General features: G+C 70.6%; 55 protein-coding genes (2 of these 55 only partly in view). 15 read left to right on the plus strand and 40 right to left on the minus strand.

All coding sequences use genetic code 11. The annotated features are described in order from the left end of the window. The 3 genes from OHA88_RS20565 to OHA88_RS20575 form a co-directional block, all read right to left on the minus strand. Nucleotides 1–1,026: the 5' portion of a serine/threonine-protein kinase gene (locus tag OHA88_RS20565; protein WP_328626612.1), read on the minus strand. The gene continues 606 nt to the left of window position 1, outside the view; only the first 1,026 of its 1,632 coding nucleotides appear in the window; it begins with the start codon at nt 1,024–1,026; the stop codon falls past the left edge of the window. Nucleotides 1,027–1,153: 127 nt separating this feature from the next. Continuing rightward, nucleotides 1,154–3,862, minus strand: a complete 2,709-nt coding sequence (locus tag OHA88_RS20570) for a protein kinase (RefSeq protein ID WP_328626613.1) — start codon at nt 3,860–3,862, stop codon at nt 1,154–1,156. Between the two features lie 168 nt (nt 3,863–4,030). Continuing rightward, on the minus strand, nt 4,031–6,028 hold the full coding sequence (locus OHA88_RS20575; RefSeq protein WP_328626614.1) for a serine/threonine-protein kinase: 1,998 nt from the start codon (nt 6,026–6,028) through the stop codon (nt 4,031–4,033). Between the two features lie 119 nt (nt 6,029–6,147). On the opposite strand from OHA88_RS20575, the gene OHA88_RS20580 reads away from it, so the two are divergent. Then, nucleotides 6,148–7,305, plus strand: a complete 1,158-nt coding sequence (locus OHA88_RS20580) for a serine hydrolase domain-containing protein (protein WP_328626615.1) — start codon at nt 6,148–6,150, stop codon at nt 7,303–7,305. On the opposite strand, the gene OHA88_RS20585 is transcribed toward OHA88_RS20580, so the two are convergent. Then, nucleotides 7,254–8,960: a glycerol-3-phosphate dehydrogenase/oxidase gene (locus tag OHA88_RS20585; RefSeq protein ID WP_328626616.1), complete on the minus strand. Its 1,707-nt coding sequence runs from the start codon at nt 8,958–8,960 to the stop codon at nt 7,254–7,256. The two genes, OHA88_RS20580 and OHA88_RS20585, sit on opposite strands and share 52 nt — an antisense overlap. 247 nt (nt 8,961–9,207) lie before the next feature. On the opposite strand from OHA88_RS20585, the gene OHA88_RS20590 reads away from it, so the two are divergent. Together OHA88_RS20590 and OHA88_RS20595 are read left to right on the plus strand one after the other, a co-directional pair. After that, nucleotides 9,208–10,470: a nucleotide sugar dehydrogenase gene (locus OHA88_RS20590; protein WP_267002886.1), complete on the plus strand. Its 1,263-nt coding sequence runs from the start codon at nt 9,208–9,210 to the stop codon at nt 10,468–10,470. Between the two features lie 108 nt (nt 10,471–10,578). Next, nucleotides 10,579–11,166: a hypothetical protein gene (locus OHA88_RS20595; RefSeq protein WP_328626617.1), complete on the plus strand. Its 588-nt coding sequence runs from the start codon at nt 10,579–10,581 to the stop codon at nt 11,164–11,166. Nucleotides 11,167–11,232: 66 nt separating this feature from the next. Here the strand turns inward: OHA88_RS20595 and OHA88_RS20600 are convergent, their stop codons facing one another. The 4 genes from OHA88_RS20600 to OHA88_RS20615 form a co-directional block, all read right to left on the minus strand. After that, complete coding sequence (locus tag OHA88_RS20600; RefSeq protein WP_030979608.1) at nt 11,233–12,357, minus strand: GuaB3 family IMP dehydrogenase-related protein; 1,125 nt, start codon at nt 12,355–12,357, stop codon at nt 11,233–11,235. A gap of 115 nt (nt 12,358–12,472) precedes the next feature. Continuing rightward, a complete protein-coding gene (gene guaB / locus OHA88_RS20605; RefSeq protein WP_267002890.1) occupies nt 12,473–13,978 on the minus strand; it encodes an IMP dehydrogenase in 1,506 nt (501 codons plus the stop codon). Between the two features lie 139 nt (nt 13,979–14,117). Then, a complete protein-coding gene (locus tag OHA88_RS20610; RefSeq protein WP_030084428.1) occupies nt 14,118–14,693 on the minus strand; it encodes a sigma-70 family RNA polymerase sigma factor in 576 nt (191 codons plus the stop codon). Between the two features lie 276 nt (nt 14,694–14,969). Beyond that, on the minus strand, nt 14,970–15,581 hold the full coding sequence (locus OHA88_RS20615) for a response regulator transcription factor (RefSeq protein ID WP_003948568.1): 612 nt from the start codon (nt 15,579–15,581) through the stop codon (nt 14,970–14,972). Nucleotides 15,582–15,994: 413 nt separating this feature from the next. Here OHA88_RS20615 and OHA88_RS20620 point away from each other — a divergent pair, with 413 nt between their 5' ends. Beyond that, nucleotides 15,995–16,333: a WhiB family transcriptional regulator gene (locus tag OHA88_RS20620; RefSeq protein WP_267002893.1), complete on the plus strand. Its 339-nt coding sequence runs from the start codon at nt 15,995–15,997 to the stop codon at nt 16,331–16,333. A gap of 44 nt (nt 16,334–16,377) precedes the next feature. On the opposite strand, the gene OHA88_RS20625 is transcribed toward OHA88_RS20620, so the two are convergent. Further along, complete coding sequence (locus OHA88_RS20625; RefSeq protein WP_326628005.1) at nt 16,378–17,268, minus strand: LysR family transcriptional regulator; 891 nt, start codon at nt 17,266–17,268, stop codon at nt 16,378–16,380. Nucleotides 17,269–17,358: 90 nt separating this feature from the next. Here OHA88_RS20625 and OHA88_RS20630 point away from each other — a divergent pair, with 90 nt between their 5' ends. The 3 genes from OHA88_RS20630 to OHA88_RS20640 all read left to right on the plus strand — a co-directional run bounded on the left by OHA88_RS20630 (nt 17,359) and on the right by OHA88_RS20640 (nt 20,023). Next, nucleotides 17,359–18,033, plus strand: coding sequence for an MOSC domain-containing protein (locus tag OHA88_RS20630; RefSeq protein ID WP_328629745.1), 675 nt, complete (start codon nt 17,359–17,361; stop codon nt 18,031–18,033). A 34-nt stretch (nt 18,034–18,067) separates the two neighbouring features. Continuing rightward, the gene (locus OHA88_RS20635; RefSeq protein WP_267002897.1) at nt 18,068–18,841 is read left to right on the plus strand and encodes an SDR family NAD(P)-dependent oxidoreductase; all 774 of its coding nucleotides are present in this window, start codon (nt 18,068–18,070) and stop codon (nt 18,839–18,841) included. A 486-nt stretch (nt 18,842–19,327) separates the two neighbouring features. Then, nucleotides 19,328–20,023, plus strand: a complete 696-nt coding sequence (locus OHA88_RS20640) for an ester cyclase (protein WP_328626618.1) — start codon at nt 19,328–19,330, stop codon at nt 20,021–20,023. Between the two features lie 112 nt (nt 20,024–20,135). On the opposite strand, the gene groL is transcribed toward OHA88_RS20640, so the two are convergent. The 3 genes from groL to OHA88_RS20655 all read right to left on the minus strand — a co-directional run bounded on the left by groL (nt 20,136) and on the right by OHA88_RS20655 (nt 23,070). After that, nucleotides 20,136–21,761: a chaperonin GroEL gene (groL, locus tag OHA88_RS20645; protein ID WP_326605323.1), complete on the minus strand. Its 1,626-nt coding sequence runs from the start codon at nt 21,759–21,761 to the stop codon at nt 20,136–20,138. A 99-nt stretch (nt 21,762–21,860) separates the two neighbouring features. Further along, on the minus strand, nt 21,861–22,169 hold the full coding sequence (gene groES, locus OHA88_RS20650) for a co-chaperone GroES (RefSeq protein WP_030914297.1): 309 nt from the start codon (nt 22,167–22,169) through the stop codon (nt 21,861–21,863). 667 nt (nt 22,170–22,836) lie between these two features. Beyond that, nucleotides 22,837–23,070 (minus strand): hypothetical protein, encoded by a 234-nt coding sequence (locus OHA88_RS20655; protein ID WP_328626619.1) that lies wholly within the window; start codon nt 23,068–23,070, stop codon nt 22,837–22,839. A gap of 30 nt (nt 23,071–23,100) precedes the next feature. Between OHA88_RS20655 and OHA88_RS20660 the strand changes: the two genes are divergently transcribed. Further along, a complete protein-coding gene (locus OHA88_RS20660) occupies nt 23,101–24,471 on the plus strand; it encodes a class I SAM-dependent methyltransferase (RefSeq protein WP_328626620.1) in 1,371 nt (456 codons plus the stop codon). On the opposite strand, the gene OHA88_RS20665 is transcribed toward OHA88_RS20660, so the two are convergent. The 10 genes from OHA88_RS20665 to tsaB form a co-directional block, all read right to left on the minus strand. Continuing rightward, nucleotides 24,468–24,833: a hypothetical protein gene (locus tag OHA88_RS20665; RefSeq protein ID WP_267002908.1), complete on the minus strand. Its 366-nt coding sequence runs from the start codon at nt 24,831–24,833 to the stop codon at nt 24,468–24,470. The genes OHA88_RS20660 and OHA88_RS20665 overlap by 4 nt on opposite strands. 260 nt (nt 24,834–25,093) lie before the next feature. Next, complete coding sequence (locus OHA88_RS20670; RefSeq protein ID WP_267002910.1) at nt 25,094–25,234, minus strand: hypothetical protein; 141 nt, start codon at nt 25,232–25,234, stop codon at nt 25,094–25,096. Nucleotides 25,235–25,420: 186 nt separating this feature from the next. After that, nucleotides 25,421–25,885: a VOC family protein gene (locus OHA88_RS20675; protein WP_326628013.1), complete on the minus strand. Its 465-nt coding sequence runs from the start codon at nt 25,883–25,885 to the stop codon at nt 25,421–25,423. A gap of 65 nt (nt 25,886–25,950) precedes the next feature. Further along, nucleotides 25,951–27,231: an RNA polymerase sigma factor gene (locus OHA88_RS20680; RefSeq protein ID WP_328626621.1), complete on the minus strand. Its 1,281-nt coding sequence runs from the start codon at nt 27,229–27,231 to the stop codon at nt 25,951–25,953. 66 nt (nt 27,232–27,297) lie between these two features. Further along, entirely contained in the window at nt 27,298–27,654 is a 357-nt protein-coding gene (locus OHA88_RS20685) for a YciI family protein (RefSeq protein ID WP_267002916.1), read from the minus strand. Between the two features lie 104 nt (nt 27,655–27,758). Beyond that, entirely contained in the window at nt 27,759–28,754 is a 996-nt protein-coding gene (locus OHA88_RS20690) for an LCP family protein (RefSeq protein WP_328629746.1), read from the minus strand. Between the two features lie 138 nt (nt 28,755–28,892). Then, nucleotides 28,893–29,180, minus strand: a complete 288-nt coding sequence (locus OHA88_RS20695) for a hypothetical protein (RefSeq protein WP_326605316.1) — start codon at nt 29,178–29,180, stop codon at nt 28,893–28,895. After that, nucleotides 29,177–30,280: a tRNA (adenosine(37)-N6)-threonylcarbamoyltransferase complex transferase subunit TsaD gene (tsaD, locus tag OHA88_RS20700; RefSeq protein ID WP_328626622.1), complete on the minus strand. Its 1,104-nt coding sequence runs from the start codon at nt 30,278–30,280 to the stop codon at nt 29,177–29,179. The genes OHA88_RS20695 and tsaD overlap by 4 nt, the downstream gene beginning before the upstream one ends. Further along, nucleotides 30,280–30,795 (minus strand): ribosomal protein S18-alanine N-acetyltransferase, encoded by a 516-nt coding sequence (gene rimI, locus OHA88_RS20705; RefSeq protein WP_030914270.1) that lies wholly within the window; start codon nt 30,793–30,795, stop codon nt 30,280–30,282. The genes tsaD and rimI overlap by 1 nt, the downstream gene beginning before the upstream one ends. Further along, nucleotides 30,792–31,454: a tRNA (adenosine(37)-N6)-threonylcarbamoyltransferase complex dimerization subunit type 1 TsaB gene (tsaB, locus tag OHA88_RS20710; RefSeq protein ID WP_267002923.1), complete on the minus strand. Its 663-nt coding sequence runs from the start codon at nt 31,452–31,454 to the stop codon at nt 30,792–30,794. Before tsaB ends, rimI begins: the two co-directional genes overlap by 4 nt. 197 nt (nt 31,455–31,651) lie before the next feature. On the opposite strand from tsaB, the gene OHA88_RS20715 reads away from it, so the two are divergent. Further along, the gene (locus OHA88_RS20715; protein WP_389116871.1) at nt 31,652–32,194 is read left to right on the plus strand and encodes a hypothetical protein; all 543 of its coding nucleotides are present in this window, start codon (nt 31,652–31,654) and stop codon (nt 32,192–32,194) included. Nucleotides 32,195–32,239: 45 nt separating this feature from the next. Here the strand turns inward: OHA88_RS20715 and OHA88_RS20720 are convergent, their stop codons facing one another. The 8 genes from OHA88_RS20720 to glmS all read right to left on the minus strand — a co-directional run bounded on the left by OHA88_RS20720 (nt 32,240) and on the right by glmS (nt 39,912). Next, on the minus strand, nt 32,240–32,410 hold the full coding sequence (locus OHA88_RS20720) for a hypothetical protein (protein ID WP_328626623.1): 171 nt from the start codon (nt 32,408–32,410) through the stop codon (nt 32,240–32,242). A gap of 134 nt (nt 32,411–32,544) precedes the next feature. Beyond that, complete coding sequence (gene tsaE, locus OHA88_RS20725; protein ID WP_328626624.1) at nt 32,545–33,138, minus strand: tRNA (adenosine(37)-N6)-threonylcarbamoyltransferase complex ATPase subunit type 1 TsaE; 594 nt, start codon at nt 33,136–33,138, stop codon at nt 32,545–32,547. Further along, nucleotides 33,107–34,372: an alpha/beta fold hydrolase gene (locus tag OHA88_RS20730; RefSeq protein ID WP_326605311.1), complete on the minus strand. Its 1,266-nt coding sequence runs from the start codon at nt 34,370–34,372 to the stop codon at nt 33,107–33,109. The genes tsaE and OHA88_RS20730 overlap by 32 nt, the downstream gene beginning before the upstream one ends. Before the next feature lie 74 nt (nt 34,373–34,446). Further along, on the minus strand, nt 34,447–35,667 hold the full coding sequence (gene alr / locus OHA88_RS20735) for an alanine racemase (protein WP_328626625.1): 1,221 nt from the start codon (nt 35,665–35,667) through the stop codon (nt 34,447–34,449). A 94-nt stretch (nt 35,668–35,761) separates the two neighbouring features. Further along, the gene (locus OHA88_RS20740; protein ID WP_328626626.1) at nt 35,762–36,172 is read right to left on the minus strand and encodes a DUF488 domain-containing protein; all 411 of its coding nucleotides are present in this window, start codon (nt 36,170–36,172) and stop codon (nt 35,762–35,764) included. Nucleotides 36,173–36,206: 34 nt separating this feature from the next. Continuing rightward, entirely contained in the window at nt 36,207–37,667 is a 1,461-nt protein-coding gene (locus tag OHA88_RS20745; RefSeq protein WP_326628031.1) for an NAD(P)H-hydrate dehydratase, read from the minus strand. Nucleotides 37,668–37,671: 4 nt separating this feature from the next. Further along, nucleotides 37,672–38,040, minus strand: a complete 369-nt coding sequence (locus tag OHA88_RS20750; RefSeq protein ID WP_267007997.1) for a holo-ACP synthase — start codon at nt 38,038–38,040, stop codon at nt 37,672–37,674. 24 nt (nt 38,041–38,064) lie between these two features. Beyond that, nucleotides 38,065–39,912: a glutamine--fructose-6-phosphate transaminase (isomerizing) gene (gene glmS / locus OHA88_RS20755; protein WP_326605307.1), complete on the minus strand. Its 1,848-nt coding sequence runs from the start codon at nt 39,910–39,912 to the stop codon at nt 38,065–38,067. A gap of 486 nt (nt 39,913–40,398) precedes the next feature. Between glmS and OHA88_RS20760 the strand changes: the two genes are divergently transcribed. The 4 genes from OHA88_RS20760 (at nt 40,399) to OHA88_RS20775 (ending at nt 45,257) form a co-directional block, all read left to right on the plus strand. Continuing rightward, on the plus strand, nt 40,399–41,346 hold the full coding sequence (locus tag OHA88_RS20760; protein ID WP_328626627.1) for a hypothetical protein: 948 nt from the start codon (nt 40,399–40,401) through the stop codon (nt 41,344–41,346). Nucleotides 41,347–41,350: 4 nt separating this feature from the next. Continuing rightward, nucleotides 41,351–42,904: a M16 family metallopeptidase gene (locus tag OHA88_RS20765; protein ID WP_328626628.1), complete on the plus strand. Its 1,554-nt coding sequence runs from the start codon at nt 41,351–41,353 to the stop codon at nt 42,902–42,904. 371 nt (nt 42,905–43,275) lie between these two features. Next, a complete protein-coding gene (gene coaA / locus OHA88_RS20770) occupies nt 43,276–44,271 on the plus strand; it encodes a type I pantothenate kinase (protein WP_030914205.1) in 996 nt (331 codons plus the stop codon). A 26-nt stretch (nt 44,272–44,297) separates the two neighbouring features. After that, the gene (locus tag OHA88_RS20775) at nt 44,298–45,257 is read left to right on the plus strand and encodes a DUF389 domain-containing protein (protein ID WP_328626629.1); all 960 of its coding nucleotides are present in this window, start codon (nt 44,298–44,300) and stop codon (nt 45,255–45,257) included. Between the two features lie 68 nt (nt 45,258–45,325). Here the strand turns inward: OHA88_RS20775 and glmM are convergent, their stop codons facing one another. The 4 genes from glmM to OHA88_RS20795 all read right to left on the minus strand — a co-directional run bounded on the left by glmM (nt 45,326) and on the right by OHA88_RS20795 (nt 49,799). Continuing rightward, nucleotides 45,326–46,687 carry a phosphoglucosamine mutase gene (gene glmM, locus OHA88_RS20780; RefSeq protein ID WP_267002981.1) on the minus strand — a complete coding sequence of 454 codons (1,362 nt, stop codon included), beginning with the start codon at nt 46,685–46,687 and terminating at the stop codon, nt 45,326–45,328. 239 nt (nt 46,688–46,926) lie between these two features. Next, the gene (gene rpsI / locus OHA88_RS20785; protein WP_030979658.1) at nt 46,927–47,454 is read right to left on the minus strand and encodes a 30S ribosomal protein S9; all 528 of its coding nucleotides are present in this window, start codon (nt 47,452–47,454) and stop codon (nt 46,927–46,929) included. Between the two features lie 45 nt (nt 47,455–47,499). Next, a complete protein-coding gene (gene rplM / locus OHA88_RS20790) occupies nt 47,500–47,943 on the minus strand; it encodes a 50S ribosomal protein L13 (protein ID WP_030979660.1) in 444 nt (147 codons plus the stop codon). A 227-nt stretch (nt 47,944–48,170) separates the two neighbouring features. Beyond that, on the minus strand, nt 48,171–49,799 hold the full coding sequence (locus tag OHA88_RS20795) for an ABC-F family ATP-binding cassette domain-containing protein (protein WP_328629747.1): 1,629 nt from the start codon (nt 49,797–49,799) through the stop codon (nt 48,171–48,173). Between the two features lie 58 nt (nt 49,800–49,857). Here OHA88_RS20795 and OHA88_RS20800 point away from each other — a divergent pair, with 58 nt between their 5' ends. Both OHA88_RS20800 and OHA88_RS20805 read left to right on the plus strand, forming a co-directional pair. Further along, nucleotides 49,858–50,712 carry a hypothetical protein gene (locus OHA88_RS20800; protein ID WP_328626630.1) on the plus strand — a complete coding sequence of 285 codons (855 nt, stop codon included), beginning with the start codon at nt 49,858–49,860 and terminating at the stop codon, nt 50,710–50,712. Nucleotides 50,713–50,730: 18 nt separating this feature from the next. Continuing rightward, on the plus strand, nt 50,731–52,626 hold the full coding sequence (locus OHA88_RS20805) for a hypothetical protein (protein ID WP_328626631.1): 1,896 nt from the start codon (nt 50,731–50,733) through the stop codon (nt 52,624–52,626). A gap of 12 nt (nt 52,627–52,638) precedes the next feature. Here OHA88_RS20805 and truA read toward each other — a convergent pair whose 3' ends face one another. The 6 genes from truA to rpsM form a co-directional block, all read right to left on the minus strand. Next, nucleotides 52,639–53,493 carry a tRNA pseudouridine(38-40) synthase TruA gene (gene truA / locus OHA88_RS20810; RefSeq protein WP_328626632.1) on the minus strand — a complete coding sequence of 285 codons (855 nt, stop codon included), beginning with the start codon at nt 53,491–53,493 and terminating at the stop codon, nt 52,639–52,641. Nucleotides 53,494–53,580: 87 nt separating this feature from the next. Then, nucleotides 53,581–54,084: a 50S ribosomal protein L17 gene (gene rplQ, locus OHA88_RS20815; protein WP_328626633.1), complete on the minus strand. Its 504-nt coding sequence runs from the start codon at nt 54,082–54,084 to the stop codon at nt 53,581–53,583. Nucleotides 54,085–54,264: 180 nt separating this feature from the next. Then, nucleotides 54,265–55,287, minus strand: coding sequence for a DNA-directed RNA polymerase subunit alpha (locus OHA88_RS20820; RefSeq protein WP_030914177.1), 1,023 nt, complete (start codon nt 55,285–55,287; stop codon nt 54,265–54,267). 109 nt (nt 55,288–55,396) lie between these two features. Continuing rightward, a complete protein-coding gene (gene rpsD / locus OHA88_RS20825; protein ID WP_267002997.1) occupies nt 55,397–56,023 on the minus strand; it encodes a 30S ribosomal protein S4 in 627 nt (208 codons plus the stop codon). A gap of 29 nt (nt 56,024–56,052) precedes the next feature. Further along, the gene (rpsK, locus tag OHA88_RS20830; protein WP_003956432.1) at nt 56,053–56,457 is read right to left on the minus strand and encodes a 30S ribosomal protein S11; all 405 of its coding nucleotides are present in this window, start codon (nt 56,455–56,457) and stop codon (nt 56,053–56,055) included. Between the two features lie 105 nt (nt 56,458–56,562). Beyond that, nucleotides 56,563–56,696: the 3' portion of a 30S ribosomal protein S13 gene (rpsM, locus tag OHA88_RS20835; protein ID WP_014047799.1), read on the minus strand. 247 nt of this gene lie beyond the right edge of the window; the window shows 134 of its 381 coding nt (coding positions 248–381); the start codon falls outside the window, past its right edge — the gene reads right to left on this strand; its stop codon occupies nt 56,563–56,565.

The following is a 56,696-nucleotide window of genomic DNA, read 5'->3' on the forward strand; positions in this document are numbered from 1 at the left end:
CAGTGCCGCGAGGGCGACGACCAGGATCGCCGTACGCCAACGGCCGCGGCTGCGGCGGGTCACCGGAGCCGTGGCGGTGAACTGCGGGACGGCGGCACGTGATTCCGCTCCGGTGCCGTCCGTGCCCATCGAGCGCAGGGCTTCCTCGGACACCCGCTGGGTCGGGACGTAGGCCTGCGCCGCCCGGGGTTCGCGCCCCTCCATCGCCTGCAGCAGCATCCGCTCCGTCTCGGCCGCCGACGGCCGGTCCGCCGGGTCCTTGCGGAGCAGTGCGGTGATCACCGGTGCGAGCGCCCCGGCCCGGGCGGGCGGCGGCGGTTCCTCGGTGACGACGGCCTGCATGGTGGAGATCGGGGACGTACGACGGAACGGCGAACACCCCTCGACCGCTGTGTAGAGCGTGGCACCGAGGGACCAGAGGTCGGACGCGGGGCCGGGGTCGCCGCCCCGTACCCGCTCGGGCGCCAGATAGTCGATGGAACCGACCAGTTCACCGGTCCTGGTGATGGTCGAGTCGCCCTCTATCGCGGCGATCCCGAAGTCGGTGAGCAGCACCTGCCCGTCACGGGCGAGGAGTACGTTGCCGGGCTTCACGTCCCGGTGCAGCACACCGGCGCTGTGCGCGGCGCGCAGGGCGCTCAGGACATGGAGGCCGATCCTGGCCGCCTCGCGCGGTGCGATCTCGCCGCTCTCCTTGGCGGCGTCGGCAAGTGACGGCCCGTCGACGTACTGCATGACGATCCAGGGCCGGTTGTCGTACTCGACCACGTCATGGACGGTGACCACGCCGGGGTGGGTGATGCGGGCCGCCGCCCGGGCCTCCTTCTGGGTACGGGCATGCAGCACGACCCGGTCGGCCTCCGCGACGTACAGCCCGGCGGTCAACTCCTTGACGGCTACCGTGCGGTGCAGCACCTCGTCGTGGGCACGCCAAACCTTGCCCATGCCTCCGCGCCCGAGGACTTCACCGAGCCGGTATCTTCCGGCCAGTACCAGCCCCGCGCCCGTTTCCTGTGATCGATCCACTTGTCCCCGCCCCGTTTCCTTCGGCTGCCAGGTTACGGAGGGGAGGTACGGCCACGGAACCTCGCATCGCTCACGAGACCTCACTGTGATGCTTGTCGCCCGGCCGTCCCGTGTTCCTGCCGACGATTCAGGAAGTCACGCGGTAGGAGGCGATGGCCTGTTCGTAGATGGCTGTCACCTTGTCGCGCTCGCTGTCCGGACCGAGCACCTGGAGCACGTGGTAGCGGCCGTCGACGATCATCGCGAGGTTACGGACGTACACCTCGCGCCCGGTGTCGTCCTGCCAGGTGAACTGGCCCTCCGCCATGGCCTGTCGACCGACGTCGATACGGCGCAGCCCCGTCGCCGAGGACCAGCTGGAGTCCCGGAAGGGCTGCAACTCCCGCTCCTTGTCGCGCTGGTAGACCAGCGGATCACCGCCGTGGGCCCGCACGGTGTCGCGCCCCGGCACGACCAGCAGACTGAACCCGTCGCTGCCGTACCGTATCTGCCGGTCCGCGTTGGCGGGGCTGCGCTGCCAGCCCTTCAGCACACCGACCTCGAAGCCCTCCTCGTCCTTGCGCAGGGTGTATCCGGGGGCGAGCGCGACAGCGGAGCGGCTGGTCTGCGGCTTCTGGGTGCCGGGCGACGGCGACGACCGGGGCGGCTGCGACGGCGGCTTCCCGTCGGACGTGCCGGGGGCGCCGGTGTCCGTGGCGGCCGGGGCCGATCCCTTCGAGTCGGATCCGGTGCCGGCCTTGGGCATGAACATCACGGCGTACGCGATGGCCGCGGCCAGGGCCAGCAGAATCAGCACGAGCAGCAGCCGCCCGAGCCGCCGCGGCGCACGGCCGTCACCCTGCTGCGGACGGGGCGGGGTGCGCAACGCCCTGGGCCCCTTGGGCTCACGCGGAGCCCTGGGCGCTCTCTCCACCCGTGACCGCTCATACCGGTCGGGCCTCTCCCTCGTCTGGCGGTGGCGGCCGTGCGCCGAGGCACTGCCCAGCCGGCCGCGGCGCTTACGGACCAGCTCGCCCCGGCGGCGTACGACGGGCAGCCGGGTGTCGTCGACGGACGGCAGGGGCACGACATCGAGACCGGCCTCGGGCTCGGGCGCCGACCGTACGAGAGAGCGCAGCCAGCCGCGCAGCTCCTCGAAGTCCGGCCGCTCGGTGGGGTCCTGGCGCAGCAGCGACTCGACGACGGGGCGCAGCGGACCGCACTCCTCGGCGAAGGCGGGCGGCTCGCCGCAGACCATCTGGACGAGCTCGGCCGCGTTCTCCTCGGGGTACGGGGCATGGCCCTGGACGGCTCGGTAGAGCAGGGCGCCGAGCGCCCAGAGGTCGGTGGCCGGGCCGATGGGCGGCGCCAGCTGCCAGTTCTCGTGGACCGGTCCGGCCTGCTCGGGCGCCCAGCGCTCGGTGACGGCACCGACGACGGCGATCCGGGTCTGCCGGGCGCGCTCGGCGGCCAGGGTGGTGGCGGGGCCGCGGTAGGCGGAACTCCCACGGTCACCGGCGACGATGTCGTCCCAGCGGCCGGAGGCGGCCTTCCGCGGTTGCTGATGCCCGCGTTCCGCTGCGGAGGTGGTGCCGTGGCGTCGGGCGTCGGCGCGCAGAGCGTCTTCGTTGGAGCCCCCGGCCGGAACGGGGCGCCCGAAGTCGGCGCCGTCGCCCCAGGTGCCGGTCAGGTGCATCCGCCGGCCGGGCGGCCCCTTCCCACGGTGACCGCCGTTGCCGTCGTCGCCCCCGTCGCTGCCGTACGGGACGCCGTACTCGTTGTCGTCCTCCTCGTCGCCCTCGTCGTCGTACGGGTCGTCGGCGGTGGGGCCCCAGCCGCCCGTCGGCTGCACCCGGCCGGTGTCGGGCCGTCCGGGGCGCTGGACGGGAAGGATGCCGCTCTCCTCCGCTTCCGCCGGCTCACTCGTCCCGGCCTGTCGCCGGTCCTCGCTGACACGTGCGGCGGCGCGCGTGCCCGCCCGGTAGGCAGCGATGGCTCCGGCCCGTGCGGCCCGCAACTCCGCGGCGCTGCCCGCACCGTGAACGTCGGGGTTCGGCGGCCGTCGTACGGCTTCCAGCTCACCGGCGGGGTGGCGCGAGGCCGGCAGCCCGACCGGATCGGCGGACTCGACCGGATCATCGATGGCCTCGCCCGGCCCGGCGATCCCGACCGGCCCGGCGGGCGGCAGCGACGCGGTGGGCGGAACGTACGGACCGGTCGGGCCCGACTCGACCGCGGGCCGCCCGTACGCGTCCTCGTCGTCGGGCTGCGGCGTCGGCACGTACCCGCACAGTGCCTCCTCCGCCGCCCCGGCCGCCAGACCGGTCAGCACGACGCGTCCGTCGTCGCAGATCAGCACCGTACGGACGGTGATGTTCCGGTGGGTCCAGCCGTGCGCGTGCAGCACCCGCAGGGCCATCAGCACATCGGAGCCGATTTCGGCGGCCCGGTACGGATTCAGCGGCCGCTCGGCGAGCAGCGCGGCCAGCGGGCGGGCCGCGACCAGTTCACTCACGATCCAGAGGGACCCGTCCTCGGCGAACACATCGAAGACCTGGTCGAGCCTCGGATGGTCGGGCACCTGGGCGGCGGCCTGCGCGGCCTCGATCGCGCGCCGGACCGCGGGGTCCGTGGACCGGCGCACCGCCCGCCCGGTGGTCCGCCGGGCCGCCGAGGGCAGCCCGTCGGCGTCGAGCACCTCGGCTTCGACGACCTCCGGCAACGGCAGCTGACGCACCAGGACTTCCTGGCCGCTGGCCGTGTCGAACGCCCGGGTCTCGACCAGTTCGTACTCGTCCGAAGGGGGCAGCGGCAGGCGGTAGCGGTCGGCAAGCACCCGACCCGCATAATCGTCCACGACGCCTCCCCAGAGCGCGCTGTCCCCCGGCCACGAACCCCGTACCAACCCGTCAATTGCGGTCACTTACCGTGCAATTGACCTATGCATTCGGCTGCGTACGGTTCTCAAGCTCTCACAATACGTGGCAAGTGCCGGCCGTGCGGCAGGGTCGCCGCAACCCGACGCTCAGTCCTTGGGCTTGAACGTGGCGAAGGCCGTCTCGCGCAGTGTCCGGCACTCCTTGCTGTTCCACTCGCTCGCCTTGCAGCTGATCATGATCGAGTAGCCGTGCGTGTCGTCGGCCCGGAAACCACGGTTCAGTACCCGGATCCGCTGGCCCTGCTGCGTACGCTCGAACTCCCAGTCGGCTACGGTCGGGTAGCCGTTGAACTCGACCTTCCTTATCCCGAGGTGCCGGTAGCCGTCGCTGCTGGCCGCGACCGCGCTCCTCGCGGCGTTCCAGGCGGCAGCGGCATCCTTCCCGGGAGAGCTGTTGTAGTCGATCTGGACGCGCGGGAATCCACCGCCGACGGCGTAGATCTGGCCCGAGTTACTGCCCGCGATCTTGTAGCGCGTGAAGTTCTTGGGCATCGCCATCGTGAAGTGGAACTGCTTGTTGGTGACCGTTCTGTACCCGTCGGGCAACGCGTCGCCGGCCTTCGAACTCCCGGTCCCGGAGTCGTCCGACCCCTTGCCCGAGTCGTCGTCCTTGTCCTTGCCCTTGCCCTCGCCCTTACCCTCGCCCTGATCGTTGCTCGGTTCCTGGCCCTGGTCCTTGCCGCTTGCGTCGCCCTCGTCCGTGTCGGCGGAGGAGCCGGCCGCCGAGGCGGAGGTGCCGCCCTTGCCGGAACCGCTGCTCCCGCTGCTCTTGTCACCCCCGCCCAGCGTGAGTGCAAGGACCGTGCCGAGCACGGCGAGCGCGACGACGACCGCAATGATCACCAGGGTGCGGCGGGGCACCACGTCCGTGATGGACGCCCGTACCGGCGCGTTCGACGACCCGCCCGGACGCTGCGGGGGTACGCCACCGACGGCGGAGGCCGGCGAAGCCGTGGGCCGGGCCGGAGCCGAAGGAGCGGTCCGCGGCGCAGTCGAAGCGGCAGAAGCGGAAGCAGTGGTCGTCGAGGCGGCAACAGCCACACCCGCACCGGCGCCCGGCGCCGCCTTCGCGTTCCGCACGGAACGCAGCGCGCCGCGCAGGCGGTCACGCGCACCCTCCCCGGCCTCCGCGAGCTTCGAAGCCCCCTTGGTGCGGGGGGCGGCGACGCGGCCGGGCAGCGCCATCACCTGGGTGGAGTCGGCCGGCGGGGGGACCACAGGGGCGGGCTTGTCGGCTGCGTGGATCACATCGTTGAGCAGGGCCCGCGCACCCGCGTCGTCGAGCCGCTGCTCCGGGTCCCTGGCGAGCAGACCGTAGATGACCTCCTCCAGCGGACCCGCGTTCTTCGGCGGGTCGAGCGGCTCGGTCATCACCGCGGTCAGGGTCGCGATGGCCGACCCCTTGTCGTACGGCGGGCAGCCCTCGACGCTCGCGTACAGCAGTCCGCCGAGCGACCACAGGTCGGCGGGTGGTCCGGGCTTGTGCCCGCGGGCGCGTTCCGGCGAGATGTACGAGGGGGCACCGACAAGCATGCCCGTCGAGGTGACGGACGGGTCGCCCTCGACCTGTGCGATGCCGAAGTCGGTCAGGACGACCCGGCCGTCCTCGGAGATCAGCACGTTGGACGGCTTCACATCGCGGTGCAGAATGCCCTCGCGGTGCGCCAGACGCAGCACGTCAAGGATGGCCAGGCCGACCTCGGCCGCGCGCTTCGGCGTCAGCACACCGTCCTCGCGCACCACCTCGGCAAGCGACTTGCCCTCGATGAGTTCCATCACGATCCACGGCCGGTCGTCCTCGTCGACCACGTCGTAGACCGTCACCGCACCGTTGTTGCGGATCCTGGCGATCGCCTTCGCCTCGCGCAGTGTGCGAGTGATCAGCCGGCGCTTCTCGTCGTCATCGATGGCCGACGGGAACCGCAGCTCCTTGACCGCCACCGTGCGGCCCAGCGTCTCGTCGACGGCACGCCAGACCGTGCCCATACCGCCCCGGCCCAGCACCTCCCCGAGCCGGTACCTACCCGCAAGGAGACGTCCATCCGTGTCCCGTTGGGGCTCCCGTGCCTGCTCCGCCTCCGACATGCGTCCCCTCTGCGATCAACCCGCCCTGGCAGAGCGTTCATTGTCCCTCACCCCGGGACCGGTCATGGTGCCGGGTCCGTGGTCCGTCATGATGTGGCCGGAGGAAGGGACTCCCCGCCATGCCGATAATCAGGTCGCTGCTCATCACCCCGTTGGTGATAACGCTGCTCGGCCTCGGAACGGCGAGCCTGCCCAGCGAACCACATCTGACTCCCGCAGCCTCCTACCTTCCCCGGCTCGTCGCCCAGGGCGGTGCTCCGACCGCGGCCCTTCTGGCCCATCGGGCCTCCACCGCCCCGTACGACACCTACCGGTCGACAGGCCCCGGCATCCGGCGGCAGGACCGGTTCCGGGCAGGCAGCATCACCAAGACCTTTGTCGCCACGGTCGTCCTCCAACTCGCCCGGGAGGACAGGCTGCAGCTGTCGGACACCGTGGACCGGCATCTGGCAGGACTGGTCCGCGGACACGGCAACGACGGCCGCCGCATCACCCTGCGCGCCCTGCTCACCCACACCAGCGGCCTGTACAACTACACGGCCGACACGGACGCCCACCCCGTCACCGCCACCGACGCCGTCCGTGTGGCCATCGCTCACCGTCCCACGAGCACCACCGGCGGTTTCGCCTACTCCAACACCAATTACGTCCTGCTCGGCCTCGTCGTTCAGCACGTCACCGGACACAGCTACGCCACCGAGATCCGCCGCCGCATCATCAACCCCCTCCATCTCACCGGCACGTCGCTCCCCGGCGCCCGCACCGGGCTCCCCGCACCACACGGCCGCGGCTACTCCCGTGACCCGGCCGACGGCAGCCTCCGCGATGTCACCGTCCTCGACCCGCGCACCGCGGGCGCCGCGGGCGAGCTCATCTCCACACTCGCCGATCTGAACCGCTTCTACGCTGCCCTGCTGGGCGGGCGCCTGCTCCCGCCCGCCCAGCTCCACACCCTGCTGAACACCGGTACGGCGGACGGGATCTATGGCATGGGCATCTATCCGCAGAGGCTCTCCTGCGGTATCACCGTCTGGGGCCATAACGGCCATATAGCGGGCAGTTATGTCCGCACGGCCGCCACCCGCGACGGCCGGCACACCCTGACGTTCCGCATCAACACGGACAGCCTGTCCGATGCGACGCTCGAACCGGCCCTTCTCGACGCCGAATTCTGCCGACCTCACCAGGGGCTGTCCGGCGCGTCACGGCCGGGCCGCGGACCGGCTCAGATCGGCACGATGTCCGGTGCCCCGAGCCGCGCCGCATCCGCCGTCTGATCGTCCGGCTGGCGCTGCGACTCCCGCTCCGCCTGCACCCGCTTCTCGTAGTGCTCCACCTCCCGCTCGATCTGGCTCTTGTTCCACCCCAGCACCGGCCCCATCAGCTCCGCGCAGAGCCTCGCGCTGCGGATGCCCCGGTCGAAGGTCTCGATGGAGATCCGGGTCCGCCGCGTCAGTACGTCGTCGAGATGGCGGGCCCCCTCGTGCGAGGCGGCGTAGACGATCTCGGCCTTCAGGTAGTCGTCCGCCGCGGGCAGCGGCTCGCCGAGCGAAGGGTCGGCGACGATCAGATCGAGGATCTCCTCGGTCATGGATCCGAACCGGTTCAACAGATGCTCCACTCGGGCGACATGGAGCCCGGTGCGGGCCGCTATCCTCGCCCGCGCGTTCCACAGGGCCCGGTATCCTTCCGCGCCCAGCAGCGGGATGTCCTCCGTGACACAGTCCGCCACCCGCTGGTCGAGGCCGTGGACCGCCTCGTCGACGGCGTCCTTCGCCATCACCCGGTACGTCGTGTATTTGCCGCCCGCGACGACCACGAGTCCGGGCAGCGGATGCGCCACCGTGTGCTCGCGCGAGAGCTTGCTGGTCGCGTCCGACTCACCGGCCAGCAGGGGACGCAGCCCGGCGTAGACACCCTGAACGTCATCCCTGGTCAGAGGGGTGGTCAGGACCGAGTTGACATGCTCGAGCAAGTAGTCGATATCGGCGCTGGAAGCCGCCGGATGAGCCTTGTCCAGGTCCCAGTCGGTGTCCGTCGTCCCGACGATCCAGTGGCGCCCCCACGGGATCACGAACAGCACGGACTTCTCGGTGCGCAGGATCAGACCGGTCGAGGAATGGATGCGGTCCTTCGGGACGACCAGGTGAATGCCCTTGGACGCCCGGACATGGAACTGTCCGCGCTCGCCGATCAGCGCCTGGGTGTCGTCCGTCCACACCCCTGTGGCGTTGACCACCTGCTTGGCCCTGACCTCGTACTCCCCGCCCGCCTCGACGTCCTCCACCCGCGCGCCGACGACCCGCTCGCCCTCCCGCAGGAAGCCGATCACCCGCGCCCGGTTCGCCACGTGCGCGCCGTAGCCGGCGGCCGTGCGCACCAGCGTCGCCACATAGCGGGCGTCGTCCATCTGGGCGTCGTAGTACTGCAACGCTCCGACCAGTGCGTCCTTCTTGAGCGCGGGCGCGACCTGCAGGGCGCGGCGGCGGGAGAGATGCCGGTGCACGGGCAGCCCCCGACCGTGCCCCGACGACACCGACATCGCGTCGTACAGCGCGACACCCGAACCGGCGTAGAGCCGCTCCCAGCCCTTGTGCTGCAGCGGATAGAGGAACGGCACGGGCTTGACCAGGTGCGGGGCCAGCCGCTCCAGCAGCAGCCCACGCTCCTTCAGCGCCTCCCGTACGAGCGCGAAGTCCAGCATCTCCAGATAGCGCAGCCCGCCGTGGATCAGCTTGCTCGACCTGCTCGACGTGCCGGAAGCCCAGTCGCGCGCCTCGACCAGTCCGGTCGAGAGTCCTCTTGTGGCCGCATCCAGCGCCGTCCCGGCGCCGACCACGCCCGCTCCCACGACCAGCACGTCCAGTTCGCGCTCGGCCAGCGCGGCGAGCGCCTCGGCACGCTCCGCGGGTCCCAGTGTCGCTGTCCTCACTGCTGCCTCCCGGTAGATCGGGGTGGTCCGGCACAGGATGCGGTCCGACCGCGGGGTCGGGTGCCCGTGCCCACCACTCGATTCTGTCCGCGGTCCGCGACTTCAGCCACCGCCTGTGGACAACACCCGGTAGACGAGAGCCACACAATGCGACATATAGGTCATATTTACGCCTAGTGTGACATTGCACTGTCCCCAGCGGTTGCGCTTTCTGCCTTCATGGTCTTAGGGAAGGACGGCCACCCACATGCCCGCAGACCTCGCCATCATCGGACTCGGTCACCTCGGCCTGCCCCTCGCCCAAGCCGCCGTCGCCGCCGGTATCCAGACCGTCGGCTACGACACCGATCCCCGCCCGTTCGCCGAGCTCTCCGCCGGCCGCACACCCGTCGAGGGCTCACTCGCCGCTTCGGAGATCCGCCGGATGCTCTCGGGAGGCTTCCGGCCCACCACCGACCCGGCCGAGCTCGGCCGGGTCCGTACCGCCGTGATCTGCGCGCCCACCCCCCTCGGCGCCGACCGCACCCTGGACCTCACCGCCGTCGGCGACGCCGCCCGCGCCCTCGCCGCCCGGCTGCGCCCGCACACCACCGTCCTGCTCGAATCGGCCGTGCCCCCCGGCACCACCGAGAACTTCGTGCGCCCCCTCCTCGAAGAGGGATCGGGGCTGCGCGCCGGCCGCGACTTCCACCTCGCGTGCTCCCCCAGCCGCCTCGACCCCGGCAACCGCACCCACGTCTACAGCAACACCCCCAAGGTCATCGGTGGCCTCACCCCGGCCTGCACCGAATCGGCCGCCACCTTCTACGGCCGGCTCACCGACAAGGTCGTACGGGCCCGCGGGCCGCGCGAGGCCGAGATGACGAAGGTCCTGGAGACCAACTTCCGGCACGTCAACATCGCGCTGGTCAACGAGATGGCGGTGCTCTGCCACGACCTCGGCGTCGACCTCTGGGACGTCATCCGGTGCGCCGAGACCAAGCCGTTCGGCTTCCAGCCGTTCCGTCCGGGCCCCGGCGTCGGCGGCCACTGCCCCCCGGTCGACCCGGGCTTTCTCCCGTACAGCAGCCGCACCCCCGGCCATCCGCTGCGAATGGTCTCGCTCGCCCAGGAGATCAACGACCGGATGCCGAGCTACGTGATCCAGCGCTGCGCCACCCTGCTGAACGAACACGGCAAGTCCGTCCGGGGCGCCCGGGTCCTGCTCCTCGGCGTCACCTACAAGCCGGATCTCGCCGACCAGGAGGCCTCCCCCGCCCGGGAGATCGCCACCCGGCTGATGGACATGGGTGCACAGATCGGCTACCACGACCCGCACGTCCTGGACTGGCGCGTCCGCGAACTGCCGGTGCCGCGCGCGGACTCGCTGTACGAAGCCGCGTCGAGCGCGGACCTGACGGTGCTGCTCCAGCACCACCGTACGTACGACCTCCAGGGCCTTGCCGTGAAGGCCCAACTCCTCCTGGACACCCGGGGCGCCACCCCGGCAGGAGCGGCGCACCGGCTGTGAGGGCGGTCCCCCCAAGGATTTCGGTGGGCGATGTCGGAGACGGCTGCTAGCCTGCGGCGTCACTTCTCGCACAGTCGTGCGCTTCCGTCCCAGGGGGGATCCAGCACCATGAGTCAGCCCGTGCCGCCGCCGAACCAGCCGCAGCAGCCGTACGACGCCCAGCCCGGCGGCGGCAACCCGTTCGCGGGTCAGCAGCCCGGCCAGCCCGGTCAGCCCGGCGTCCCGACCGGCAACCCGTTCGCGGGTCAGCAGCCCGGCCAGTTCGGCGGCGTGCCGTTCGCGCCGGCGGCTCCCGTCCGCAACAACGTGGGCCTCGGCCTGCTCGCCGCGGTCGTCGCCGCCCTCGTCGCCGCCGGCATCTACGGCGGGATCATCGGCGCCACCAAGCACGAGATCGGCTACGCGGCCGTGGGTGTCGGATTCCTCGTCGGCCTCGCCGCGGGCAAGGTCGGCGGCCGCAACCCCGTGCTGCCGGTCCTCAGCGCGGTGCTCGCGCTGGTCTCCGTCTACTTCGGCCAGCTGCTCGGTGTGGCCATGATCAACAAGCCGGACAGTATGCCCCTCTCCGAGATCTTCCTCGATCACTTCAGCGAGCTGAACTCCCTGTGGAAGGCCGACATCGACCCGATCGCCTTCCTCTTCTTCGCTCTCGCCGCGTTCGCCGCGTTCTCCGGCGCCAAGAAGGCCGCAGGCTGATCCGGCTCATACGGGAGGGCCCGGACCGCACAAGCGGTCCGGGCCCTCCCGTATGTCCGAGAAAAATCAGCGGCGGTGCTGCGAGTCCGCCACAGTCACCTCGACGCGCTGGAACTCCTTGAGGTCGCTGTACCCCGTCGTCGCCATCGCCCGGCGCAGCGCACCGAAGATGTTCATCGAGCCGTCAGGGGTGTGCGAGGGGCCGGTGAGGACCTCCTCCGTCGTGCCCACGGAGCCCAGGTCCACCAGCTTGCCGCGCGGCACGTCCTCGTGGACCGCCTCCATGCCCCAGTGCCGGCCGCGGCCGGGCGCGTCCGTCGCACGGGCCAGCGGGGAGCCCATCATCACGGCGTCGGCGCCGCAGGCGATGGCCTTCGGCAGGTCGCCGGACCAGCCGACGCCGCCGTCCGCGATCACGTGCACATACCGGCCACCGGACTCGTCCATGTAGTCGCGACGGGCCCCGGCCACGTCGGCGACCGCGGTCGCCATGGGGACCTGGATACCGAAGACGTTGCGCGTGGTGTGCGCGGCGCCGCCGCCGAAGCCGACGAGGACACCGGCCGCACCGGTACGCATCAGGTGCAGCGCCGCGGTGTACGTGGCGCAGCCGCCGACGATCACCGGGACGTCCAGTTCGTAGATGAACTGCTTGAGGTTGAGCGGCTCGGCCGCGCTCGAGACGTGCTCGGCGGAGACCGTCGTGCCGCGGATGACGAAGATGTCGACGCCCGCGTCGACGACGGCCTTGGAGAACTGGGCGGTGCGCTGCGGCGAGAGCGCGGCGGCGGTGACGACACCGGAGTCGCGCACCTCCTTGATGCGCTGCCCGATCAGCTCCTCCTGGATCGGCGCGGCGTAGATCTCCTGGAGGCGGCGGGTCGCCGACTCCACGGGCATCTCGGCGATCTCGTCGAGGAGCGGCTGCGGGTCGGCGTGCCGGGTCCACAGGCCTTCGAGGTTGAGGACGCCGAGACCACCCAGCTCACCGATCCGGATCGCGGTCTGCGGGGAGACCACGGAGTCCATCGGAGCGGCCAGGAACGGCAGCTCGAACCGGTAGGCGTCGATCTGCCACGCGATCGAGACCTCCTTCGGGTCGCGGGTGCGACGGCTCGGCACGACGGCGATGTCGTCGAAGGCGTACGCCCGGCGGCCGCGCTTGCCGCGCCCGATCTCGATCTCAGTCACGATGGTGTGGCCTTTCAGTTCCCTAGGCGTACTGTCTGCGTTTCCCAGTATCCCCGACACACAGGTGAGGGGCGGTCCCAGTACGCCCGGACCGCCCCTCACCTGTTCTGTTGCGTTACTTCCTGCTGTAGTTCGGCGCTTCGACCGTCATCTGGATGTCGTGCGGGTGGCTCTCCTTGAGCCCCGCCGAGGTGATCCGGACGAACCGGCCGTTGGCCTGGAGCTCCGGGACGGTGCGGCCGCCGACGTAGAACATCGACTGGCGCAGACCGCCGGTGAGCTGGTGGACGACCGCGGAGAGCGGGCCGCGGTAAGGAACCTGGCCCTCGATGCCCTCGGGGACCAGCTTCTCGTCGGAGGCGACGCCCTCCTGGAAGTAGCGGTCCTTGGAGAACGACTTGCGGTCGCCACGCGTCTGCATCGCGGCGAGCGAACCCATGCCGCGGTACGACTTGAACTGCTTGCCGTTGATGAAGAGCAGCTCGCCCGGGGACTCCTCGCAGCCCGCCAGCAGCGAGCCGAGCATCACGGTGTCCGCACCGGCCACCAGGGCCTTGGCGATGTCTCCGGAGTACTGCAGGCCGCCGTCGCCGATGACCGGGACACCGGCCGCCTTGGCGGCGAGCGACGCCTCATAGATCGCGGTGACCTGCGGAACGCCGATGCCGGCGACCACGCGGGTGGTGCAGATGGAGCCGGGGCCGACGCCCACCTTGATGCCGTCGACGCCCGCGTCGATCAGCGCCTGGGCGCCGTCACGGGTGGCGATGTTGCCGCCGATGACGTCGACACCCGACGCGTTCGACTTGATCTTGGCGACCATGTCGGAGACTAGACGGGAGTGGCCGTGCGCGGTGTCGACGACGATGAAGTCGACGCCCGCCTCGACGAGTGCCTGGGCCCGCTCGAAGGCGTCGCCCGCGACACCGACGGCGGCTCCGACCAGCAGCCGGCCTTCCCTGTCCTTCGCGGCGTTCGGGTACTTCTCCGCCTTGACGAAGTCCTTGACGGTGATGAGGCCCTTGAGAACCCCTGCGTCGTCGACCAGCGGAAGCTTCTCGATCTTGTGGCGGCGCAGCAGCTCCATGGCGTCCACGCCGGAGATGCCGACCTTGCCGGTGACGAGCGGCATGGGCGTCATGACCTCGCGCACCTGGCGCGAACGGTCCGGCTCGAAGGCCATGTCACGGTTGGTGACGATGCCGAGGAGCTTGCCCGCCCCGTCGGTCACCGGCACGCCGCTGATGCGGAACTTGGCGCACAGCTCGTCGGCCTCGCGCAGGGTCGCGTCCGGGTGCACCGTGATCGGGTCGGTGACCATGCCGGACTCGGAACGCTTCACCAGGTCGACCTGGTTGGCCTGGTCAGCGATGGAGAGATTGCGGTGCAGCACACCGGCGCCACCCTGGCGGGCCATGGCGATCGCCATGCGGGCCTCGGTGACCTTGTCCATCGCGGCGGACAGCAGCGGGATGTTCACCCGCACGTTCTTCGAGATGTACGAGGAAGTGTCGATCTGATCGGGCGCCATGTCGGACGCGCCGGGCAGCAGCAGCACGTCGTCGTATGTCAGCCCGAGCGACGCGAATTTCTCGGGCACTCCGTCGACGTTTGCAGTCATGACACCTTCCCCAAATGGCCTTGATCGGTGCGGATGTCCATGCTAACGGCCTCCGGGGGTGTCTCATTCCACGAGCAAGATCACCTAGAGGTTCTGTAGCTTCGTACGGAACTCCGTTTCGGGGTGAAGCCGGTGCCGCTCACTGCTCGGCGAGGGCCCGCAACCTGCTCAGCGCACGGTGCTGGGCGACCCGGACGGCACCCGGCGACATGCCCAGCATCTGCCCGGTCTCCTCGGCGGTCAGACCGACGGCGACCCGCAGAACCAGCAGCTCGCGCTGGTTCTCCGGGAGGTTGGCAAGGAGCTTCTTGGCCCAGGCGGCATCGCTGCTGAGCAGCGCACGCTCCTCGGGCCCGAGCGAATCGTCCGGCCGCTCCGGCATCTCGTCGGAGGGCACGGCGGTCGATCCCGGGTGCCGCATGGCGGCGCGCTGGAGATCGGCGACCTTGTGGCCGGCGATGGCGAAGACAAAGGCTTCGAAGGGTCTGCCGGTGTCCTTGTAGCGCGGCAACGCCATCAGCACCGCGACACAGACCTCCTGCGCCAGGTCCTCCACGAAGTGGCGAGCATCACCGGGCAGCCGGTTCAGCCGGGACCTGCAGTAGCGCAGCGCGAGGGGATGGACATGGGCCAGCAGATCATGGGTGGCCTGCGCGTCGCCGTCGACGGCACGGTGCACCAGAGCACCGATCACCGTCGTCTCGTCGTCGCGCATCGGACCATGGTGCCTCGGTGCCGCTTCATCCGTGGCACCGCGTCCGTAGTTGTGCACCGAAGCGTTATGAGCGGGTGCGCCGGAAGTCATGTCCTGCGCCCTCCCCTTCCGCTCGACCGAATCGTTCCCGAGGAACTCCACATCTCAAGGATGCGGCATCGGCCGGGAAGCGTCACATACTGCGGGGCACCGGCTCCCGATCTGCCGCCCGGCGCCCCCGTCGCCCCGCCCGCCGGAGGGCGGACGGGGACACCCCCTACCGGCCATCGCCGGTCATCAGCGCACCAGGCCCCAGCGGAAGCCGAGCGCCACGGCGTGCGCCCGGTCCGAGGCGCCGAGCTTCTTGAAAAGCCGCCGGGCGTGCGTCTTCACCGTGTCCTCGGAGAGGAAGAGCTCGCGCCCGATCTCCGCGTTGGAACGGCCGTGGCTCATCCCTTCGAGCACCTGGATCTCACGTGCGGTGAGCGTCGGCGCCGCACCCATCTCGGCCGACCGCAGCCGACGTGGGGCAAGCCGCCACGTCGGATCGGCCAGTGCCTGGGTGACGGTCGCCCGCAGCTCCGCGCGGGAGGCGTCCTTGTGCAGATATCCGCGGGCACCGGCGGCGACCGCTAGCGCGACACCGTCCAGGTCCTCGGCGACGGTCAGCATGATGATCCGCGCCCCGGGGTCGGCGGAGAGCAGCCGCCGGACCGTCTCCACACCTCCCAGACCGGGCATGCGTACGTCCATCAGAATGAGATCCGAACGGTCGGCACCCCAGCGGCGGAGAACTTCCTCACCGTTGGCCGCCGTCGTCACACGCTCGACGCCGGGCACGGTCGCGACCGCGCGACGGAGCGCCTCTCGGGCAAGCGGGGAGTCGTCGCAGACGAGGACGGATGTCATGACCGTCCTCCGCAGCTGATGCGCGTCACCTTGAGCCTCCAGGCTGAATACAAGTCGTCACCTGTGCGGTTGACACTCTCGGACATCTGCCCGATCGCTTTTTCCGTCAACCGCCTCCGCCCTCTCAACGATGGTCACTCGAAAGAGTTACGGGTCCGACGACCAGGTTCGGCACTCTACGTGAGGAGTCGCACACGGAGGAGAACGGCGCGGATTGTCCAGTCGTCAATCGAAGCTTCACCTGAAGGTATGCCCCATTTAGCGGGTTTTCTTCCCTTTTGCTGGTGTCTGTGGATAGATTCGCAATCAGTCATATTTACATCTACTTACACCGTAGATGTACGGTCATGAGCACGGTCACCGACGAACGACTACCGCGTAGCCGACTCAGCATGGTTTCGAGGGGACAAGCAATGGCAGATTTCTCCCGCCTTCCCGGACCCAACGCCGATCTGTGGGACTGGCAGCTGCTGGCGGCCTGCCGTGGGGTCGACAGCTCACTGTTCTTCCACCCGGAGGGTGAGCGCGGAGCGGCCCGGAGCGCCCGCGAGAACTCGGCGAAAGAGGTATGTATGCGATGCCCGGTACGCGCCGAGTGCGCAGCGCACGCCCTGGCCGTGCGTGAGCCCTACGGAGTGTGGGGCGGACTGACCGAGGACGAGCGCGAAGAGCTCATGGGACGGGCCCGCAACCGACTGATCGCGACAGCAGGGGCTCCATCGGGGTTGTCCGCCCCTTCAGGGCACGGCTGACCCTCGAACCGCGCAGAACAACCGAAGAAACGTTCCTGCACTCCCTAGCGGGCGGCCGCCAGGGAAAGCTGGTCCAGCGTGGCCGCCACGGCCGGGACCTGCGCCAGGTCCGGGAGCGTCAGCGCGACGATCTCACGCTCGACCGCCGGCTCCACCGTCACGGTGCGGGCCCCTTTGGGACGTACCGACTCGATCGCCAGCTCCGGCAGCACGGCCACCCCCAGACCGGCGCCGACCAGGCCGATCACCGCCGGGTAGTCGTCGGTGGCGAAGTCGATCCGGGGGGTGAAACCGGACTCCTCGCAGACCTCCACCAGTTGCCGGCGGCAGCGGGGGCAGCCCGCGATCCAGGACTCGTCGGCCAGTTCACCGATCCCCACCGCATCCGCGTCGGCCAGCCGGTGCCCGTCGGGGACGAGGCCGATCAGCCGGTCGGTGAGCAGCGGACGTACGACCAGGTCGTCCCATTCGGCGCCCGAGGTGCCGTAGCGGAACGCCAGCGCGATGTCGCAGTCCCCCTCCCGGAGCATCTCCACCGAGCGCGGCGGCTCGGCCTCGACCAGGGAGACCCTCGTACCGGGGTGGGCCGCACGCAGGGCGGCGAGGGCGCCGGGAACCAGGGTGGAGCTGCCGCTGGGGAACGAGACGAGCCGGACCCGGCCGGCCCGCAGCCCGGCGATCGCGGCGACCTCCTCCTCGGCGGCGGTCAGCCCGGCGAGGATGCCGGAGGCATGACGCACAAGCGCCTCACCCGCCTGCGTGAGCCGCATCTCGCGACCTGTGCGGATGAGCAGCGGGGTGCCCGCGGAGGACTCCAGGGCCTTCATCTGCTGGCTGACCGCGGGCTGGGTGCAGCCCAGTTCACGCGCGGCGGCGGAGAACGAACCGGTGGCGGCCACGGCGCGCAGGACACGGAGATGACGGGCTTCGATCACCTTTCAACCATAAGGCCCTCTTGGGGCGGGCACCAGTAACCGACCTGTGACTTTGAGACCGGGTGGTTACCGTTGGCCCCTATGAAGCCGATGAAGTTGCTGACTGTGAATGTGGGACGGCCCAAGGCGGTCGACTACACCGACGCTCCCGATGGCGTCACCGGGATCGACAAGCGGCCGGCCGACGGCCCGGTACGGGTCACCGATCCCGGCCCCAGGGGCACCGGTGGCAGCGGGGTGGCCGGGGACGCGGTCTGTGACCGGCGCCATCACGGCGGCACCGACCAGGCCGTGTACGCCTTCGCCCGCGAGGACCTCGACGCCTGGGAGAGCGCGCTCGGCCGCACCCTGGCGAACGGCGCGTTCGGCGAGAACCTGACGATCTCCGGACTGGACGTGAGCGGCGCGAAGATCGGCGAGCGCTGGCGGATCGGCCCCGAGCTGGTGCTGGAGGTGACCTCCGGCCGGATTCCGTGCCGAACGTTCGCCGGTCACCTCGACGAGAGCCGCTGGGTCAAGCGGTTCACGGAGGCAGCCGCTCCGGGCGCCTACCTGCGAGTGGTCGAGCCGGGCGAGATCCGTGCCGGGGACCCGGTCGAGATCGTGCACCGGCCGGACCATGACGTCACCGTGCAGCTGGAGTTCCTGGCCGCGACGACGCGCCGGGAGCTGCTGCCGGAGCTGCTCCCGGCCCGGGACGCACTCCATCCCCGGACGCTGCGCTCCGCCCTGAAGTACGTGGAGTCGAGGACCGCAGGCGAGTGACCCCCGCGGCGGGCGTGGCACTAACGTGCCGCGTATGACGACTGCACTGATTACGGGCGCGACCGCGGGGATCGGGGCCGCCTTCGCACGGCGGCTCGCGGCCGAAGGGCACAACCTGGTGCTGGTGGCGCGCAACACCGAGCGGCTCCGGGAGCAGGCAACCGAACTGCACGACCTGCATGGCATCGAGGCCGAGGTGCTGACCGCCGATCTGTCCGAGGACGACGGGATCGCCTCGGTCGAGGCGCGATTGACGGACCGTCGGCAATCCGTCGATCTACTGATCAACAACGCCGGATTCGGCAACAAGGGCCGCTATCTGGAAGTGTCGATGGCCGATGAGCTGAAGATGCTGAAGGTGCACTGCGAGGCGGTGCTGCGGCTGACCTCGGCGGCCGCGGCCGGAATGAAGGAGCGCGGGCGGGGCGGGGTCGTCAATGTGGCCTCGGTCGCGGCGTTCGTACCGCGCGGGACGTACGGCGCGTCCAAGGCCTGGGTCGTGCAGTTCACCCAGGGCGCGGCGAAGGATCTGGCCGGGTCGGGGGTGCGGCTGATGGCGCTCTGCCCCGGCTTCGTACGGACCGAGTTCCATGAGCGGGCCGGGATGGGGACCGGCAACATCCCGGGCTGGATGTGGCTCGACGCGGACAAGCTGGTGGCGACGGCGCTGGCGGATCTGGCGCGCGGCAAGTCCCTCTCGATCCCGGACGCGCGGTACAAGACGCTGATGGGGCTGGTGAAGGTGGCGCCGCGCGGCCTGCTCGGAGGGGTCACCTCCAAGACCGGCCGCAAGTACGGGCCGCAGTGAGCGGGTTCTTGTCGGATGCCGCGGCCCGCGCGGGCGCGGATGTCAGCGGCGGGCTTCGGCTTGTTGCCGAACCGGTCCTCGCCGCCGTTGTTCTCGATGACGGGGCCGGCGGCGAGGGCGGGCGAGTCCGGGCCGCGCCGGAGGTCGCGGCGCGGCTCCGGGTCCTCAGTGATACGCCGGGGCGCGCAGCACCACGCCGGATGTGACGAATCTTCACCTTCCGTCCGGGATGCCGCCGTTGCACGGCCTGCCGAATGCGCTGTCGTCTCCGCATGTCGCACCGTCGCCCAGTGCCGGGTGGCACCGGACGACGGGCCGGGCGCCGGACGGGATGGCGCGGTTCGCGGCCGGTCCGCCCTTCGCGAAACCGGTGCCCGCCGAGAGGCCTGAATCACTCGGTCCGACCGCTCCACCCGAACCGTCATGAACCCCGTATCTCAATAAAATGGAACCATCCCATCCAGGCTCGTGAGACCGGGAGACACCATGAGATTCGTACAAGTAATCGACTGCAAGACGGAGCGGTTCGATGACATGGACCGCCTCATGGACGAGTGGGTCGAACAGACCAAGGGTTCCCGGACCGCCACTCACAGCCTGATCGGCAAGGACCGCTCCAACGGCGCCCACTACGTGGAGATCGTCGAATTTCCCTCGTACGAGGACGCGGTGGCGAACTCCAAGCTTCCGGAGACCGACCGGATCTTCCAGGAAATCGTGGCGCTCTGCGACGAGACGCCCACCTTCATCGATCTCGACGTGGTCCGCGACGAACAGTTGAACCAGACACTGTCCCGCAGGTTCTTCCACGAGATCGCCGTCGGCGGCAATCTGGACGCCATCGACGAGGTGTTCGCGCCCGACTACGCCGACCACGACATCGCGAAGGAAGAGGAGACCGTGATCGGGTCCGGCAGCCTCCGGGACGATCTCATCGGATGGCGGGCCGCCTTCGACTTCTCCTTCGACCTGGACCGGCAGATCTGCGAGGGCAACGACGTCGTGACGCTGTGGACCTGGACCGGCACCCACAAGGGCGACTTCATGGGCATCCCGCCGACGGGCAGGCAGTGCATCATGACCGGCACCACGATCTTCCGGTTCAAGAACGGCAGGATCCAGGAGGGCTGGTGGCACGAGGACGTCATGGGCCTGATGCGCCAGCTCGGCGCGGTCGACTGAACCCCGCCCGACCGAGCACCGAGGAACGAAGAAGACCGAAGGCCCCCTGTTCCCGCCGCTGAGCGGCGGGAACAAGGGGCCTTCTACGGCTGTGCGCCGGTGCGGCTACGCGTCAGTGCGAGTGACCGTGACCGCCGTGACCGGCGTCGGCCTCTTCCTCGGCCGGCTTCTCGACGACCAGGGTCTCGGTCGTGAGCAGCAGCGACGCGATGGACGCGGCGTTCTCCAGCGCGGAGCGGGTGACCTTGACCGGGTCGATGACGCCGGCCTTCACCAGGTCGCCGTACTCACCGGTCGCGGCGTTGAAGCCCTGGCCCTTGTCGAGGTCGGCGACCTTCGAGGTGATGACGTAACCCTCGAGGCCCGCGTTCTCGGCGATCCAGCGCAGCGGCTCGACGGCGGCGCGGCGCACGACCGCGACACCGGTGGCCTCGTCGCCGGTCTTGCCGAGGTTGCCCTCGAGGACCTTGACGGCGTGGACCAGAGCGGAGCCACCACCGGAGACGATGCCCTCCTCGACCGCGGCGCGGGTCGCGGAGATGGCGTCCTCCAGACGGTGCTTCTTCTCCTTGAGCTCCACCTCGGTGGCGGCACCGACGCGGATCACGCACACGCCGCCGGCCAGCTTCGCAAGGCGCTCCTGGAGCTTCTCGCGGTCCCAGTCGGAGTCCGTGGAGTCGATCTCGGCCTTGATCTGGTTGACCCGGCCCTTGACGTCGCCGGGCTCGCCGCCGCCGTCCACGATGGTCGTGTCGTCCTTGGAGACGGTCACGCGGCGCGCCGTGCCCAGCACGTCCAGACCGGCCTGGTCGAGCTTGAGGCCGACCTCCTCGGCGATGACGGTCGCACCGGTGAGGGTGGCGATGTCGCCGAGCATGGCCTTGCGGCGGTCACCGAAGCCCGGGGCCTTCACCGCGACGGCGTTGAAGGTGCCACGGATCTTGTTGACGACCAGGGTCGACAGGGCCTCGCCCTCGACGTCCTCGGCGATGATCAGCAGCGGCTTGGAGCCACCGGCCTGGATGACCTTCTCCAGCAGCGGGAGCAGCTCCTGGATCGAGCCGATCTTGCCCTGGTGGATCAGGATGTACGGGTCGTCGAGGACGGCCTCCATACGCTCCTGGTCGGTCACCATGTACGGGGACAGGTAACCCTTGTCGAAGGCCATGCCCTCGGTGAACTCGAGGTCCAGACCGAAGGTGTTGGACTCCTCGACGGTGATGACACCGTCCTTGCCGACCTTGTCCATCGCGTCCGCGATGAGCTCGCCGACCTGCGAGTCCTGCGCGGAGAGCGCGGCCACGGCGGCGATGTCGGACTTGTCGTCGATCGGGCGGGCGGTCGCGAGGAGCTCCTCGGACACGGCCTTGACCGCGGCGTCGATGCCCTTCTTCAGGGCGGCCGGGGACGCACCCGCGGCAACGTTGCGCAGGCCCTCGCGGACGAGCGCCTGGGCGAGCACGGTGGCGGTGGTGGTGCCGTCACCCGCTACGTCGTTGGTCTTGGTCGCCACCTCCTTCACCAGCTGGGCACCGAGGTTCTCGTACGGGTCGTCGAGCTCGACCTCGCGCGCGATGGTGACACCGTCGTTGGTGATGGTGGGAGCGCCGAACTTCTTGTCGATGACGACGTTGCGGCCCTTGGGGCCGATCGTCACCTTCACCGTGTCGGCAAGCTTGTTGACGCCACGCTCAAGGGCGCGACGGGCGTCCTCGTCGAACTTCAGAATCTTCGCCATGGGAGCTGAGCTGTCCTCTCAAACGAACTGCGCCCCCGACCGCCGGCTAGGTATTTCGCAGGGGGCCAGGGGCGCAGAACAGAAGCAAACGTGAGTGAATTACTTCTCGACGATCGCGAGCACGTCGCGAGCCGAGAGGACGAGGTACTCCTCGCCGTTGTACTTCACCTCGGTGCCGCCGTACTTGCTGTAGAGCACGATGTCACCGGTGTTGACGTCGAGCGGAAGACGCTCGCCGTTCTCGAAGCGACCCGGGCCCACGGCCAGGACGACGCCCTCCTGGGGCTTCTCCTTGGCGGTGTCCGGGATGACCAGGCCAGAGGCCGTGGTCTGCTCGGCGTCGAGCGGCTGGACCACAATGCGGTCCTCAAGCGGCTTGATGGCAACCTTGGAGCTGGTGGTCGTCACGATCCGGCCTCCCCCTTCGGAGATCTCGGGGTTAACTGCGGGGTTAACTGTCTGGGGTGGCGACCAGGTGGATCCGTCGTCGCGGGTGCCGGACCTGCCAGTCGCGCAGTACTGCTGGCACTCTCCAGTGGGGAGTGCCAGAGCCGAGACTATGACCGCGATTAGCACTCGGTCAAGCGGAGTGCCAATTCGGTGCGGTCGTGGCGTGGCAGCCACGGGCAGGGTCCCCTGGCGCGCAACCCAGGAGCATGCGCCCCGGGCGAGGCTCGCGGGACGAAGTTCACGGGCCCGCGACGTCCACGGGCACACGGCTACCGCCGGTCGCACCCGGCCCCGGGGTCCACGGCGCCGTACGATTCCGGCCGGTCCGGCTGCCGCTGCCTCTGCGGTGGCGACATCCGGGGGGCCGCGGACTCCCGCGGCCGGTCCCGCCGCCCGCAGGCGGTGACGACCCGCGACCCGGGCGCCCCGTGATCACCCCGCACGTCCACCTTCGGCCCCGACTCCGACGTCCGCCCCGCCGCCGGCGCCCGGTGCGGGCCGTGCACCTTCTGCGCAGCCTTCCGGCCCAGTCGTTCGATCGGGTCGACCGACTGCGCACATCCGGCGGTGGCAGTCAGAAGAACGCCTGCCGCCAGTAGTCCGGCGAGCAGCCGGCGCGCCCGGCTCATACGCAGTCCTCCGGCCGTGCCACGGCGTAGCCCTTGTCCGTGTCGGTCTTCATGACCGCCGTGATCGTCTTCATGACCGCGCGGATCATGACGGCCAGACCGCCGCTGCCGTCCAAGTCCGGGGCGCCCCCGGAAGTGCGCGAGGGGCGCGGCCGGAACCGCATATCCCGGCCGCCCCGTCGCAGGTCACCCTGCCTGCGACAGATCGAGCCCGACCTCCGCCCCGTCATGGCAAATTCTTCCTTTTGTCGTAAAACCGCATGAGCTCGGATAGTGGCAGCAGTCGAACGATCACTCGGCCCGACACCGCCGCCGACCCCCGAGCGGTCCCCCGGCTGGCTCACAATGGGCCGGTGAACGCCTTCGCCCCGACCGGCCCGACAGACCCGCGCGACCCGAGCAGCCCGAGCGACCCGTCCGGTGCCACCGACCCGCTCACCGACCCGCTCGCCGCCTTCACGGCACTGCGCGCCCCCGAGGGCGCGGCGCTCCTGACCGAGCTGCGGTCCTACGACCCCGCCCAGGAGCTCGCCACCGCGACCCGGCTGCGCCGCAGCCACCCGGCCGCACTGGTCTCGGCGGCGCTGGGGCAGGCGCGGCTGCGGCAGCGGGCGGTGGCGAAGTTCGGTGCCGAGGACGCGTACCGGATGTTCTTCACGCCGAACGGTGTCGAGCAGGCGACCCGGACCTCGGTAGCCACGTACCGGGCCGGCCGGTTCGCCGCAGCCGGCGTCCGCAGCGTCGCCGATCTCTGCTGCGGGATCGGTGGTGACGCCATCGCGCTCGCCCGCGCGGGCATCTCCGTCCTCGCCGTGGACCGCGACCCGCTGACCGCCGAGGTGGCACGCGCCAACGCCGCCGCGCTCGGGCTGGACGCCCTGATCGAGGTGCGGTGCGCCGATGTCACCGAGATCGACACCGCCGCGTACGACGCCGTGTTCGTCGACCCGGCCCGGCGCGGCGGACGCGGCAGGATCTTCGACCCGGAGGCGTACTCCCCGCCGCTCTCCTGGGCGACCGGTGCCGCGCTGAAGGCCCCCCGCGCCGCGCTGAAGATCGCCCCCGGCATCCCGCACGAGGCGGTCCCCGAGCAGGCTGAGGCCGAGTGGATCTCGGACGGCGGCGATGTGAAGGAGGCGGTGCTCTGGTTCGGCGAGGGGTTCGCGGCCGGCTCGTACCGCGCCACGCTGCTCCCGGCCGGCGCGACCCTGTCGGCTCCCGCCGCGCTGCCCGCCCCGCCCGTCGGCCCGGTCGGCCGCTATCTGTACGAGCCGGACGGTGCCGTCATCCGTGCGCATCTGGTCGCCGACATCGTGGAGCGGTCGGGCGGCCGGCTGATCGACGAGACGATCGCGTACGTCACGAGCGACGAACCGTACGACTCCCCGTACACCTCCGCGTACGAGATCACCGACCGGCTGCCGTTCAACATGAAGAAGCTGAAGGCGCTGCTGCGGGAGCGGAAGGTCGGCGTCCTGACCGTCAAGAAGCGGGGCTCGGCCGTCGAACCGGAGGAGCTGCGCCGCAAGATGAAGCTCCAGGGCCCGAACGCCGCGACCGTGTTCCTGACCCGGGTCGCCGGGGCGCCGACCATGCTGATCGGCCACCCCGTGCGGCCGGAGATGCCTTAGGCCAGGTCGGTCAGGTCTTCTGCGTACACCTGGGAGAGCGGCTGCGGGCCCACGTACTGCTGGCAGTTGCACTGCCCGGCTTCGAAGCGGACCGGCTTCTTGCTCTCGTCCCAGGCCGCCGGCACCTCGACCCGCTCATGGCACTTGCCCCGCTTGTCATGCTTCGCAAGGTGGTGCGTGCAGCCGCAGACCGGCTCCGGCGGCCGGTTCGCCGCCTCGACGGCCAGGCGTTCCTGCTTGCTCGCCTCCAGCAGTTCCAGCTTGCGGGTGTGCCGGTTGCGCAGCGCCGTACGGACGTTGTCGACCGCCCATCCGAAGCCGCCGGTCCAGAAGACGATCAGCACCCACCAGTACCACTCCATGTGACACCCTCCCCCTGCGCGGATCCTGCTACGCGGCCAGGATAGGGGCGGGGGCAGCGGTGAGCGCCGCCGCTGACGGAGAACAGCGGCGCGGACCCGCGCGCCCCGACGAGCACCCGCAGCAGCCGACGGCGGTGCACGAACGCCTTGGTGACGCCGGCCAGGCCGGACAGCCGGCCGATCGTCCGGAGGCCCATGAACGACAGGTGGGACGGGCGGGGTCGGTCGACAGCGGGGAGCCCCGCCCGTCCCGGTCCGGTTCAGTCGTACTGCTCACTGTCCAGGTAGTCGTCGTACGCATCGGGCTCGCCGGCCGAGCCGAGGTACTCGGAGTCGTGGACGGCATCCGCCACGTCGGGATCGTGCTCCGGCTCGCCGCTGTAGTCGTACTGATCGGACATGGCGCCTCCTCTCTCGACGGGCACCCGATGCGCCCGGTCACACAGTCAACGAGGCCGCCGAACCGGCCGGTGCGCCCGCGCGACCGGAGTGACTCCATGCGGATGACGGGCGCCACCTCAGTGGCGTACAGCCCGGTTGACCGTGTGCGGCGGCAGCCCCGCCCGGAGCGGCCGCGGCCCGGACCGTCAGGCGTTGAGCAACGCCTCGATGTCGAGCTTCTTCATGCCGAGCATGGCCTTCATGGCCCGGTCCGCCTTGGCCGGGTCCGGGTCGGAGAGCGCCTCGGACAGCCCGCGCGGGACGATCTGCCAGGACAGCCCGTACTTGTCCTTGAGCCAGCCGCACTGACTCTCCTCGCCGCCGTCGGTGAGCTTGGCCCACAGCTCGTCGACCTCCGCCTGCGACTCGCAGTCGACGGAGAGCGAGATCGCTTCGGTGAAGGGGAACTGCGGGCCGCCGTTGAGTGCGATGTACTCCTGGCCGGCCAGCCGGAATTCGACGGTCATGACCGCGCCCGGCTCGCCCGGCGACGCCTCGGTGTAGTGCGTGACGCCCAGCACCTTCGAGTCCCCTCCGAAGATGGAGACGTAGTGGTTCGCGGCCTCCTCGGCCTGGTTGTCGAACCATAGGAAGGTCTTGATCTTCTGCATGGCCTGCTCCTAGGCGACTCGTACGGGGGTGGCTGTGCAAGGTAGACCTTGCCGCCGCCCGAAACTCATCGCGGCGCGCCGCCTTCCTCCGCCTCCTTCTCCGCCCGCGCCAGCAGCAGCGCCTGCTCGCGTGCGTTGCGGGTCAGTCCCGCCGCCCGCACGAATTCCGCCCGCGCCTCGTCCGCACGCCCCAGCCGTGCCAGCAGATCGCCGCGCACGCTCGGCAGCAGGTGGTACGCCGCCAGCGCCCGGTCGCCGGCCAGGGCATCGACCAGTGCGAGCCCGGCCTCGGGCCCCTCGGCCATCGACACCGCGACCGCGCGGTTCAGTTCCACCACGGGTGACGGGGCCGCCTTGGCCAGCAGGCCGTAGAGCGTGGCGATGACCGCCCAGTCCGTCTCCTCGTACGTCACCGCGTGGGCGTGGCACGCTGCGATGGCGGCCTGCAGGGCGTACGGGCCGGGGGCCCCGCCCAGTGCGTTCGCCCGCTCAAGCGCCGCGTACCCGCGCCGGATCAGCAACCGGTCCCAGCGGGACCGGTTCTGGTCGGCGAGCAGGACGGGCTCGCCGTCCGGGCCGGTCCTGGCCGCGGTGCGGGACGCCTGGAGCTCCAGCAGGGCGACCAGGCCGTGCACTTCGGGTTCCTGCCCCATCAGCCCGGCCAGCACCCGGGCCAGCCGCAGCGCGTCCTCGCAGAGCCCCGGGCGCAGCCAGTCGTCGCCCGCGGTGGCCGCGTACCCCTCGTTGAAGATCAGGTAGATCACTTCGAGCACGGAGTCGAGCCGGGCCGCGCGGTCGGAGCCGTACGGCACTTCGAAGGGGACGCCGGCCCGGCCCAGGGTGCGTTTCGCGCGGACGATGCGCTGGGCGACGGTCGGCTCGGACACCAGGAACGCCCGGGCGATCTCGTCGGTGGTGAGGCCGCCGAGCAGCCGCAGGGTGAGCGCGATCCGGGCCTCGGTCGACAGCACCGGGTGGCACGCGGTGAAGATCAGCCGCAGCAGGTCGTCGTCGATGTCGTCGGCCCCCGCGATGTCGTCCGGCCCGGGCGGCTGCACGTCCTCCAGGGTCCGTCCGACCTCGGCGAGCTTGCGGGCGTACGTCTCCTTGCGGCGGACCAGATCGATCGCGCGGTGCTTGGCGGTGGCCGTCAGCCAGGCGCCCGGCCGGTCCGGGACACCCGACTCCGGCCACTGTTCCAATGCCGCGACCAGGGCGTCCTGCGCGAGTTCCTCGGCGATGCCCACGTCCCGCACGATGCGGGCGACACCGGCGATGATCCGCGCGGACTCGATCCTGAATACGGCCTCGACCGCCGCGGCCGCGCTTGCTTCCGTCACGGCCACCCATCAGAGCAGCCGATCAGAAGCGGAGCAAGCGCGGCCGGGCCGGGGGCGGGAGCGCGTACTGGCTCAGCCCTCGGCGATCTCGCGGACCTCGGCGGTGACCGTCCAGTTGTTCGGGTGGATCTCCAGGAACCGCTTGGTCCACTCCAGCGCCTCGGCCTTGTCCTTGCACTGCATGAGGGCGTAGCCGCCGACGACTTCCTTCGTCTCGGTGAAGGGACCGTCGGTGTAGCTCAGCTTGCCGTCCTCCCAGCTGACCCTCGTCCCCTGGGAGGTGGGGGCGAGCCCCGCGGTGTCCAGCATGACCCCGGCCTTGGTGATCTCCTCGAACAGCGCCCCCATGCGCGCCTCGAACTCGGGGTCCGGGGTCTGGGCGGGCAGGTTCTGCTCATCGATGCGGATCATCGACAGAAAGCGCGGCATGGTGACTCCTCGGTGCGGGAGGGCGGGGGCTTTCCCTGCCTCTCACCCTTGCGTCGAACGGGAGACGCCGCAATCGACACACCTCCGGAAGATTTTTCCGGCCTTTATCGCAGGGACGCCCAGAGCCTGCTCGCGGCGGGCTCCTGCGCCACCACCCGGTTGGGGTCGGACGGGGCGGCGACGACGGGCATGGTGACCGTGGTCAGCCCGGTCGAGGAGAGGGCGCCGAGGCTCTGCGCCAGGCCCCTCAGCTCGCCGAGCGAGTCGAGGCCGGTGTCCGTGGTCAGACTGCCGGTGACCGCGTCCACCATCTTGTACAGGCCGGCCGGGTCGGTCAGCAGATCGGTCTTCCCGGCCTCCTGCAGCAGCGCCTCGACCAGCTGTTGCTGGAGCTTTATCCGGCCCAGGTCGCTGCCGTCGCCGATGCCGTGGCGGGTGCGGGCGAAGGCCAGGGCCTGGGTGCCGTCGAGCCGGTGGGTGCCCGCGCCGAGGTGGAGATGACTGCTGTCGTCGTCGATGTCCTGCGTCGTGGTGACGGTCACCCCGCCCAGCGCGTCGACGAGACCGGCGAAGCCGGCGAAGTCGATCTCGATGTAGTGGTCCATCCGGACACCGGTGAGCTGCTCCACCGTCTTGACCGCGCAGACGGGACCGCCGACCGCGTACGCGCTGTTGAACATCGTCCGGTAGGTCGTCGGAGTGGTGCCGCCCGAAGGGGTCGGACACGAGGGGCGCGTCACCAGGGTGTCGCGCGGAATGCTGACGACGGTGGCCTTCGTACGGTCGGCATCGACATGGACGACCATCGCCGTGTCGGAGCGGGCGCCCGTGCTGTCACCGCCGCCGAGCGCGGAGTTCTCGCTGCCGCTGCGCGAGTCCGACCCGAGAACCAGGATGTTCAGCACACCGGTCGGCAGCGGGGACGCGGAGGCCGAGGGCGACGCCGACGCCGAGGGAGCCGCGGTCGGCACGGTGACGGGCGCCCTGGCGGGGCGGTCGTCACCCAGCGCGCTGTCGATGTCCACACTGCGGATGTTCTGGTTCAGATGCCAGTACGCCCACCCCGCCCCGGCCGCGGCGAGCACCAGGATGCAGCCCATCACTGCCGCGGCCGCCTTGAGCCGACGGGAACGGCGTCTCTTGTCTCCGGTCACGTCGAGGAACGTAAGTCCGAATTATTACGCCGGGAACCCTTGTTCGGTTTTCTTTCGGGAAATCTCAGGATCCGTTGAGTTTTCTCATGTCCCGCCGACATCCCGGCCGGTGTCCGGACCGGCGACCTCGAACCGCCAGCGGTGCACCGCCCGGGTGATCAACTCCGGCTCGGGCTCGGGAAGTTCGGGCAGCACGTCGCCGTACGCCGCCTCCCACCAGGTGATGACCAGCACCCGGTCCTGCGGCGCGCGCAGCAGCTCGTACCGCAGCGGCTCGTACGCCAGCTCGCCCGTGCGCGCCCGCGCCCACTCCAGCAGCTCGGCGCCCCGGCCTGCCACGGCCCGGGCCTCCCACATGAGGGCGACGGTCATGAGTAGAGGTTGTCCTTGCTGACCTCGTGCACATGATCGTGGTCGTGGTGGTACGTGCTGCCCGGCACATGCGTGTCCGTCACCGGCAGCGACGAGTCCGCCGACAGCTCCAGGTCCGACGCCGACCGGTTGCGGGCCACCATCTCGGCGCCCAGCGCCGCGACCATCGCACCGTTGTCCGTGCACAGCCCCGGCCGCGGCACCCGCAGCCGGATGCCGGCCCGCTCGCACCGCTCCTGGGCCAGTGCCCGCAGCCGCGAGTTGGCCGCGACCCCGCCGCCGATCATCAGATGGTCGACACCCTCGTCCTTGCAGGCCCGGACGGCCTTGCGGGTGAGCACATCCACCACGGCCTCCTGGAAGGACGCCGCCACATCCCGAACCGGCACCTCCTCGCCCGCGGCCCGCTTCGCCTCGATCCAGCGGGCGACGGATGTCTTCAGGCCGGAGAAGGAGAAGTCGTACGCGGGGTCGCGCGAGCCGCTCAGTCCGCGCGGGAACGCGATGGCCTTCGGGTCGCCCTCCTTCGCCAGCCGGTCGATGACCGGCCCGCCGGGGAAGCCGAGGTTCAGCACCCGGGCGATCTTGTCGAAGGCCTCGCCCGCCGCGTCGTCGATGGTCGCGCCCATCGGCCGTACGTCGTTGGTGATGTCCGGCGCGAGCAGCAGCGACGAGTGGCCGCCGCTGACCAGCAGCGCCATGGTCGGCTCGGGCAGCGGGCCGTGCTCCAGCTGATCGACGCAGATGTGCGAGGCGAGGTGGTTCACGCCGTACAGCGGCTTGTTCAGCGCGTACGCGTACGCCTTCGCCGCCGAGACGCCGACGAGCAGCGCGCCCGCGAGCCCGGGACCGGCCGTGACGGCGATGCCGTCGAGGTCGCGGGCGCTGATGCCGGCTTCCTTCAGGGCGCGTTCGATGGTGGGGACCATCGACTCCAGGTGGGCGCGGGAGGCGATCTCCGGGACGACGCCGCCGAAGCGGGCATGGGTGTCGACGCTGGACGCGATGGCGTCGGCGAGCAGCGTCGTACCGCGGACGATACCGACGCCGGTCTCGTCGCAGGAGGTCTCGATGCCGAGTACGAGCGGTTCGTCAGCCATCAGTCAGTCTCTGTCTCTTGTACGGGCTCTTGTGCGGGCTCTTGCACCGTCAGGCGCATGACGAGCGCGTCGATGTTGCCCGGCTGGTAGTAGCCGCGGCGGAAGCCGATCGGTTCGAAGCCGAAGCGTTCGTACAGCTTCTGCGCGCGGGTGTTGTCGACCCGGACCTCGAGCAGCACCTCGGCGCACTCGAAGGCCGTGGCGTGCTTCAGCAGGTCGGTGAGGAGTTCCGAGCCGAGGCCGCCGCCCCAGTGGTCACGGGTGACGCCGATCGTCTGGACGTCGGCGAGGTCACCGGCCGCGGCGAGCCCCGCGTACCCGACGATCCGGCCGGTGACCGGGGACTCGGCGACGACATAGCGCCGGGTCGCCTGCGGGCCGCGCGCGTGCGCCAGCTCGGACCAGAACATACCGGCCGACCAGGCGTCCTCCGGGAACAGCTCGTGTTCGAGCTCCAGCACCGGATCGATGTCCCACCAGCGCATTTCGCGCAGTACGGCAGTCGGGGGCGTCACTTCGGGGTGACCACCTTGTAGTTCTTCGGGACCTGGGCGTCGGGCCTGCGCAGATACAGCGGCTGCGGCGGCAGCAGCTGCGCTCCCGCGGCGAGACGCTCGGCGGCCAGGGCTGCGAGCGCACCCGCGGAGACGTGCTCGGGACCGCGGGCGTCCGGGAACGCGTCGGGGTAGAGCGCCGCGCCCGCCCCGACCACCGGAAGACCGGCGAGCTGTTCGGCGATGTCGGCGGGCCGGTCGACGGCGGGTTCACCGATGCGGGTACGGGGGTCCTCGTACCGCGCCCAGTAGACCTCCTTGCGGCGGGCGTCCGTCGCGACGGCGAACGGGCCCTCCAGGCCGCTGCGCCCGGCGGCGTACGCGAGGCCGTCCAGCGTGCACAGCCCGTACACCGGCACGGAGAGCACCGAGCCGAACGTCGCGGCCGTCACCAGCCCGACCCGCAGGCCCGTGTACGGTCCCGGGCCGACGCCCACGACCACCCCGGTCACGGCGTCGAGTCCCGTCCCTGCGTCGCCGAGGACCCGGTCGACAGCGGGCAGCAGCAGCTCCCCGTGCCGTCGGGCGTCGACCTGACTCGACTCGGCGACGACGGCGGTCCCGTCGTGCAGGGCAACGGTGACGGCGGGGGTGGCGGTATCCACAGCGAGCAAGAGCACGCAAACAGCCTACGGCTCCGGCGACGGCACCACGGCTCCCCGTACGGAGTCCCGTTCCCACCGGCCGCTGCTGCTACCGTCACCCGGTGTACGCGGGTACGACGTAAACGCTTGTACGACATGCGACATACGAAGCGCTTGCGTGACAGACGAAAGCGAAAGGGGCGCGCACGGTGGCAAGGGGCAGCTCGGGAATCGTGGCCGGGCTCACTGCGGCGGCACTCGCCGCGGTCGGTTTCCTGGCCTACCAGGCATCGGCGAATGTCCCCGAGACACTCGCCGTCCCCAGCCCGAAGGCGACCAGCACCGCCCCCGCCGCCGGCCACGCCGCCGAGCACAAGGACAAGAAGAACCCGCTCGCGGTCCCCGCCGACTCCGGCGCCGGGGCGCGGGTCGTGTACGCGCTGGACGACCGGCGGGTGTGGCTGGTCGACGCGAAGGGAAAGATGCTCCGGTCCTTCGCGGTCATGCCGAGTTCCGTGAATCCGCGGCCCGGGTCGTACAAGGTGCGTTCGCGCACGGGCGTCATCAAGGGCTCGGACGGCGTGCCGATCGAGCACGTGGTGCTGTTCGCGATGGCCGACGGCGGCGTGCCCGTCGGGTTCAGTGCGGCGCAGGACGGCTCCATGAAGAGCCCCGACCCGAAGCGGAAGACCGGCGGGGTACGGATGAAGCGGGCGGACGGCAACGCGATGTGGGCGTTCGCGACGGTCGGCGCAAAGGTGGTCGTGGTCCCGTAACGCCCGGGCGGAAGCCGGCTGCGCGCCGTCTCGTGCGGAAGCCCGCTACGCGGCGTCGCGCTCCTCGGACGCCTGCGGCTCCCCTGATTCCTGCCGTTCCTCGGACGGCGGGGTGGAGACCGCGTTGGCCGCGGCGCAGGCCGCCAGCAGATCCTTCATCGACACCGCGGACGGCACTGGCGGCTGCGGCTGCGCTTCACGCTCGGGCGTCGGCATGGATGCCTCCTGGGGCTCCGGTGGAAGGCGTGGTTAGGTAGACCTAACCCGCTCTCGGCATCCATGTGACCACGCCCGGCCCGCCCCGCGCAACAATATGCCGACAGCCTGTCGGAAAACTCGTCTGCGCGGGCTCAGTGCGCCGCTTCCAGCGCCGCCCGCAGCCCGGACCAGCGCGCGCCGATCCCGACCAGCGTCACCGAGCGCCGTTCGTCGTCCGTATCACCGACCGCGCGGTGGATCACCACGTGCAGCCGGTCGTCCGACAGCTCCTCGACCTTGCCGTCGCCCCACTCCACGACCACCACCGACTCCGGCAGCGACACGTCGAGGTCCAGGTCCTCCATCTCGTCGAGCCCGCCGCCCAGCCGGTACGCGTCGACATGGACGAGCGCCGGGCCGGTGCCCAGCGACGGGTGGACGCGGGCGATCACAAAGGTGGGAGAGGTCACGGCGCCGCGCACCCCGAGGCCCTCACCGAGGCCCCGGGTCAGCGTCGTCTTCCCGGCGCCGAGCTCACCGCTGAGCATCACGAGGTCGCCGGGGCGCAGCAGGCCGGCGATCCGGCGGCCCAGGGCCTGCATCTGTTCGGGGGAGGTGACGTCGAGGCGGGCGGTGACCGGGGTTTCCCCGGCGGGGGCCGCTCCGGCCTGCGTCTCCCCGGGCGCCGGGTGCGCGACCGGTGCGTTTGCGGCGTCAGCCGCCAGGCTGTTGTGCGGTGCTTCCATGCCCGCCAACGTTAGCCGCTGCCGGTACGGCTCCGATCCGGACCAACAGGTCCGCCATCCGGTCCGTCACCGTCTCCGGGTGCTCCAGCATCACCAGATGCCCGGCGTCCGGCACGATGACCAGCTCCGCGTCCGGCAGCTCGTCGGCGATGGCCTCGCTGTGCGAACTGGGCGTCACCAGGTCCTTGTCGCCCGCCAGGATCAGCACCGGGATGTCGCGGAACGCGGGCAGCGCCGCACTCTTGTCGTGCTCGGTGAAGGCCGGGTAGAACTCCGCGACCACATCGATCGGGGTGGACTCGATCAGCCGCTCGGCGAACCGCTCGACCGCCGGATCCACGTCCCGCGAACCGAACGAGTACCGCTTGATGAGCCCGGCGAAGAGATCGGCGGTCGCCCGCCTGCCCCGCTCCACCAGCTCCGCCTGCGAGCCGAGCGCCTTCAGCACCCCGGGCAGCACCCGTCGCACGGCGTTCACGCCCGCGACCGGCAGCCCGAAGCTGACCTCGCCGAGCTTCCCGCTCGACGTGCCGACGAACGCGACGGCGGCGACCCGGTCCCGGATCAACTGCGGGTACTGATCGGCGAGCGCCATGATCGTCATGCCGCCCATCGAGTGCCCGACCAGCAGCAGCCGGCCCTCGGGGGCGGCCGCGTCGATGACCGCCTTCAGGTCGCGGCCGAGCTGGTCGATGCCGACCGTCACACCCTCGGCCTGGGCCCGGCCGCGCTCGGAGCGGCCGTGGCTGCGCTGGTCCCAGTGCACGGTGCGCACCAGGCCGCGCAGCGCCGCCCGCTGGAAGTGCCAGGAGTCCTGGCTGAGGCAGTAGCCGTGGCTGAAGACGACGGTGACGGGCCCGGGGGCCTTGCGGCCGAAGAGCCGGCGCCGCCGCGGTCCGGTACCGGCGGCCCCGGCGCCCGCCCCCGGTCCGGTGCCCGCGCCCGTACCACCGTCCGGTTCGACCTCGTCGGTCTCGTAGTACAGCTCGGTGCCGTCGTCGGCGGTGGCCCGGCCGGGCATGCCGCGCAGCGAGCCGTACGGCCCCGAGGCGTCCAGCGCCAGCCTGGCCCTCCTGCGCATGCCCCGGCCGACAGTCATCCGCTCGACCGCGACCCCGGCCGCCGCACCGGCCGCGATCACGCCTATGGCGGCTCCGGCAATGCCTGCCCGGCGCCAGCCGACCGCCACAGCGGCCGCCGTCGCCATCGCGTCCCCCGCACTGCTCTCGCTCACCGTGCCGCGCTCCTCGTCGATCGTTGTCCGTCAGGTCTGGTCAGGAGATGCAGGACGTGCCGGATCGGGCTTGATCAGGTCGGATCGGGCGGGGTCTCGTTCTCGGCGGCCCGGATCCCGTCCGGGCCGGCCTGGGCGTCGTTCTCGTCGGCAGGGGTCTCGTTCACATAGACGCGCGGTACCCGGCCGCCGATGCGGGTGACGATCTCGTACGCGATCGTGCCGGCCGCCTCCGCCCAGTCCTCGGCACTCGGCTCACCCCGGTCCCCCGGCCCGAACAGCACCGCGTCGCTGCCCACCTCGACGACGTCCCCACCGAGGTCGACGACGAACTGGTCCATCGCCACCCGGCCCGCGACCCGCCTCAGGGCGCCGCCGACGAGGACCGGGCCGCGCCCGGAGGCGTGGCGCGGGATGCCGTCCGCGTAGCCGAGCGGGATCAGGCCGAGCGTCGTCTCGGCGGACGTCGTGTAGTGGTGCCCGTAGCTGACACCGTGACCCGCCGGCACCTGCTTGACCAGGGCGATCGACGCGGCGAGCGTCATCACCGGGCGCAGCCCGAAGTCCGCCGGGGTGCCCAGCTCGGGGCTGGGCGAGATGCCGTACATGGCGATCCCGGTCCGTACGAGGTCGAAGTGCGACTCGGGGACCGTCAGCGTCGCCGGAGAGTTCGCCATGTGCCGTACCTCGGGTTCGACGCCCGCCTTCTCCGCGTACGCCACCATGTCCCGGTACACGCCCAACTGGGCGGCGATCGACGGGTGGCCCGGCTCGTCGGCGCAGGCGAAGTGGGACCAGAGGCCGGTGATGCGGACCGTGCCCGCCTGCTCGGCGGTGCGGGCGGCGGCGACCAGCTCCGGCCAGTCGGCGGGCTGGCAGCCGTTGCGCCCGAGGCCCGTGTCGGCCTTGAGCTGGATACGGGCCGGCCGGCCGGCCTCCTCGGCCGCGGCGACGACCTCGCGCAGCGCCCACATACCGCTCACCGACACGTCGATGTCGGCCTCGATCGCCTCGCGCCAGGGGCCGCCCGGCGTCCACAGCCAGCACATCACCCGGCCGCCGAGCCCGGCGGCGCGCAGGGCCAGTGCCTCGTGCGGCGTCGCGGTGCCGAGCCAGGTCGCCCCGGCTTCGAGCGCGGCCCTGGCACAGGGCACCGCCCCGTGCCCGTACGCGTCGGACTTGACGACGGCCATGAGTTGCGCGCCGGCCGCCCGGGCACGCAGCGCGCGCACGTTGGCGCGCAGTGCGGCGAGGTCGATCTCGGCTCGGGCTCTCAAGGACGCTGTCTCGTTCATCGCGCCCAGTCTCTCAGAGGCGTACGACAGGGCCCTCAGGTACCGGGCCCGGGGCGCGTCAGGGGCGTCGGGACCACGCACGACGCCGCCGACGTCACCGGTGGCGCAGCTCATGTTCCACATGGTCGACGAGGACCGGGACATGACTGTGCGGGACGTCCTTCACCGCCGTGACCAGGGTCACCGGCCCACCCGCGCGGACCAGTTCCACCAGCTCATGGACCGCCGCCGTGTGCACGGGGTCGGCGAGCTCGGCACGGTAGCGGTCGACGAAGTCGTCGTAGCGGGTGCCGGTGCGGTCCTCGTGGTACCAGGAGCGGAGTTCGTTCGACGGTGTGAGGTCCTTGAGCCACCGGTCGATCCTTGCCCGGTCCTTGGCGACGCCGCGGGGCCAGAGCCGGTCGACGAGGACCCGGGTCCCGTCACCGTCCTCCTGCGGGTCGTACACCCGGCGTACCCGTACCGAACTGCTGCCCACCGTCGACCACTCCTCACCGGCTCTCATCTGCGGTTCCCTGCCCGCTGGTGCTCAGGATCGCTCAGGCCCGTACGTCCCGCCACGCCGCCGGGATCGCGTCCGCGACGTCCTGCGCGGCGACCGGGCCGCCGTCCGAGGCGTGCCGGGCCGCCAGACCGTGCAGATGGGCACCGACGGAGGCGGCGTCGCGCGGATCGAGGCCCGCGGCCAGCAGGGATCCCGTCAGCCCGGAGAGGACGTCGCCGCTGCCCGCCGTGGCCAGCCAGGAGGTGCCGGTCGGATTGACCCGTACGGGAGTGTGCTCGGTGTCGGTGGCGACCAGCGTCGTCGACCCCTTGAGCAGCACGGTGGCGCGGTAGCGGGCGGCGAGTTCCCGCACGGCGGCGAGCCGCCCCGCCTCGACCTCCTCGCGCGGCACGCCGAGCAGCGCGGCAGCCTCCCCGGCGTGCGGGGTGAGCAGCGTCGGAGCGGTGCGCGACCGCACGACGGAGGCGTCGAGCAGCCGCAGCCCGTCCGCGTCCACCAGTACCGGGACATCGGCGGCCAGCACGTCGGCGACCGCCGAGACGGCCGCCGTACCGTCACCGAGCCCGGGGCCGACGACCCATGCCTGCACCCGCCCCGCCTTCGACGGCGGCCCCGAGTGGACCAGGGTCTCGGGGTGCCGGGCGATCACGGCGTCGGCGCCCGGGCCGACGTACCGCACCGCCCCCGCACCGCCCCGCAGCGCCCCGCCGACGGCGAGCACCGCCGCTCCCGGATACCGGGCGGACCCGGCGACGATGCCGACGACCCCGCGCCGGTACTTGTCGCTCTCACTGGCGGGAACGGGCAGCAGCGCGGCGACGTCCGCGTACTGCAGCGCCTCCAGATCGGGTACGCCGGGCAGCTCGTCGTCGAGCCCGATGTCGACGAGGCGCAGCGCGCCCGCCCGGTCGGCGGCCGGGTCGATGAGCAGCCCCGGTTTGTACGTGCCGAAGGTGACCGTCGCATCGGCCCGCACGGCGTCGCCGAGCACCTCACCGGTGTCCGCCTCGACACCGCTGGGCAGATCGACGGCGACGATCGGTGCCCCGGTCGCCTCGAGGGCCCGCACCAGCGCGGCCGCGCCCTCACGCAGCCCGCCGCGGCCGCCGATGCCGGTGATGCCGTCGACGACGAGATCGACACGGCCGATCAGGTCCGTGCTCACCCGGTCGGCGCCGTCCACACGCCCGCCCGCCGCGCGGAGCGCCGCGACCCCGCCCTCGTGGGCCCGGTCCGGCGCGGTCAGCAGGGCGCGGACGCCCGCGCCGCGCCGGGCCAGCCGGGCCCCCGCGTACAGCGCGTCGCCGCCGTTGTCGCCGCTGCCGACGAGCAGGACGACCCGGGACCCGTACACCCGGCCGCTCCGCCGCAGCAGATCGGCGCAGGCCGCCGCGAGACCCGCGGCGGCCCGTTGCATCAGGGCGCCGTCGGGCAGCCGTGCCATCAGGGCGCGCTCGGCGGCCCGTACGGTCTCCACGCTGTACGCAGTTCGCATACGGTCAACCCTCCGCGATCACCACGGCCGACGCCACCCCCGCGTCATGGCTCAGCGAGACGTGCCAGTGCTGTACGCCCAGCTCGGCCGCGCGCGCGGCGACGGTGCCGACGACGCGCAGCCGGGGCTGCCCGCTGTCCTCGACGAACACCTCGGCATCCGTCCACAGCAGATCGCCGGGCGCCCCCAGCGCCTTGGCGATGGCCTCCTTGGCGGCGAACCTGGCGGCCAGCGAGGCGATCCCACGCCGCTCGCCGCTGGGCAGCAGCAACTCGCTGTCCAGGAACAGCCGCTGAGCCAGATGCGGCGTACGCTGCAGCGCCGCGTCGAACCGTTCGATCTCCGCCACATCGATCCCGACCCCGATGATCACGCGCTCACTCACTCATTCATTGGTTCACTCGACGGTCACGGACTTCGCCAGATTGCGTGGCTGGTCCACCTCGTTGCCGCGGGCGGTGGCCAGTTCGCAGGCGAAGACCTGCAACGGCACGGTCGCCACCAGCGGCTGAAGCAGCGTAGGCGTAGCGGGGATCCAGATCAGATGGTCGGCGTACGGAACGACCGCCTCGTCGCCCTCCTCCGCGATGACGATGGTGCGCGCGCCACGCGCCCGGATCTCCTGGATGTTCGACACGATCTTCTCGTGGAGCACCGACCGGCTGCGCGGCGACGGCACGACCACGACGACCGGCAGATCGTTCTCGATGAGCGCGATCGGCCCGTGCTTCAGCTCACCGGCGGCGAAGCCCTCGGCATGCATGTACGCGAGTTCCTTGAGCTTCAACGCGCCTTCGAGGGCCACCGGGTAACCCACATGGCGCCCCAGGAAGAGGACGGTGTCCTGGTGCGCCAGCGAGCGGGCCAGCTCCCGCACCGGCTCCATGGTCTCCAGCACCCGTTCGACCTGCCCGGGGACCTCGGAGAGCTGCCGGACGACGGTCCGGATCTCGTCGCCCCACTTCGTGCCGCGGGTCTGGCCGAGATACAGGGCGACGAGATAACAGGCGACGAGCTGCGTCAGGAACGCCTTGGTCGAGGCGACGGCGACCTCCGGTCCGGCGTGCGTGTACAGCACCGCGTCGGACTCACGTGGAATGGTCGACCCGTTCGTATTGCAGATGGCGAGGACCTTCGCTCCCTGCTCGCGGGCGTGCCGCAGAGCCATCAGCGTGTCCATCGTCTCCCCGGACTGGGAGATCGCGATGACGAGGGTGCGCTGGTCGAGGATCGGGTCGCGGTAGCGGAACTCGCTGGCGAGCTCCGTCTCGCAGGGCAGCCGGGTCCAGTGCTCGATGGCGTACTTGGCGATCATCCCGGCGTGGAACGCGGTCCCGCAGGCGACGATGACGACCTTGTCGACCTCCCGGAGCACATGCGGCGGGATGCGCACCTCGTCGAGGTGGAGCGAGCCCGCGCGGTCGATCCGGCCCAGCAGGGTGTCGGCGACCGCCTTCGGCTGCTCGGAGATCTCCTTGAGCATGAAGTAGTCGTAGCCGCCCTTCTCGGCCGCGGAAGCGTCCCAGTCCACGTGGTACTTACGGACATCCGCGGGCTGTCCGTCGAAGTCGGTGACCGTGACGGACTCCCGCCGCAGCTCGACGACCTGATCCTGCCCCAGCTCGATCGCGGACCGGGTGTGCGCGATGAACGCGGCCACATCGGAGGCCAGAAACGCCTCCCCCTCCCCGACCCCGACCACCAGCGGCGAGTTCCGCCGGGCCCCCACCACCACATCCGGCTCATCGGCATGCACGGCCACCAGGGTGAACGCCCCTTCGAGCTGTCGGCAGACCTGCCGCATCGCCTCCGCCGGATCACCGCTCGACGAGTACGCCTCGGCGAGCAGATGGGCGACGACCTCGGTGTCGGTCTCGGACGCCAGATCGTGGCCGCGCTCGGCAAGTTCGGCGCGCAGCGCGGCGAAGTTCTCGATGATGCCGTTGTGCACGACGGCGACGCGCCCCGCGTTGTCGAGATGCGGGTGGGCATTGGCATCGGTGGGAGCGCCGTGGGTGGCCCAACGGGTGTGCCCGATCCCGGTGGTCCCGGCCGGAAGGGGCTGCTCCACCAGCGCCTTCTCCAGATTGACGAGCTTCCCGGCCTTCTTCACGGAGGCAAGCCCGCCGTCCGCGAGAACGGCGATGCCCGCGGAGTCGTAACCCCGGTATTCGAGGCGCTTGAGCCCCGCGACGACAACATCGAGCGCGGACTGCCCACCGACGTAACCGACGATTCCACACATAACGATCCTTTCGTGGTCGCCCTCCCCTCGCTTGGCATCGTCGCAGAAGGGACGCGGAGCGGCCGGGATCATTCGTCGGCGGAGTCACTGCAATCCGCTGCGAGCCGCAGCCCAAGGTCCGCTTCCCCCTCCTGCGCCCACCGCCGAGGCGCTGCGATCTGCCGGCCGCCCAGGCGCAGGCCTCGGACTCGGCACCGTCGATCCGGTACGCCCCGGCCGGCCTCGCCGACGGTCCACGAGAGAGGAGCGGGCACCCTGGTCAATCCGGCCGCGGGTGTCGGAGACGGCGGCGTCGGACGTGGCCCTGACGTGCGGTGAAGTCCCCTCCGGTTCCGCTCGGCGGACGGCCGTAAAACTCACCGCCGCACTGTCCGCGCAGGCTGCTAACCTCCGGTTCTTCGTTGTCTCACCCCGCCCGTCGTCGACACGCCCGCGAGCCGTCCCGCACGCGAGCCCCCACCGGTCGCGTCCGCTCCGAGGACTGTCATGTCACAGACCAACACCCTGATACGTGCGGAGTTCGACCTCTGCGCAAACATCCCCTCCCTGGCCGATCTGCGCACCTCCGTACTGAACAACGACTGGGAGTCGACCGAGGCGTACTTCGACTTCCTCGACCACGAGGACGACCGGGCGATCGCGTCGTCGGTGGTCACCGGCCTCAGCACCGCCGAGCGGTTCCTGGAGCAGGTCGTCGCCGAGCGGCCCGGATCCGCGCTGGCGCGGACGCTGCTCGCCGGGCGGTACATCGCCATCGGCTGGGCCATCCGCAGCTCGTACACCGCCGCCCATGTCTCGCAGTCCCAGTTCCGGCAGTTCCACAGCTGGCTGCGGCGCGCCGAGCAGTTGCTGATCGACGTCTGCGCCGAGCACCCCACGTACGCCCCGGCCTGGACCACCCGGCTGACCACCGCGCGCGGACTGGAGCTCGGGCAGAGCGAGGCGCGGCGGCGCTACGACCGGCTGGCGGAGCATCACCCGCACCACATCCAGGGGCAGCTGGCCCTGCTGCAGCAGCTGTGCCCGAAGTGGGGCGGCAGCTGGGAGGCCGCGTTCGGGTTCGCGCGGTCCTGCCTGGAGTCGGCGCCGCCCGGCAGCCACGCCGGACGGCTGATCGCCGGGGTGTATCTGGAGCAGTGGCTGGACGACTCCGAGGACGGCCGGAGCGACGTGCTGCGGCCGACCGCGGTACGGGACGAACTGCTGGCCGCCGCCGCCCGCTCCGTGCAGCATCCGGACTACCGGCCGGGCTTCCACTGGGTGGGCGACCACAACGAGTTCGCGGGGGCGCTGAGCCTGGGCGGCCACTACCGGGAGGCCGCGCCGTTCTTCCGCACGGTCGGCGACAAGGCGACCGAATCGCCCTGGGGCTACTACGGCGACAAGCAGGTCCAGTTCCTCAAGCACCGCAAGATCGCACTGGCGAAGGGCTGAGCCGATGTCCCAGGAAACCACCGCCACCGACCCGGACATCCGCACCACCGAGGTCGACTCCATCCGTACGGTGCTGGCCCCCGCTCCCGGCCCCGTCACCGCCGGGCTCTTCTTCCGCGTCGGGGTCGCCGACGAGACCCTCGCCACCGCCGGGATCACCCACCTGGTGGAGCACCTGGCGCTGCACCGGCACGGCGTCTCCGATCTGCACTACAACGGCGCCACCGCCGCCACCTACACCCTCTTCCATGTCACCGGCACCCCCGACGAGGTCGTCACGTACCTCAACGGGGTCTGCGCGGCGCTGCGCGACCTGCCCGTGGAGCGGCTGGAGACCGAACGCGACATCCTCCGAACGGAAGCTGCGGGCCGCGGTCGCGGTCCCAACCACCGACTGCCGCTGTGGCGGTACGGAGCACAGGGCTACGGCCTCAGCAGCTACGCCGAGTACGGCACCTGGCATCTGACCGCGGACGCGGTGCGCGACTGGGCACGGACCCGGTTCACCCGGGACAACGCCGTCCTGTGGATCACCAGTGACACCGTGCCCGACGGACTCGACCTGGCTCTTCCGGCCGGCTCCCCGCAGCCACCGCCCGTGGTGACGTCGGCGCTGCCCGTCACCCCGGCCTTCATCCACGGTGACGACGGCGGAGTCGTCCTGGACGGCATCGTCCGACGTTCCACGGCCGCCACGCTCCTCTGCGAGGTGCTCGGCCGTGCGCTCTACTCCGATCTGCGCCAGAACGGCGGCTACTCGTACATCGCCGACAGCAGCTACCACCCGCGCGACAACGACTTCGCGACCATCACCGCGTTCGCCGACGCCCTTCCCAAGAAGCAGGACGCGGTGGTCGGTGGCTTCGTGGACGTGCTGGCCAGGCTGCGGGCGGGCCGCATCGAGCAGTCCGAACTCGACTCGGCGCGTGCCAAGATCCTCAAGGTGTACGACACACCCGATGCCGGGGCGGCCAGACTGCCCTCGTACGCCCTGAACCTGCTCTGCGGACACCGGAACCTCACCCCCGACGAGCACCGGGCCGAGCTGGCCGCCGTCACCGTCGGCGACCTGCGCGACGTGGCCCGCGAGCTGCACTCCACGGCACTGATCCAGGTGCCGGGCCGGGACGTCGAATGGGCCGGGTTCACGTCCGCCCCGCAGTGGTCCACCACGTCCCGGGCCCTCGCGGGGACCACGCACCGCTCCCCCGGGAACGACGACGTGGCACTGGTCGTCGGCCCCAGGAGCGTCACGCTGCGCACCCCCGGCGGCGAGATCACCGTGCGGTACGAGGCCTGCGCCGCCCTGCAGGTCTTCCCGGACGGCGCCCGGCACCTCACGGGCCTCGACGGCTTCACCGTCGCGGTGGAACCGACGCTGTACGACCGGCTCGGCCCGGACCGGGTCGCGGTGATCGACGCCGGGGTGCCGGCCGCCGCGGTGGTACGGATGCCGGAACGTGACGCCGACTCCATCCCCCGGCCCGCGTCCTCGCCCGGCGGCGGGCTGAAGAGCCGGACCCGGTCCGTGCTGAGGTCGCTGCGGATCGGCCGCTGAGGCTGATGCCCCCGCGGCTGCAGGTGGGGGACCGGCCCCGGAGCGGGACGGCCCCCCGCTCGTCCTGGCGAGGAGCCGGCTGCGGGGAACCTGGCAGGACAGCTCGTATTCGCCGCGAACGGCACCTTCAGCGCCACGGAGGTGTCCGTCGGGTTCGCCCCCGGCGATGTCAGTGGCGAACTCGTGGCCAGGGGCAAGCCCGATTCCGCCCTCCTGTGGACCTTCATCGGCGACCCCGACAGCGGAGAGCTCTGTGTGCTCAGGAAAGTGAGCACACAACCGTAGGCGGCACGTCCGGAACGAGCCCTTTCGTCTCCCCACGTGACCGACCCCACCCCCCACTCCGTTAAAACTCCCGCAACAATGAACTCGTGATCACTTCGCCGCCACGGAGCACCCAGCGACGCGCCGAGCACGCTTCGACGCCGTACGTCGACCTGTCGCGTGCCGAATGGAGTGCCCTGCGCGACAAGACCCCGCTGCCGCTGACCGCCGCCGAGGTCGAGCAGCTGCGCGGGCTCGGGGACGTCATCGACCTCGACGAGGTGCGGGACGTCTACCTGCCGCTCTCCCGGCTCCTGAACCTCTACGTCCAGGCCACCTCCGGCCTGCGCGGCGCCCTCAACACCTTCCTCGGGGACGCGGGCAACGGCCACGGTGCGCAGCGCGGCACTCCTTTCGTCATAGGGGTCGCGGGCAGTGTCGCCGTCGGCAAGTCCACCAGCGCCCGTATCCTCCAGGCGCTGCTGGCCCGCTGGCCCGAGCACCCCCGGGTCGAGCTGGTGACCACGGACGGGTTCCTGCTGCCGATGAAGGAGCTCCAGGCGCGCGGGCTGATGTCGCGCAAGGGGTTCCCGGAGTCGTACGACCGACGCGCCCTGACCCGCTTCGTCGCCGACATCAAGGCCGGCAAGGACGAGGTGACCGCGCCCGTCTACTCGCACCTGATCTACGACATCGTGCCGGGCGAGCGGCTCACCGTACGCCGCCCCGACATCCTGATCGTCGAGGGCCTCAACGTGCTGCAGCCCGCGCTGCCCGGCAAGGACGGCCGCACCAGGGTCGGGCTCGCCGACTACTTCGACTTCAGTGTGTACGTGGACGCGCGGGCCGAGGACATCGAGACCTGGTATCTCAACCGCTTCCGCAAACTGCGCGAGACCGCGTTCCAGAACCCGTTCTCGTACTTCCGTAAGTACACACAGGTCTCCGAGGAGGAGGCCATGGAGTACGCCCGCACGATGTGGCGGACCATCAACAAGCCCAACCTGCTGGAAAATGTGGCCCCCACCCGGGGCCGTGCCACCCTGGTGCTGCGCAAGGGCCCGGATCACAAGGTCCAACGTCTGTCGCTGCGCAAACTCTGAGACTCCGACCTCCCGGGAGTACCCGCGTGCTGCACCTGCGCCTGATCGTCCCCGCCGACCGTACGGACGAGGTGCTGCATCTCGTCGAGCACACTGTCGGCACCACGCATCTGGTGGTGCTGCCCGCGGCCGCCCGTGACCCGGCGGGCGATGTGGTGCTGTGCGACGTGGCGCGCGAGGCGGGCGACGAGCTGATCAACGCCCTGCGCACACTCGGTGTCGACGAGTCCGGCTCGATCACCGTCGAGCACTCGGACCTGACGCTCTCCGCCCTCGCCGACCGGGCCAAGAAGGACGCTCCGGGCGAGGGCGTGGACGCGGTGCTGTGGGAGAAGCTGACGGACGCGACCCAAGAGGAGTCGACGTTCAGCATCACCTATGCGGCATTCCTCTCGGTCGCGACGATGCTCGCCGCCTGCGGTGTGATGCTCGACAACGCGATCCTGATCGTGGGCGCGATGGCGGTGGGCCCTGAGTTCGGGCCGCTGGCCGGTATCTCCACGGCGCTGGTGCAGCGCGCCCCCCGTCTGGCGTGGCGTTCGCTGTGGACGCTGATCGCCGGGTTCGCCGTCGCGATAGTGGTGACGGTCGGGTTCGCCTGGATGATGAACGCCTTCGGGCTGTTCACGGAGGCGATGGTCGAGGCGGCCCGGCCCAACACGGCGTTCATCTGGAAGCCGGACTGGATGTCGTTCGTGGTGGCGTTCCTGGCGGGCATCGCGGGGACACTCTCCCTCACCTCGACGAAGTCCGGGGCGCTGATCGGCGTCGCGATCTCGGTGACGACCGTGCCGGCCGCGGCCAATGCCGCGGTGGCGTTCAGCTACCGGGACTACGGACAGATGTGGGGCTCGGTGGGCCAGCTGATGGCGAACCTCGCCGGGATCGTGCTCGCGGGGACACTGACGCTGCTGCTCCAGAAGGCGCTGTGGGCAGCCCACCGCCGCCGGACCGCCGCCACGGCCTCGGGCGCCGCCCAGGCCTGAGCGAAGCGCCGGAGGGGCCCGATGCATGCATCGGGCCCCTCGGCGCTCGGGAACAGCAGGACGACGCGCTACCCGAGCGCGGACTTCACCACATCGGCCAGCCGCCCGGCCACCGAGCGCGCCTGCTCGATGTCGGCCGCCTCGACCATGACCCGCACCAGCGGCTCGGTGCCCGACTGGCGCAGCAGTACGCGGCCGGTGTCACCCAGCTCGCGCTCCGCCTCGTCGATCGCGGCCGCCAGCTCCGCCGACGTCTCCACCCGGGACTTGTCGACGTCCGGGACGTTGATCAGGATCTGCGGGAGCCGCTGCATGACGCCGGCGAGTTCGGCGAGCGTACGGCCGGTGGCCACGACCCGGGCCGCCAGCAGCAGGCCGGTCAGCGTGCCGTCGCCGGTCGTGGCGTGGTCGAGGACGATGACATGGCCGGACTGCTCGCCGCCCAGCGCGAAGCCCTCGGCCTTCATCGACTCCAGTACGTACCGGTCGCCGACGGCGGTCTGGACGACGTGTATGCCCTCACGCTCCATGGCGATCTTGAAGCCGAGGTTGGACATGACCGTGCCGACCACGGTGTCCTTGCGCAGCTGTCCGGCCTCGCGCATGGCGAGGGCGAGCACGGCCAGGATCTGGTCGCCGTCGACCTCCTCGCCCGAGGCGTCCACGGCGAGGCAGCGGTCGGCGTCGCCGTCGTGCGCGATACCGAAGTCGGCGTGGTGCTCGACGACGGCGGCCTTCAGCAGGTCCAGATGGGTGGAACCGCAGCCGGCGTTGATGTTCAGACCGTCCGGGGCCGCACCGATCGTGATCACCTCGGCGCCGGCCCGTGCGAAGGCCTCGGGCGAGACCCGGGCGGCCGCGCCGTGCGCCTCGTCGAGGACGATCTTCAGCCCGTCGAGCCGGTTCGGCAGGACCGCGACGAGGTGCGCCACATACCGGTCGAAGCCCTCTGCGTACTCCGTGACACGGCCCACACCGGCACCCGTCGGACGCTCCCACGGCGCACCGGTGCGGTGCTGCTCGTACAGCGTCTCGATCCGGTCCTCGAGCTCGTCGGAGAGCTTGTGACCACCACGGGCGATGAACTTGACCCCGTTGTCCGGCATGGCGTTGTGGCTGGCGGAGAGCATCACGCCGAGGTCGGCGCCCAGCGCGCCGGTGAGGTACGCCACCGCGGGGGTGGGCAGCACACCGACGCGCAGGACGTCCACGCCGGCGCTCGCCAGACCGGCCACGACGGCGGCCTCCAGGAACTCTCCGGACGCGCGTGGGTCACGGCCCACCACGGCTGTCGGCCGCCGGCCTCCGTCGAGGGTGCCCGTCTCAGCAAGCACATGCGCCGCAGCCACCGACAGACCGAGCGCGAGCTCGGCCGTCAGATCCGCATTGGCGACACCGCGTACACCGTCCGTGCCGAAGAGTCGTCCCACTGGTGTCCTCCGAAGATGCTCCGAAACCGAACCGCAAAAACAAAACAAGCCATCACAAGTCAAAACGACTGAGGGCAAGACGCAAGGCGAGACGCGTGGCGACGCGAAGAGTGATGCCGACCAGGGCGGGCCTATGAACGTCTCATGCCGTTATACGCCCGAGGGCGCCTATAGACGAACGCCCCGGAGGCACGAGAAGTGCCGCCGGGGCGAACGTGTAAAGCAGCTGAGCAGGCGGATTAGCGCTTGCTGTACTGCGGGGCCTTACGGGCCTTCTTGAGACCGGCCTTCTTGCGCTCGACCGCACGGTCGTCGCGGGAGAGGAAGCCGGCCTTCTTCAGCGGGGCGCGGTTGTTGTCCACGTCCGCCTCGTTCAGCGCACGGGCGACACCGAGGCGCAGGGCACCGGCCTGACCCGAGACGCCGCCACCCGAGATGCGGGCGATGACGTCGTAGCGGTTGTCGAGCTCGAGCACCTTGAAGGGCTCGTTGACTTCCTGCTGGTGCACCTTGTTGGGGAAGTAGTCCTCAAGGGTGCGACCGTTGATCTTCCACTTGCCGGTGCCCGGAACGATCCGGACGCGGGCAATGGCGTTCTTCCGACGGCCAAGGCCGGCGGCGGGCTGCGGGTCGCCGAAGCGGGACGCCAGCGACTCGCTGGTGTACTCGCCCTCGACGGGAACCTCGGACTCGAAGGTGGTCACCTCGGCGAAGACCTCTTCGCCCTCGGTGCCCTCGATGGGGTTCTCAACAGTGGTCTCGGCCACGATTCTCCTCAGATCTTTCTTTATGTCTTTGGGGGGAGGCCGGAACTACTGCGCGACCTGGGTGATCTCGAACGGGACCGGCTGCTGAGCAGCGTGCGGGTGCTGGTCGCCCGCGTAGACCTTGAGCTTCGAGAGCATCTGACGGCCCAGGGTGTTCTTGGGGATCATGCCCTTGATGGCCTTCTCGATGGCCTTCTCCGGGTTCTTGGAGAGCAGCTCGTCGTAGCGCACGGAGCGCAGACCACCCGGGAACCCGGAGTGGCGGTACGCCATCTTCTGGGTCTTCTTGTTGCCGGAGAGGTGAACCTTCTCGGCGTTGATGATGATGACGAAGTCGCCCATGTCCATGTGGGGGGCGTAAATCGCCTTGTGCTTGCCTCGGAGGAGGTTCGCAGCCGTGGTGGCCAGACGACCCAGGACGATGTCCTCGGCGTCGATGATGTGCCACTGGCGAGTGACATCGCCGGGCTTGGGGCTGTACGTACGCACTTCGTAGCCTTCGCTTCTTCAGTGGATGAGGTCCAGACACATGGCACCCCTGAAGCGATCATGCAGCTGGGGCCCACAATGCCGGGAACGCTGTCCGTATGCGAGCCACTGGTAACTGCTCCAGAGAACCTACGTAAGGGCTCTTCGCGTGAGAACGACGAAGCCGATACGTATAACAACCCCCGACAGTACCCGTCCCGCCCGGGACGGGTCAAAACGCGCCGGCCCTACCGCGCCCGCTCCACCCGCCGCTCGTCCCACACCGGCTCCACGGTCTCCCGCACCACCCCGTCCGACCCGAACACCAGATAGCGGTCGAACGACTTCGCGAACCACCGGTCGTGCGTGACGGCCATCACGGTCCCGTCGTACGCCTCGAGACCGTCCTGCAGCGCCTCCGCCGACTCCAGGTCCAGGTTGTCCGTCGGCTCGTCCAGCAGCAGCGCGGTGGTCCCCGCCAGCTCCAGCAGCAGGATCTGGAACCGCGCCTGCTGCCCGCCGGACAGCTTCTCGAAGGGCTGGTCCCCCTGCCGCTCCAGCTCGTACCGGCGCAGTACCGACATGGCCCCGCCCCGGTCCTTCGCGTGCTCGGTCCACAGGATCTCGACGAGCGTGTGCCCCATCAGCTCCGGATGGGCGTGCGTCTGCGCGAAGTGCCCGGGCGCGACCCGCGCGCCGAGTTTCCACTCGCCCGTGTGCGCCACCGGCTCCCCAGCCAGCAGCCGCAGGAAGTGTGACTTGCCCGACCCGTTCGAGCCGAGGACGGCGACCCGTTCCCCATAGAAGATCTCCAGGTCGAACGGTTTCATCAGCCCGGTCAGTTCGAGCCCCTTGCAGGTCACGGCGCGCACACCGGTCCGGCCGCCGCGCAGCCGCATCTTGATGTCCTGCTCGCGCGGCGGCTCCGGCGGCGGCCCCGCGTCCTCGAACTTCTTGAAGCGGGTCTGCATGGCCCGGTAGCGCGACGCCATGTCGGGGCTGATCGCCGCCTGCTGCCGCAGCCGGTGGACCAGCGCCTTCAGCCGGGCGTGCTCCTCCTCCCAGCGCCGCAGCAGCTCCTCGAACCGCGCGAACCGGTCCTTGCGGGCCTGGTGGTACGTGTCGAAGCCGGCGCCGTGCACCCACACATCGCTGCCCGCCGGGCTGGGCTCCACGCTGACGATCTTCTCGGCGGCCCGGGACAGCAGCTCCCGGTCGTGGGAGACGAAGAGGACCGTCTTCCGCGTCTCCTTGAGCTTCGACTCCAGCCACCGCTTGCCGGGGACGTCGAGATAGTTGTCCGGCTCGTCGAGCAGCAGCACCTCGTCCGGACCGCGCAGCAGCGCCTCCAGCACGAGCCGCTTCTGCTCACCCCCGCTGAGCGTCCGCACCTCACGCCACTGCGCCTTCTCGTACGGAACACCGAGCGCGGCCATGGTGCACATGTCCCAGACGGTCTCGGCCTCGTATCCGCGGGCCTCCGCCCAGTCGCTGAGGGCCTGCGCGTACTTCATCTGCGCGGCCTCGTCGTCGACGGTGAGGATCAGCTCCTCGGCCCTGTCGACCGCCTGCGCGGCCTCCCGGATGCGCGGCTGGGCGACGGAGACGAGCAGGTCCCTGACCGTACGGTCGTCCCGGACCGAGCCCACGAACTGCGGCATCACCCCGAGCCCGCCGCTCACCGACACGGTGCCGCCGTGCGGCTGGAGCTCCCCGGACAGGAGTCGCAGCAGCGTCGTCTTTCCGGCGCCGTTCGCCCCGACGAGGGCCACGACGGCCCCGTCCGCGACCCGGAACGAAGCATCGCCGAGCAGCACCCGCCCGTCCGGTAGGTAGTACTCCAGATGACCCGCTTCAAGATGTCCCATGCACAGCATTGTCACGGCCCGCGAAGCCCTGGCCCAACCGGTTTACGTTCCGTCTAGGATTCGCGGCATGAGCTTTGGGCAAGGGGGGCCCTCCTGGGGGCCCGGGGGCAATCAGACTCCGGACTGGGCGGCGCTGGCCGAGGCATCCGCCGCGCGGAGCCGTCGTAAGAAGTGGCTGCTGATCGGCGGCGGCGCGCTCGCCACCGCCGCGGTCGCGGCCATCGTCGCCACGGCCGTCATCTCGACCAACAACAACGGCGGCTCCACCGGCTCGGACACGAACCCGAGCCAACTGCCGGGACCCGCCGATCTGCCGACCGACTCGGCCGAGCCCGAGCCGTCCTTCTCCACGGTGGCGCCCCCGCCCCCGCCGGACCCGAAGGACTACGTCTCCGACGTGAAGAAGGACAAGGCGCCGCTCACCATCGACTCCTTCTACCCGGGCAAGAAGCTGACGATGGGCGACCGCGGGTACACCAAGGGCGCCACGCACCGCACCACGAACTGCGCGGCGACCACGCAGGGCGCACTCGGCTCGATCCTCATGAACAACGGTTGCGACCAGGTCATCCGCGCCACGTACAGCAGGGCGGGGGTCGCCGTGACCGTCGGTGTCGCGGTCTTCGAGACGGAGGCGCAGGCGAAGAAGTCGGCGCAGCAGGCGTCAGGCGGCCTGGCGTCGCTGAGCGGTGCGGGCGTACCGACGTTCTGCCGCGGTGGTTCGATCTGCCGTCGCACCACCAACTGGTACGGCCGCTACGCCTACTTCACCATCGGCGGCTTCACGAACGGCAAGAACGTCACCAAGGCCGACAAGAACGTCTTCACCGTCGGCGACGACCTGCGGAACTTCACGTTCCGGCAGATACGCCACCGCGGCGAGGTCCAGGCCTCCGCCGCGGCCACCGCATCTGCCGGCTGATCCGGTCCCGAAGACGTCGTGCGCCTTCCCTTCCTGCTCACGCTCCCCCGGGTACTGCGCCACAGCGCCACGATCGGCGCAGACCTGCCGCCGGACGAGGCCGTGGTCGTCGACCCGGCGGACGCGCCGCTGCGTGCAGCACTGACGGCGGCCGCCGCAGGCGACCACGGCCCCGCCCGTGACCTCCTCGCCGCGACCCGCGCGCACGCCCAGTGGGAGCTGAGGGACGGGTACGTCACGCGTCTCGCCGAGGCCGCGCTGCACAACCCCGGCTGGCTGGACGCGTGGCTGGACGGGGCGCCCGAGGATCCGGACGCGGCCCTGGTCAAGGCCGAGCTCCGTATCGGCCAGGCCTGGGAGATACGTACGGCGGCCCGCGCCCGGCATGTCTCGCGCGACCAGTTCCAGGCCTTCTTCGCGCTCCTGGAGGACGCGGCCCCGGTGATCGGCGCGGCGGCCGAGCTCAACCCCGCCGACCCGGTCCCCTGGCGCATCGCCCTCACCCACGCACTCGGCAGCCAGGCCCCGCGTGCCGTCTTCGACGACTACTGGGCCGAGGCGACCGCCCGCGATCCGCACCACTACGGCTGCCACACCGCGGCCCTGCAGTACCTGTGCGCGAAGTGGCACGGCTCGCACGAGGAGATGTTCGCCTTCGCCGAGAGCGCGGCCGACACGGCCCCGCCCGGCTCGAAGCTGCACGCACTGCCCCTGTCGGCGGCGCTGGAGTACGAGGTCCTCACCACCGGCCCGACGACCGCCCCCGCCGGCCCCGACCCGTTCGCGCCCCGCGTGGCGGCCGCCGTCACCCGCGCTCTGGCCCTCTCCGCCGAATACGCCCCGGGCAGCCGCGAGGCCGCCGGCTTCCGCAACCAGCTGGCCCTGATGCTGCTGCGCCAGGACCGCTGGCACGACGCCCTGGACACGTTCCGCACCATCGGTACCGCCGCCACCAAATACCCCTGGGCGTACTTCGGCGACGACCCGCGCCAGGAGTTCCTCGAGACCCGCTCGGGCGTCCGTATCCATGTGGCGACCAGGACCCCGTTCTTCGCCCGTCCCTCGCACCCACACTCCGTACCGGCCACCGGCTGGACGGCGGACGCCCCGTGCGCGCTCGCGATAGCGGCCGCCCGCCCGGAGGACGTGGCACAGGCCGCGCTGATGTGCGGCATCTCCCTGCGTACGGCCCCGGCATCGGCGACGCACACGTACATCGAGGCCGTCCCCGACCTCAAGCCGGCCAAACGCTCGGTCCTGTCCACGGAGGACCGGCTGACCACGGCGGCCGACAACTTCACCACCGGTGAGAAGTGGCCGACGCTGGTCCTGCGCCGCACCCCCGAACGCTGCGGCTTCACCGTGTTCCACAAGGGCAGACCGCTGGCAGCTCACGAGTGGAACACGACGTCCCCGGCTCCGGACCGCACCACGGTCACCGCCACGGCCGCCACCCTGTCCCGGCTCTTCGCCGTCGCGGACCCGCGCCCCCTGACCCACATCCTCCGCTCCACCGGCAACCCGACCCGGCACCAGTCCGACCTGCTGGCCGCCCTCGCCCTGCCACCGCTCCCCGCGGACTTCGGCACCCGCCCGGAGATCCTGGACACCCTCCCCGGCGCCCGGGTCCTCACCCGCCGCGGGCTGCTCGCCGGGATGCGCGACACGATGGCGACGGAGGACGGCAGCCACCCGCCGGCTCCCGGCACCTACGAACCCCGCCCGGCCCGCTGGTGGCTGCTGCGCGTCCTGGGCCTGCTGCTGTTCACGGCGGCCGCGGCCTACGCCTGGTGGACCCCGGACATCGGCCCGGTCCGGTCGACGCTGTCGACGCTCACCACACTGTTCCTGGCGGGACAGTTGACGGGGGCGTGGCGCCGACGGCGGGCACACAAGGGGAAGATGTCCCGCTGAGCCCGGTCCGCCTCAGCAGCACCCGCGTCCCGGCAGCGACCGCACATTGCGCGCCTCCTTGTTGCGCGCGGCAAGCAACTCATCGGCCGGGTAGGCGACTTCCTCCAGGGTCAGCCCGTGCGGCCGCACCACATGCACTCCCGGATCCCGCACCCCGGCAGCCAGCACCTGGGCGGGCCACGGGTCGGGCCGACGCCCGTCACCCACGAACAGCATCGCCCCCACGAGCGCACGCACCATGTTGTGGCAGAAGGCATCGGCCTGCACGGTCCCGGTGACGACCCCGGACTCCGCGTCCCGTACCCAACTCAGCTTCTGCAGCGTACGGATGGTCGTCGCACCCTCGCGCTTCTTGCAGTACGCGGCGAAGTCGTGCTCCCCGAGCATCCGGGCCGACGCCGCATTCATCGCGTCCACATCCAACGGCCGGTCGTGCCAGAGCACATGACCACGCGTCAGCGGATCGGCCCCACCGGGCCGGTCGGAGATCCGGTACGCGTAGCGCCGCCACAACGCGGAGAAGCGCGCGTTGAACCCCACCGGGGCCTCGGCCACCCGCCAGATCCGTACGTCGGGTGCCATCCGCCCGGCCATCCGCCGCAGGAGCAGCTCGCCGTGCTCGGCCCACACCTCGGCCGGCAGATCGACATGCGCGACCTGGCCCCGGGCGTGCACCCCGGCGTCGGTGCGCCCGGCGACCGTCAGGTCGTACGTCCGCGACGACCTCGTCACGGTCCGCAGTGCGTCCTCGATCTCCCCCTGCACCGTGCGCCGGGCGGTCTGCTTCGCCCAGCCGGAAAAATCCTTGCCGTCGTACGCAAGGTCCAGCCGCACCCGCACGAACCCCGGCTCTACTTCGTCACTCACCCAACGATCCTCTCAAGCCTGAACATACGGAACGAGCCCGCACCGCCCCGAAGGGTGGTGCGGGCCCGTCCAGTGGTCTCAGAACGCTCAGGCGTCCTTGGACTCCTCCGCCGGAGCGGCGTCCTCGACGACCTCGGCGGACTCGGCCGGGGCCTCGTCCTTCTTGAGGGAGTCTTCCTTGACCGCACGCTTCGTCGCGGCCTCGGCCTCACCGGTGGCCTGCTGCGCCACGGTCAGCGCCTCGACCAGCTCGATGACGGCCATCGGGGCGTTGTCGCCACGACGGTTGCCGATCTTGGTGATGCGCGTGTAACCACCGGGGCGGTTCTCGTAGCGCGGGGCGATCTCGGTGAAGAGCGTGTGCACGATGCCCTTGTCCGTGATCGTCTGCAGAACCAGGCGACGGTTGTGGATGTCGCCCTTCTTCGCCTTGGTGATCAGACGCTCGGCGACCGGACGCAGGCGGCGGGCCTTGGCCTCGGTCGTCGTGATGCGGCCGTGCTCGAACAGCGACTTCGCGAGGTTCGCGAGAAGCAGACGCTCGTGCGCGGCGCTGCCGCCCAGACGGGCACCCTTTGCGGGACGCGGCATGGTGTTTCTCCTTGTGTGCTGCACCGGCCGTATCAGGTACCGGTGTCAGTTCCCGTGAAGCGGCCGCCTCACGGAAGATCATGGGCCGTCGGGGCTCATCGAGCCCGTCCGGCGATTGAGGCCGAAGCCTCACCCCGGTCCGGGGCGCCCGGAAATCCGGGCGCCCCGGCCGGAGGCGTACTAGTACTGCTCGGTCTCGACGAAGCCCGCGTCCGCGTCGTCGTCGGCGCCGAAGGCGTCGGCAGCGGCGGTCGGGTCGAATCCGGGCGGGCTGTCCTTGAGCGCCAGGCCCATACCGGCCAGCTTCGCCTTGACCTCGTCGATCGACTTCGCACCGAAGTTGCGGATGTCGAGCAGGTCGGCCTCGGAACGAGCGACGAGCTCACCCACGGAGTGGATGCCCTCACGCTTGAGGCAGTTGTACGAACGGACCGTGAGCTCGAGCTCCTCGATCGGCAGCGCCAGATCGGCGGCGAGCGCGGCGTCCGTCGGGGACGGGCCCATGTCGATGCCCTCGGCATCGATGTTGAGCTCGCGCGCCAGACCGAACAGCTCGACCAGGGTCTTACCGGCCGACGCCATGGCGTCACGGGGACGCATGGCCTGCTTGGTCTCGACGTCGACGATCAGCTTGTCGAAGTCGGTGCGCTGCTCGACACGGGTCGCCTCGACCTTGTACGTGACCTTGAGCACCGGCGAGTAGATGGAGTCGACCGGGATACGGCCGATCTCCTGGCCCGCCTGCTTGTTCTGGACGGCGGAGACGTAGCCGCGACCGCGCTCGACGGTCAGCTCCATCTCCAGCTTGCCCTTGCTGTTCAGCGTGGCCAGGACCAGGTCCGGGTTGTGGACCTCGACACCGGCCGGCGGGGCGATGTCAGCAGCCGTGACCAGGCCGGGACCCTGCTTGCGCAGGTACATCACGACCGGCTCGTCGTGCTCCGAGGAGACGACCAGCTGCTTGATGTTGAGGATGAGGTCGGTGACGTCCTCCTTGACGCCCGGCACGGTGGTGAACTCGTGCAGGACACCGTCGATCCGGATGCTGGTGACAGCAGCGCCGGGGATCGAGGAGAGGAGCGTACGGCGGAGAGAGTTACCGAGGGTGTAGCCGAAGCCCGGCTCCAGCGGCTCGATCACGAACCGGGAGCGGAACTCGTCAACGACCTCTTCGGTCAGCGAGGGACGCTGAGCGATAAGCATGCTTCGATCCTTCAGTCGTGGGCGCCCACTATTTGACGCCCCCAGATACTGACAAGGGTACGGGCGGCACGACCCGAAAGAGCCGTACCGCCCGGACCCACGAGCTCTCCTACTTGGAGTAGAGCTCGACGATCAGCTGCTCCTGCACCTGGGTGTCGATCACCTGGCGCTCGGGCAGGGAGTGCACGAGGATCCGCATCGTCGACGGCACGGCTTCGAGCCATGCCGGAACGGTGCGCTCGCCGGCCTCGGCCTGGGCCACCTGGAAGGGGGTCAGGGCCTTGGACTTCTGGCGAACCTCGATGACGTCGTTCGCGGCGACGCGGGCCGACGGAATGTCGGTCTTCGTGCCGTTCACGGTGATGTGTCCGTGACGCACCAGCTGACGGGCGTGGTCGCGGGACTTGGCGAAGCCGGCCCGGTAGACCACGTTGTCGAGGCGGGTCTCAAGGATGCGCAGAAGGTTCTCACCGGTCTTGCCGGACTTCTTGTTCGCTTCCTTGTAGTAGTTCACGAACTGCTTTTCAAGGACACCGTAGATCCGCGAGCACTTCTGCTTCTCACGAAGCTGAAGAAGGTACTCGCTGTCCTTGGTGCGCCCGCGTCCGTGCTCACCCGGGGGGTAAGGACGGATCTCGATCGGGCACTTCGCGCTCTCGCACTTGCTGCCCTTAAGGAACAGCTTCTGCTTCTCCCGACGGCAACGCTTGCAGTCGGCCCCGGTGTATCGCGCCATTTTCCAGTTGTCTCCGTTGCTTCAGTGCGTCAGACGCGACGGCGCTTGGGCGGCCGGCATCCGTTGTGCGGAGTGGGGGTGACGTCCTGGATCGAACCGACCTCGAGGCCCGTGGCCTGGAGGGAGCGGATCGCGGTCTCGCGGCCGGAGCCCGGACCCTTGACGAAAACGTCAACCTTGCGCATGCCGTGCTCCTGCGCGCGGCGGGCGGCCGACTCGGCGGCCATCTGCGCGGCGAAGGGGGTGGACTTGCGCGAGCCCTTGAAGCCGACGTGGCCGGCGGAGGCCCAGGAGATCACGTTGCCCGAGGGGTCCGTGATCGAGACGATGGTGTTGTTGAACGTGCTCTTGATGTGCGCGTGGCCGTGAGCGACGTTCTTCTTTTCCTTGCGACGCACCTTCTTGGCTGCGCCCTGACGACCCTTGGGGGGCATGTCTTGACTCCAGATGGAGAGGGGAGGTGATCGGTCCTACAGCGAAGACCGCTGGATGCTGCGACGATCCGGGGATCCGAACTGCCGCAGTACGTCCGCTGAGGACTACTTCTTGCCCGGCTTCTTCTTACCGGCGATCGCGCGACGCGGGCCCTTGCGGGTACGGGCGTTCGTGCTGGTGCGCTGGCCGTGGACCGGCAGACCACGACGGTGGCGGATGCCCTGGTAGCAGCCGATCT

The sequence above is a fragment of the Streptomyces sp. NBC_00353 genome, from assembly GCF_036108815.1.
GTDB lineage: Bacteria > Actinomycetota > Actinomycetes > Streptomycetales > Streptomycetaceae > Streptomyces.

Bases quoted from the DNA above. Each gene is read 5' to 3' on its own strand.
- OHA88_RS20760 (WP_328626627.1), top strand. From the start codon at position 40,399: ATGTCACAGACCAACACCCTGATACGTGCGGAGTTCGACCTCTGCGCA.
- guaB (WP_267002890.1), bottom strand. From the start codon at position 13,978: ATGACTGCAAACGTCGACGGAGTGCCCGAGAAATTCGCGTCGCTCGGG.
- OHA88_RS20590 (WP_267002886.1), top strand. From the start codon at position 9,208: ATGCCCGCAGACCTCGCCATCATCGGACTCGGTCACCTCGGCCTGCCC.
- OHA88_RS20820 (WP_030914177.1), bottom strand. From the start codon at position 55,287: ATGCTTATCGCTCAGCGTCCCTCGCTGACCGAAGAGGTCGTTGACGAG.
- tsaD (WP_328626622.1), bottom strand. From the start codon at position 30,280: ATGGCTGACGAACCGCTCGTACTCGGCATCGAGACCTCCTGCGACGAG.
- groL (WP_326605323.1), bottom strand. From the start codon at position 21,761: ATGGCGAAGATTCTGAAGTTCGACGAGGACGCCCGTCGCGCCCTTGAG.
- OHA88_RS20765 (WP_328626628.1), top strand. From the start codon at position 41,351: ATGTCCCAGGAAACCACCGCCACCGACCCGGACATCCGCACCACCGAG.
- OHA88_RS20595 (WP_328626617.1), top strand. From the start codon at position 10,579: ATGAGTCAGCCCGTGCCGCCGCCGAACCAGCCGCAGCAGCCGTACGAC.
- OHA88_RS20745 (WP_326628031.1), bottom strand. From the start codon at position 37,667: ATGCGAACTGCGTACAGCGTGGAGACCGTACGGGCCGCCGAGCGCGCC.
- OHA88_RS20655 (WP_328626619.1), bottom strand. From the start codon at position 23,070: ATGACGGGGCGGAGGTCGGGCTCGATCTGTCGCAGGCAGGGTGACCTG.
- glmS (WP_326605307.1), bottom strand. From the start codon at position 39,912: ATGTGTGGAATCGTCGGTTACGTCGGTGGGCAGTCCGCGCTCGATGTT.
- OHA88_RS20675 (WP_326628013.1), bottom strand. From the start codon at position 25,885: ATGCAGAAGATCAAGACCTTCCTATGGTTCGACAACCAGGCCGAGGAG.
- rpsD (WP_267002997.1), bottom strand. From the start codon at position 56,023: ATGGCGCGATACACCGGGGCCGACTGCAAGCGTTGCCGTCGGGAGAAG.
- OHA88_RS20740 (WP_328626626.1), bottom strand. From the start codon at position 36,172: ATGAGAGCCGGTGAGGAGTGGTCGACGGTGGGCAGCAGTTCGGTACGG.
- OHA88_RS20580 (WP_328626615.1), top strand. From the start codon at position 6,148: ATGCCGATAATCAGGTCGCTGCTCATCACCCCGTTGGTGATAACGCTG.
- OHA88_RS20630 (WP_328629745.1), top strand. From the start codon at position 17,359: ATGAAGTTGCTGACTGTGAATGTGGGACGGCCCAAGGCGGTCGACTAC.
- OHA88_RS20695 (WP_326605316.1), bottom strand. From the start codon at position 29,180: ATGACCGTCGCCCTCATGTGGGAGGCCCGGGCCGTGGCAGGCCGGGGC.
- OHA88_RS20800 (WP_328626630.1), top strand. From the start codon at position 49,858: ATGAGCTTTGGGCAAGGGGGGCCCTCCTGGGGGCCCGGGGGCAATCAG.
- alr (WP_328626625.1), bottom strand. From the start codon at position 35,667: ATGAACGAGACAGCGTCCTTGAGAGCCCGAGCCGAGATCGACCTCGCC.
- OHA88_RS20610 (WP_030084428.1), bottom strand. From the start codon at position 14,693: ATGCGCGACGACGAGACGACGGTGATCGGTGCTCTGGTGCACCGTGCC.
- OHA88_RS20665 (WP_267002908.1), bottom strand. From the start codon at position 24,833: ATGGAGTGGTACTGGTGGGTGCTGATCGTCTTCTGGACCGGCGGCTTC.
- tsaE (WP_328626624.1), bottom strand. From the start codon at position 33,138: ATGGAAGCACCGCACAACAGCCTGGCGGCTGACGCCGCAAACGCACCG.
- OHA88_RS20720 (WP_328626623.1), bottom strand. From the start codon at position 32,410: ATGCCGACGCCCGAGCGTGAAGCGCAGCCGCAGCCGCCAGTGCCGTCC.
- OHA88_RS20685 (WP_267002916.1), bottom strand. From the start codon at position 27,654: ATGCCGCGCTTTCTGTCGATGATCCGCATCGATGAGCAGAACCTGCCC.
- OHA88_RS20670 (WP_267002910.1), bottom strand. From the start codon at position 25,234: ATGTCCGATCAGTACGACTACAGCGGCGAGCCGGAGCACGATCCCGAC.
- OHA88_RS20620 (WP_267002893.1), top strand. From the start codon at position 15,995: ATGGCAGATTTCTCCCGCCTTCCCGGACCCAACGCCGATCTGTGGGAC.
- OHA88_RS20640 (WP_328626618.1), top strand. From the start codon at position 19,328: ATGAGATTCGTACAAGTAATCGACTGCAAGACGGAGCGGTTCGATGAC.
- rplQ (WP_328626633.1), bottom strand. From the start codon at position 54,084: ATGCCGCGTCCCGCAAAGGGTGCCCGTCTGGGCGGCAGCGCCGCGCAC.
- OHA88_RS20690 (WP_328629746.1), bottom strand. From the start codon at position 28,754: ATGGGCTGCATCCTGGTGCTCGCCGCGGCCGGGGCGGGGTGGGCGTAC.
- OHA88_RS20795 (WP_328629747.1), bottom strand. From the start codon at position 49,799: ATGCTGTGCATGGGACATCTTGAAGCGGGTCATCTGGAGTACTACCTA.
- rpsK (WP_003956432.1), bottom strand. From the start codon at position 56,457: ATGCCCCCCAAGGGTCGTCAGGGCGCAGCCAAGAAGGTGCGTCGCAAG.
- OHA88_RS20575 (WP_328626614.1), bottom strand. From the start codon at position 6,028: ATGTCGGAGGCGGAGCAGGCACGGGAGCCCCAACGGGACACGGATGGA.
- OHA88_RS20635 (WP_267002897.1), top strand. From the start codon at position 18,068: ATGACGACTGCACTGATTACGGGCGCGACCGCGGGGATCGGGGCCGCC.
- OHA88_RS20660 (WP_328626620.1), top strand. From the start codon at position 23,101: ATGAGCTCGGATAGTGGCAGCAGTCGAACGATCACTCGGCCCGACACC.
- OHA88_RS20615 (WP_003948568.1), bottom strand. From the start codon at position 15,581: ATGACATCCGTCCTCGTCTGCGACGACTCCCCGCTTGCCCGAGAGGCG.